The sequence below is a fragment of the Caldicellulosiruptor sp. DIB 104C genome, assembly GCF_028198085.1.
GTDB lineage: Bacteria > Bacillota > Thermoanaerobacteria > Caldicellulosiruptorales > Caldicellulosiruptoraceae > Caldicellulosiruptor > Caldicellulosiruptor saccharolyticus.
Genome location: NZ_CP116337.1, coordinates 1,056,803 through 1,114,473, shown reverse-complemented (window position 1 = coordinate 1,114,473; position 57,671 = coordinate 1,056,803). Strand labels below are relative to the sequence as shown.

Annotated in this window: 55 protein-coding genes (2 of these 55 running past the window's edge); 31 read left to right on the top strand and 24 right to left on the bottom strand. The window is 34.0% G+C overall.

Annotated elements, in window-relative coordinates; translation table 11 throughout:
- From gap to PGC14_RS05480, 9 genes are all read left to right on the top strand, one after another.
- On the top strand, positions 1–825 hold the 3' portion of the coding sequence (gene gap, locus PGC14_RS05520; RefSeq protein WP_039763988.1) for a type I glyceraldehyde-3-phosphate dehydrogenase. It extends 189 nt beyond the left edge of the window; only the last 825 of its 1,014 coding nucleotides appear in the window; the start codon falls outside the window, past its left edge; the stop codon is at positions 823–825.
- Positions 826–959: 134 nt separating this feature from the next.
- Entirely contained in the window at positions 960–2,912 is a 1,953-nt protein-coding gene (tpiA, locus tag PGC14_RS05515) for a triose-phosphate isomerase (protein WP_271629748.1), read from the top strand.
- A 24-nt stretch (positions 2,913–2,936) separates the two neighbouring features.
- Positions 2,937–4,475 carry a 2,3-bisphosphoglycerate-independent phosphoglycerate mutase gene (gene gpmI / locus PGC14_RS05510; protein ID WP_271629747.1) on the top strand — a complete coding sequence of 513 codons (1,539 nt, stop codon included), beginning with the start codon at positions 2,937–2,939 and terminating at the stop codon, positions 4,473–4,475.
- A 48-nt stretch (positions 4,476–4,523) separates the two neighbouring features.
- Entirely contained in the window at positions 4,524–5,828 is a 1,305-nt protein-coding gene (gene eno / locus PGC14_RS05505) for a phosphopyruvate hydratase (protein ID WP_039763914.1), read from the top strand.
- A 173-nt stretch (positions 5,829–6,001) separates the two neighbouring features.
- Entirely contained in the window at positions 6,002–7,396 is a 1,395-nt protein-coding gene (gene uxaC / locus PGC14_RS05500) for a glucuronate isomerase (protein WP_271629746.1), read from the top strand.
- Positions 7,397–7,555: 159 nt separating this feature from the next.
- A complete protein-coding gene (locus PGC14_RS05495; protein ID WP_271629745.1) occupies positions 7,556–7,804 on the top strand; it encodes a DUF6364 family protein in 249 nt (82 codons plus the stop codon).
- Positions 7,791–8,219, top strand: a complete 429-nt coding sequence (locus tag PGC14_RS05490) for a PIN domain-containing protein (RefSeq protein ID WP_271629744.1) — start codon at positions 7,791–7,793, stop codon at positions 8,217–8,219. The genes PGC14_RS05495 and PGC14_RS05490 overlap by 14 nt, the downstream gene beginning before the upstream one ends.
- Before the next feature lie 457 nt (positions 8,220–8,676).
- Complete coding sequence (locus tag PGC14_RS05485) at positions 8,677–10,881, top strand: peptidase domain-containing ABC transporter (protein ID WP_271629743.1); 2,205 nt, start codon at positions 8,677–8,679, stop codon at positions 10,879–10,881.
- A complete protein-coding gene (locus tag PGC14_RS05480) occupies positions 10,878–11,795 on the top strand; it encodes a biotin/lipoyl-binding protein (protein WP_271629742.1) in 918 nt (305 codons plus the stop codon). The genes PGC14_RS05485 and PGC14_RS05480 overlap by 4 nt, the downstream gene beginning before the upstream one ends.
- Here PGC14_RS05480 and PGC14_RS05475 read toward each other — a convergent pair.
- Positions 11,725–12,954: an IS256-like element ISCsa2 family transposase gene (locus PGC14_RS05475; protein WP_011915673.1), complete on the bottom strand. Its 1,230-nt coding sequence runs from the start codon at positions 12,952–12,954 to the stop codon at positions 11,725–11,727. The two genes, PGC14_RS05480 and PGC14_RS05475, sit on opposite strands and share 71 nt — an antisense overlap.
- Positions 12,955–13,085: 131 nt before the next feature.
- Here PGC14_RS05475 and PGC14_RS05470 point away from each other — a divergent pair, with 131 nt between their 5' ends.
- The 10 genes from PGC14_RS05470 to PGC14_RS05425 all read left to right on the top strand — a co-directional run bounded on the left by PGC14_RS05470 (position 13,086) and on the right by PGC14_RS05425 (position 22,316).
- Positions 13,086–13,595, top strand: a complete 510-nt coding sequence (locus PGC14_RS05470) for an HlyD family secretion protein (RefSeq protein ID WP_271629741.1) — start codon at positions 13,086–13,088, stop codon at positions 13,593–13,595.
- Positions 13,596–13,678: 83 nt separating this feature from the next.
- Positions 13,679–13,915, top strand: coding sequence for a hypothetical protein (locus tag PGC14_RS05465; protein ID WP_039763898.1), 237 nt, complete (start codon positions 13,679–13,681; stop codon positions 13,913–13,915).
- A gap of 58 nt (positions 13,916–13,973) precedes the next feature.
- Positions 13,974–14,186, top strand: a complete 213-nt coding sequence (locus PGC14_RS05460) for a hypothetical protein (RefSeq protein WP_039763895.1) — start codon at positions 13,974–13,976, stop codon at positions 14,184–14,186.
- A 158-nt stretch (positions 14,187–14,344) separates the two neighbouring features.
- The gene (locus PGC14_RS05455; RefSeq protein WP_045169483.1) at positions 14,345–15,436 is read left to right on the top strand and encodes a hypothetical protein; all 1,092 of its coding nucleotides are present in this window, start codon (positions 14,345–14,347) and stop codon (positions 15,434–15,436) included.
- A 15-nt stretch (positions 15,437–15,451) separates the two neighbouring features.
- Positions 15,452–15,640: a hypothetical protein gene (locus PGC14_RS05450; protein ID WP_045169484.1), complete on the top strand. Its 189-nt coding sequence runs from the start codon at positions 15,452–15,454 to the stop codon at positions 15,638–15,640.
- Positions 15,641–15,673: 33 nt separating this feature from the next.
- Entirely contained in the window at positions 15,674–18,784 is a 3,111-nt protein-coding gene (gene lanM, locus PGC14_RS05445; RefSeq protein WP_271629740.1) for a type 2 lanthipeptide synthetase LanM, read from the top strand.
- Complete coding sequence (locus tag PGC14_RS05440; protein WP_051109327.1) at positions 18,781–19,551, top strand: flavodoxin family protein; 771 nt, start codon at positions 18,781–18,783, stop codon at positions 19,549–19,551. The genes lanM and PGC14_RS05440 overlap by 4 nt, the downstream gene beginning before the upstream one ends.
- A gap of 225 nt (positions 19,552–19,776) precedes the next feature.
- Positions 19,777–20,949, top strand: coding sequence for an ABC transporter permease subunit (locus PGC14_RS05435; protein ID WP_271629739.1), 1,173 nt, complete (start codon positions 19,777–19,779; stop codon positions 20,947–20,949).
- 32 nt (positions 20,950–20,981) lie between these two features.
- Positions 20,982–21,929, top strand: coding sequence for an ABC transporter ATP-binding protein (locus tag PGC14_RS05430; protein ID WP_039766738.1), 948 nt, complete (start codon positions 20,982–20,984; stop codon positions 21,927–21,929).
- A 165-nt stretch (positions 21,930–22,094) separates the two neighbouring features.
- Positions 22,095–22,316, top strand: a complete 222-nt coding sequence (locus tag PGC14_RS05425; RefSeq protein ID WP_039766736.1) for a hypothetical protein — start codon at positions 22,095–22,097, stop codon at positions 22,314–22,316.
- 312 nt (positions 22,317–22,628) lie between these two features.
- On the opposite strand, the gene lexA is transcribed toward PGC14_RS05425, so the two are convergent.
- Complete coding sequence (lexA, locus tag PGC14_RS05420) at positions 22,629–23,825, bottom strand: transcriptional repressor LexA (RefSeq protein WP_271629857.1); 1,197 nt, start codon at positions 23,823–23,825, stop codon at positions 22,629–22,631.
- A gap of 697 nt (positions 23,826–24,522) precedes the next feature.
- Here lexA and PGC14_RS05415 point away from each other — a divergent pair.
- The 4 genes from PGC14_RS05415 to PGC14_RS05400 all read left to right on the top strand — a co-directional run bounded on the left by PGC14_RS05415 (position 24,523) and on the right by PGC14_RS05400 (position 26,547).
- Positions 24,523–24,741, top strand: coding sequence for a hypothetical protein (locus tag PGC14_RS05415; RefSeq protein WP_039766846.1), 219 nt, complete (start codon positions 24,523–24,525; stop codon positions 24,739–24,741).
- Positions 24,738–25,169, top strand: a complete 432-nt coding sequence (locus tag PGC14_RS05410; protein ID WP_039766842.1) for an amidase domain-containing protein — start codon at positions 24,738–24,740, stop codon at positions 25,167–25,169. The genes PGC14_RS05415 and PGC14_RS05410 overlap by 4 nt, the downstream gene beginning before the upstream one ends.
- 78 nt (positions 25,170–25,247) lie before the next feature.
- The gene (locus PGC14_RS05405; RefSeq protein WP_039766839.1) at positions 25,248–25,529 is read left to right on the top strand and encodes a hypothetical protein; all 282 of its coding nucleotides are present in this window, start codon (positions 25,248–25,250) and stop codon (positions 25,527–25,529) included.
- Between the two features lie 688 nt (positions 25,530–26,217).
- Positions 26,218–26,547, top strand: a complete 330-nt coding sequence (locus PGC14_RS05400) for a LysM peptidoglycan-binding domain-containing protein (RefSeq protein WP_039766851.1) — start codon at positions 26,218–26,220, stop codon at positions 26,545–26,547.
- A gap of 10 nt (positions 26,548–26,557) precedes the next feature.
- Here the strand turns inward: PGC14_RS05400 and PGC14_RS05395 are convergent, their stop codons facing one another.
- Positions 26,558–27,544, bottom strand: coding sequence for a tyrosine recombinase XerC (locus tag PGC14_RS05395; protein WP_039766836.1), 987 nt, complete (start codon positions 27,542–27,544; stop codon positions 26,558–26,560).
- Positions 27,545–27,674: 130 nt separating this feature from the next.
- On the bottom strand, positions 27,675–28,220 hold the full coding sequence (locus PGC14_RS05390; RefSeq protein ID WP_271629738.1) for a pyruvate kinase alpha/beta domain-containing protein: 546 nt from the start codon (positions 28,218–28,220) through the stop codon (positions 27,675–27,677).
- Positions 28,221–28,406: 186 nt separating this feature from the next.
- On the opposite strand from PGC14_RS05390, the gene PGC14_RS05385 reads away from it, so the two are divergent.
- The 5 genes from PGC14_RS05385 (at position 28,407) to PGC14_RS05365 (ending at position 32,987) form a co-directional block, all read left to right on the top strand.
- Positions 28,407–29,579, top strand: a complete 1,173-nt coding sequence (locus PGC14_RS05385; protein WP_271629737.1) for an ABC transporter substrate-binding protein — start codon at positions 28,407–28,409, stop codon at positions 29,577–29,579.
- Positions 29,580–29,697: 118 nt separating this feature from the next.
- Positions 29,698–30,582, top strand: coding sequence for a branched-chain amino acid ABC transporter permease (locus PGC14_RS05380; protein ID WP_271629736.1), 885 nt, complete (start codon positions 29,698–29,700; stop codon positions 30,580–30,582).
- Positions 30,583–30,588: 6 nt separating this feature from the next.
- Positions 30,589–31,527 carry a branched-chain amino acid ABC transporter permease gene (locus PGC14_RS05375; protein WP_271629735.1) on the top strand — a complete coding sequence of 313 codons (939 nt, stop codon included), beginning with the start codon at positions 30,589–30,591 and terminating at the stop codon, positions 31,525–31,527.
- Positions 31,520–32,290, top strand: a complete 771-nt coding sequence (locus tag PGC14_RS05370) for an ABC transporter ATP-binding protein (RefSeq protein ID WP_271629734.1) — start codon at positions 31,520–31,522, stop codon at positions 32,288–32,290. Before PGC14_RS05375 ends, PGC14_RS05370 begins: the two co-directional genes overlap by 8 nt.
- Positions 32,283–32,987 (top strand): ABC transporter ATP-binding protein, encoded by a 705-nt coding sequence (locus PGC14_RS05365; RefSeq protein WP_271629733.1) that lies wholly within the window; start codon positions 32,283–32,285, stop codon positions 32,985–32,987. Before PGC14_RS05370 ends, PGC14_RS05365 begins: the two co-directional genes overlap by 8 nt.
- A gap of 90 nt (positions 32,988–33,077) precedes the next feature.
- Here the strand turns inward: PGC14_RS05365 and PGC14_RS05360 are convergent, their stop codons facing one another.
- The 18 genes from PGC14_RS05360 to PGC14_RS05275 all read right to left on the bottom strand — a co-directional run bounded on the left by PGC14_RS05360 (position 33,078) and on the right by PGC14_RS05275 (position 52,517).
- The gene (locus PGC14_RS05360; RefSeq protein ID WP_029227631.1) at positions 33,078–33,476 is read right to left on the bottom strand and encodes a double zinc ribbon domain-containing protein; all 399 of its coding nucleotides are present in this window, start codon (positions 33,474–33,476) and stop codon (positions 33,078–33,080) included.
- A gap of 119 nt (positions 33,477–33,595) precedes the next feature.
- Entirely contained in the window at positions 33,596–34,171 is a 576-nt protein-coding gene (gene pyrE / locus PGC14_RS05355) for an orotate phosphoribosyltransferase (protein ID WP_271629732.1), read from the bottom strand.
- Positions 34,164–34,886 carry a histidine phosphatase family protein gene (locus tag PGC14_RS05350; RefSeq protein ID WP_271629731.1) on the bottom strand — a complete coding sequence of 241 codons (723 nt, stop codon included), beginning with the start codon at positions 34,884–34,886 and terminating at the stop codon, positions 34,164–34,166. The genes pyrE and PGC14_RS05350 overlap by 8 nt, the downstream gene beginning before the upstream one ends.
- 13 nt (positions 34,887–34,899) lie before the next feature.
- A complete protein-coding gene (locus tag PGC14_RS05345; protein ID WP_271629730.1) occupies positions 34,900–35,802 on the bottom strand; it encodes a dihydroorotate dehydrogenase in 903 nt (300 codons plus the stop codon).
- On the bottom strand, positions 35,799–36,566 hold the full coding sequence (locus tag PGC14_RS05340; RefSeq protein ID WP_271629729.1) for a dihydroorotate dehydrogenase electron transfer subunit: 768 nt from the start codon (positions 36,564–36,566) through the stop codon (positions 35,799–35,801). Before PGC14_RS05340 ends, PGC14_RS05345 begins: the two co-directional genes overlap by 4 nt.
- Positions 36,547–39,774, bottom strand: a complete 3,228-nt coding sequence (gene carB / locus PGC14_RS05335; RefSeq protein WP_271629728.1) for a carbamoyl-phosphate synthase large subunit — start codon at positions 39,772–39,774, stop codon at positions 36,547–36,549. Before carB ends, PGC14_RS05340 begins: the two co-directional genes overlap by 20 nt.
- A gap of 34 nt (positions 39,775–39,808) precedes the next feature.
- The gene (gene pyrF / locus PGC14_RS05330) at positions 39,809–40,726 is read right to left on the bottom strand and encodes an orotidine-5'-phosphate decarboxylase (RefSeq protein ID WP_271629727.1); all 918 of its coding nucleotides are present in this window, start codon (positions 40,724–40,726) and stop codon (positions 39,809–39,811) included.
- Positions 40,720–42,012: a dihydroorotase gene (locus PGC14_RS05325; protein ID WP_271629856.1), complete on the bottom strand. Its 1,293-nt coding sequence runs from the start codon at positions 42,010–42,012 to the stop codon at positions 40,720–40,722. The genes pyrF and PGC14_RS05325 overlap by 7 nt, the downstream gene beginning before the upstream one ends.
- Entirely contained in the window at positions 42,012–42,929 is a 918-nt protein-coding gene (locus PGC14_RS05320) for an aspartate carbamoyltransferase catalytic subunit (protein WP_271629726.1), read from the bottom strand. The genes PGC14_RS05325 and PGC14_RS05320 overlap by 1 nt, the downstream gene beginning before the upstream one ends.
- A 51-nt stretch (positions 42,930–42,980) precedes the next feature.
- Positions 42,981–44,354 carry a uracil permease gene (gene uraA / locus PGC14_RS05315; protein WP_013290476.1) on the bottom strand — a complete coding sequence of 458 codons (1,374 nt, stop codon included), beginning with the start codon at positions 44,352–44,354 and terminating at the stop codon, positions 42,981–42,983.
- A 28-nt stretch (positions 44,355–44,382) separates the two neighbouring features.
- Positions 44,383–44,931 (bottom strand): bifunctional pyr operon transcriptional regulator/uracil phosphoribosyltransferase PyrR, encoded by a 549-nt coding sequence (pyrR, locus tag PGC14_RS05310; protein WP_271629725.1) that lies wholly within the window; start codon positions 44,929–44,931, stop codon positions 44,383–44,385.
- Positions 44,932–45,150: 219 nt separating this feature from the next.
- A complete protein-coding gene (locus PGC14_RS05305) occupies positions 45,151–46,062 on the bottom strand; it encodes an RluA family pseudouridine synthase (RefSeq protein WP_271629724.1) in 912 nt (303 codons plus the stop codon).
- Positions 46,059–46,511: a signal peptidase II gene (gene lspA / locus PGC14_RS05300; protein WP_271629723.1), complete on the bottom strand. Its 453-nt coding sequence runs from the start codon at positions 46,509–46,511 to the stop codon at positions 46,059–46,061. The genes PGC14_RS05305 and lspA overlap by 4 nt, the downstream gene beginning before the upstream one ends.
- 45 nt (positions 46,512–46,556) lie before the next feature.
- On the bottom strand, positions 46,557–47,021 hold the full coding sequence (locus PGC14_RS05295; RefSeq protein ID WP_271629722.1) for a hypothetical protein: 465 nt from the start codon (positions 47,019–47,021) through the stop codon (positions 46,557–46,559).
- A 67-nt stretch (positions 47,022–47,088) separates the two neighbouring features.
- Entirely contained in the window at positions 47,089–47,823 is a 735-nt protein-coding gene (locus PGC14_RS05290) for a hypothetical protein (protein WP_271629721.1), read from the bottom strand.
- A gap of 63 nt (positions 47,824–47,886) precedes the next feature.
- Positions 47,887–51,450, bottom strand: coding sequence for a VWA domain-containing protein (locus PGC14_RS05285; RefSeq protein ID WP_271629720.1), 3,564 nt, complete (start codon positions 51,448–51,450; stop codon positions 47,887–47,889).
- Between the two features lie 143 nt (positions 51,451–51,593).
- Positions 51,594–52,211: a TraR/DksA C4-type zinc finger protein gene (locus tag PGC14_RS05280; protein WP_271629719.1), complete on the bottom strand. Its 618-nt coding sequence runs from the start codon at positions 52,209–52,211 to the stop codon at positions 51,594–51,596.
- A gap of 27 nt (positions 52,212–52,238) precedes the next feature.
- Positions 52,239–52,517, bottom strand: coding sequence for a DUF5665 domain-containing protein (locus PGC14_RS05275; protein ID WP_015907832.1), 279 nt, complete (start codon positions 52,515–52,517; stop codon positions 52,239–52,241).
- A gap of 100 nt (positions 52,518–52,617) precedes the next feature.
- Here PGC14_RS05275 and PGC14_RS05270 point away from each other — a divergent pair, with 100 nt between their 5' ends.
- From PGC14_RS05270 to PGC14_RS05260, 3 genes are all read left to right on the top strand, one after another.
- A complete protein-coding gene (locus tag PGC14_RS05270) occupies positions 52,618–53,391 on the top strand; it encodes an S-methyl-5'-thioadenosine phosphorylase (RefSeq protein WP_271629718.1) in 774 nt (257 codons plus the stop codon).
- 8 nt (positions 53,392–53,399) lie between these two features.
- On the top strand, positions 53,400–54,428 hold the full coding sequence (gene mtnA, locus PGC14_RS05265; RefSeq protein ID WP_271629717.1) for an S-methyl-5-thioribose-1-phosphate isomerase: 1,029 nt from the start codon (positions 53,400–53,402) through the stop codon (positions 54,426–54,428).
- Positions 54,429–54,619: 191 nt separating this feature from the next.
- On the top strand, positions 54,620–55,246 hold the full coding sequence (locus tag PGC14_RS05260; protein ID WP_271629716.1) for a hypothetical protein: 627 nt from the start codon (positions 54,620–54,622) through the stop codon (positions 55,244–55,246).
- Between the two features lie 328 nt (positions 55,247–55,574).
- Here PGC14_RS05260 and PGC14_RS05255 read toward each other — a convergent pair whose 3' ends face one another.
- Both PGC14_RS05255 and PGC14_RS05250 read right to left on the bottom strand, forming a co-directional pair.
- Entirely contained in the window at positions 55,575–56,780 is a 1,206-nt protein-coding gene (locus PGC14_RS05255) for a hypothetical protein (RefSeq protein ID WP_271629715.1), read from the bottom strand.
- A 91-nt stretch (positions 56,781–56,871) separates the two neighbouring features.
- Positions 56,872–57,671 carry the 3' portion of a hypothetical protein gene (locus PGC14_RS05250; RefSeq protein WP_271629714.1) on the bottom strand. Its footprint extends 247 nt past the window's final position, so the window shows 800 of its 1,047 coding nt (coding positions 248–1,047); the start codon falls outside the window, past its right edge; it ends in the stop codon at positions 56,872–56,874.

The following is a 57,671-nucleotide window of genomic DNA, read 5'->3' as shown; positions in this document are numbered from 1 at the left end:
GACACGTCAATCATTGTAAACGGCAAGGAAATAAAGGTCTTAGCTGAGAAAGATCCAGCAAACCTGCCATGGAAGGATTTAGGTGTTGAGGTTGTAATTGAGTCAACAGGTAGGTTTACAAAGAAGCAAGATGCAGAAAAGCACATCCAAGCAGGTGCAAAAAAGGTAATCATCACAGCTCCGGCAACAGATGAAGATATCACAATTGTTATGGGTGTTAACGAAGAGATGTACGACCCTGCTAAGCACCATGTAATTTCAAATGCATCCTGTACAACAAACTGTTTGGCACCTGTAACAAAAGTAATTGACAAACACTTCAAAGTAAAGAGAGGTCTTATGACAACAGTTCACTCTTACACAAATGACCAGCAGATATTGGATCTTCCACACAGGGATTTAAGAAGAGCAAGAGCAGCAGCACTTTCTATCATTCCAACAACAACTGGTGCAGCAAAGGCAGTAGCGCTCGTTCTTCCACACCTCAAAGGAAAACTCAATGGTTTTGCACTCAGAGTTCCAACTCCAACTGTTTCTGTTACAGACGTTGTTTTTGAGGTTGAAAAGCCAACAACAAAAGAAGAAGTAAACAGCGTTTTGAAAGCTGCTGCTGAAGGCGAATTAAAGGGTATTTTAGGATACAGCGAAGAGCCACTTGTTTCTGTTGACTACAAGGGTGATCCAAGGTCTTCAATAGTTGATGCTCTCTCAACAATGGTTATAGAAGATACACTTGTAAAGGTTGTTGCATGGTATGATAACGAATGGGGATACTCTAACAGAGTTGCTGACCTTCTGAACTACATTGTTAAGAAAGGGTTATAATGATTTTTAAAAAAGACTGGTCCGGCAAGAAGTAGTGAGAGTGCAGTTTTGCCCGGACCAGTCTTGATTTGAAAAAGTGGAACCATTATCTTAGGTTTTCAAGGAGATAGAATATAGAAGAGGTGAGATTACTAATGCCAAGATTGAACAAGAAAACAATTCGCGATATAGATGTAAGTGGTAAAAGAGTGTTAGTCAGAGTTGATTTTAACGTTCCACAAGATGAAAATGGGAATATCACAGATGATAGAAGAATCAGAGAAGCGCTTCCAACCATTAAATATTTGATTGATCACAATGCAAAGGTAATTCTTGTTTCACACTTAGGAAGACCAAAGGGTAAGTTTGATCCAAAATATTCTATGGCACCTGTTGCAAAAAGGTTATCTGAGCTTCTTGGCAAGGAAGTTGTGCTTGCAAAAGATGTTATAGGCGAAGATGCAAAAAAATGCGTGGAACAGATGAAAGAAAAAGATGTTGTTTTGCTTGAAAATGTCAGATTCCACAAAGAGGAAGAAGAAAACGATAGAGAATTTGCAAAGGCTTTAGCATCGCTTGCAGACATTTACGTAAATGACGCATTTGGCACAGCTCACAGAGCTCATGCTTCAACAGCAGGTGTTGCAGAGTTCTTACCAGCAGTTGCTGGATTTTTAATGGAAAAAGAGATTGAAATGCTTGGCAATGCTCTTGCAAATCCACAAAGACCTTTTGTTGCAATCTTAGGTGGTGCAAAGGTTTCTGACAAGATTGGAGTAATTATGAATTTATTAGAAAAAGTGGATAGCCTGCTTATTGGCGGTGCAATGGCATATACCTTCTTGAAGGCAAAAGGATATAAGATTGGAAAATCAAAATGTGAAGATGACAAGCTTGATGTTGCAAGAGAGATAATGAAAAAGGCAGAAGAAAAAGGAGTAAACCTTTTGCTACCCGTTGGAAGCATAGTAGCAAAAGAGTTTAAAAATGATACTGAGTTTATGTACGTACCATCAGATGCAATGCCAGATGATATGATGGGTATGGATATAGGAAATACCACAATTGAACTTTTCTCAAAAGAGATAAAGAAGGCAAAGACTATTGTTTGGAACGGTCCAATGGGCGTATTTGAATTTCCAAACTTTGCAAAAGGAACAGAAGCTATTGCAAGAGCTGTTGCTGAGGCTGTTGAAGAAAATGGTGCAATTGCAATTATCGGTGGTGGCGACTCTGCAGCTGCTGTTGAAAAGCTCGGCTTTGCTGATAAGATGACACATATTTCAACAGGCGGCGGTGCTTCATTAGAGTTCTTAGAAGGCAAAGTTTTACCGGGTATTGCATGTCTTCTTGATAAAAATCCAAGAAAAAAGATAATCGCAGCGAACTGGAAGATGAACAAGACTCCTATTGAGGCGAAAGAGTTTGTTGAAGAGCTGAAAAAATATATTGATGATGTGCAAGCAGAGGTTGTAATCTGTGCACCTTCAATCCTGGTGCCATATGTCAAAGAAGCAATAGAAGGAACAAATATAAAACTTGGAACACAAAACATGTTCTATGAAGAAAAAGGTGCATATACGGGTGAGATCTCAGGTCCCATGTTAAAGGAAGTTGGAGTTGAATATGTGGTAATAGGTCACTCTGAAAGAAGGCAGTACTTTGGTGAAACTGATGAAATTGTGAACAAGAAAGTGTTAGCAGCGCTCAAGTTTGGTCTAAAGCCTATTGTATGTGTTGGTGAAACACTTAAGCAAAGAGAATATGGTATTACAGATGAGCTTGTAAGGCTTCAAGTAAAGATTGCACTAAATGGTGTGTCTAAAGAAGATATTGAGAAGGTTGTAATTGCATATGAACCCATCTGGGCAATAGGTACAGGTAAGAATGCAACACCTGAAGAGGCAAATAGAGTAATTGGGGTTATCAGAAATGTAATTGCAGAGATTTACGATGAAGATACTGCGCAAAAGGTTAGAATTCAGTATGGCGGTAGTGTAAACTCTGCAAATTCAGCTGACATTTTCAATATGCCAGAGATTGATGGAGGCTTGGTTGGTGGCGCAAGCCTTAATGCCCAAGAGTTTGCGAAAATATTACACTACTAATTATGGCAAGTAAAGGGGAATAAGATGATGAAAAAACCTGTTGTTCTTATCGTCATGGATGGTTGGGGTTACAACCCAAAGCAAGAGGGGAATGCTGTTGCTTTGGGTAAGACCCTCAACCTTGACTATTACGAAAAGAATTACCCATATACCTTGATTGGTAGCAGTGGAATGGACGTTGGTCTTCCTGAAGGTCAGATGGGAAATTCTGAGGTAGGTCATCTTAATTTGGGTGCTGGGAGAATTGTGTATCAGGAGTTTACAAGGATAACAAAGTCAATTAAAGACGGCGACTTTTTTGAAAAAGAAGAGTTTTTGATGGCAATAGAGAATTGCAAAAAATATAACTCTTCTCTTCATCTGATGGGGCTTTTATCAGATGGCGGTGTTCACAGTCACAACACTCACCTTTATGCACTTTTAGAGCTTGCAAAGAAGCATAATCTTGAAAAAGTTTATGTTCATTGTTTTTTAGATGGACGTGATGTCCCACCTTCAAGCGCAAAGATTTACATTGAAGAGCTTGAACAGAAGATGAAAGAGATAGGTTGTGGTAAGATTGCAACAGTGATGGGCAGATACTATGCAATGGACAGGGATAAAAGGTGGGAGAGAGTAGAAAAGGCTTATAATGCAATGGTGTTTGGTGAAGGCGAGTATGCAAGCTCAGCATTAGAGGCGGTTGAAAAGTCGTATGAAAAAGGTAATACCGATGAGTTTGTAATTCCGACTGTTGTGATTGAGAATGGTAAGCCCACTGCAACCATAAATGAACACGACAGCATAATATTTTTCAACTTTAGACCCGATAGAGCAAGACAAATCACAAGAGCATTTTGTGATATAGAATTTGACGGTTTTGAAAGGAAAAAAGGATATTTTGAAGTATTCTTTGTATGCATGACCCAGTATGATGTAACAATAAAGAATTGCCATGTTGCATTCAAACCTGAAAATTTAGAAAACACTTTGGGTGAGTATTTGAGCAAGCTTGGCCTAAAACAGCTCAGGATTGCTGAGACAGAAAAGTATGCTCATGTCACCTTCTTCTTCAACGGTGGTGTTGAAGTACCAAATGTCGGAGAAGACAGGGTTTTGGTACCATCACCGAAGGTTGCAACATATGACCTAAAACCAGAGATGAGTGCTTATGAGGTAACTGAAGCTCTACTGGAGAGAATTGAAAGTAACCAATATGATGTTATAATTTGTAACTATGCAAACGGTGATATGGTGGGACACACTGGAGTGTTGGAGGCTGCAATAAAAGCAGTTGAGGCTGTTGATGAGTGTATCGGAAAAGTTGTTAACAAAGTTTTAGAAAAAGGCGGAGTGGTTATTATTACTGCTGACCATGGTAACTGCGAACAGATGATCGATTATGAGACAGGTGAGCCTCATACAGCTCATACAACAAATAAGGTGCCTTTGTATCTTGTTGGGTATGGCAATGTTAAATTAAGAGATGACGGAATTTTAGCAGACATTGCTCCGACAATCTTAGACATCTTAAGGTTAGAAAAGCCTTCAGAGATGAAAGGAAGCTCGCTTATTATTAAATAAATTTATTTATAGAGACTGCAAAAAATGTTTAGAAGGAGGAATAAACGAATGAAAGTTGATCTTTCAATTACAGCTGTAAAAGCAAGAGAAATTCTTGATTCAAGAGGAAACCCGACTGTTGAAGTAGAAGTTGTTGTAAATGATGAGTTCGTAGGTAGAGCTGCTGTTCCATCAGGTGCATCCACAGGTATGTTTGAGGCTGTTGAACTCAGAGATGGTGACAAAAAAAGATATATGGGTAAAGGGGTTCTCAAGGCAGTTGAAAATGTAAATGAGGTTATTGCACCAGAGATTATTGGAATGAATGCTTTAAACCAAGTTGAGATTGACAGGCTTATGATTGAGCTTGATGGAACAGAGAACAAGAGCAAGCTTGGTGCAAACGCAATTTTGGGTGTATCTTTGGCAGTTGCAAAGGCAGCAGCGAACGCACTTGGTCTTCCACTGTACCAATACATTGGCGGTGTTAATGCAAAATATTTACCTGTGCCAATGATGAATATCTTAAACGGTGGTAAGCATGCTGACAACTCTGTCGATTTGCAAGAGTTTATGATAATGCCTGTCGGTGCAAAATCTTTTAGCGAAGCACTCAGGATGTGTGCTGAGACGTTCCATCACTTGAGAAATGTGCTCAAAGCAAGAGGATACAACACAACAGTTGGTGATGAGGGCGGATTTGCGCCAAATTTGAAGTCTAACGAGGAGCCATTGGAAGTGATTGTTGAAGCAATCGAAAAAGCTGGTTATACTCCAGGTAAAGATATAGCAATAGCGCTTGACCCTGCAACCTCTGAGCTCTACAATGAAGAAGATGGAAAGTATCATTTCGAGAGAGAAGGTAAAGTTAGAACAAAAGAAGAAATGGTAGAATTCTGGGTAAAACTTGTTGAAAAGTATCCGATTGTATCAATTGAAGACGGTGTTGCAGAAGAGGACTGGGAAGGCTGGAAGATGCTCACTGAAGCACTTGGTAACAAAATTCAGCTTGTTGGTGATGATTTGTTTGTTACAAACACAAAGAGGCTTGCAAAGGGAATTGAGCTTGGCGTTGCAAACTCAATATTAATTAAGCTCAATCAGATAGGAACACTTACAGAAACTTTAGAAGCAATTGAGATGGCAAATAGAGCAGGCTACACTGCAGTTGTATCACACAGATCAGGTGAGACAGAAGATACAACAATTGCTGACCTTGTTGTTGCAGTAAATGCTGGTCAGATAAAGACAGGTGCACCGTCAAGGACAGACAGAGTAGCAAAATACAACCAGCTATTGAGAATCGAAGAAGAGCTCGGTAGCGTTGCCGTATATCCTGGAATGAACGCATTCTTTAACTTGAAGAAAAAATAACTCCACAAAAGTCCAAATATAAGTTTTTGAATTCAAAACAGAATAAAGAAAGAGGGAAAGTGTTGAACTTTCCCTCTTTTCATTTTATAATATATTCAAACAGATTGAGTTGTGAATTTTGTTTGAATTTTTACAAAATTGTGTTGAAACAAGTTACAAGGAGGTTTGGAAAGATGAAAAGATTTATGGATGAGGATTTTCTCTTGAATAACCAGACTGCTAAGGTGCTTTACGAAAAATATGCAAAAGATATGCCAATTGTTGACTTTCACTGTCATTTAAGTCCAAAAGAAATTTATGAGAACAAGAGGTTTAAAAACATAACAGAGGTTTGGCTTGGAGGAGATCATTACAAGTGGAGGCTTATGAGAGCAAACGGAATTGAAGAAAAGTATATAACAGGTAGCGCAGATGACTATGAAAAGTTCTTGGCATGGGCAAAGACCATTCCAATGGCAATAGGAAATCCAATTTATCACTGGACACATTTAGAACTTAAAAGATATTTTGGAATAGATGAGATATTGAATGAAAAGTCAGCACCTATCATTTGGGAAAAGACAAACAAAGTTCTAAAAGAGCTTGGTGCAAGAGATATAATTTTAAAGTCCAATGTGGAAGTAATTTGCACGACAGACGACCCTGTTGATACACTTGAGTATCATTTAAAACTGAAAGAAGATAAAGACTTCAATGTCAAAGTTTATCCTACTTTCAGACCTGACAAGGGTGTGAACATTGAAAGAGAAACATTCATCCCGTGGGTAAAGAAGCTTGCAGAGGTATGTGGAAAGAAGATAGAAAGCTATGATGAGTTTTTAGATGCCTTAAAGTCAAGAGCAGAATTTTTTCACTCTGTGGGGTGTCGTGCCTCTGACCATGCTATTGACGATATGGTTTTTGCCGATGCATCTTTTAATGAAGTAGCTAATATTTTCAAAAAAGCTTTAGCAGGTGAGAAACTTACAGAAATTGAAGTTGCAAAATATAAAACGTATACATTGAGACTCTTAGGAAAGGTTTATTCAAGTCTCGGCTGGGCAATGCAGCTTCATATAAATGCTCTGAGAAACAACAACACACGAATGTTCAATATTTTGGGGCCTGACACAGGATATGATTCAATAAATGATAATCAAGTAGCTATTTCACTTGTTAAATTACTTGATTCATTAGAGAAGGAGAACTCTTTGCCAAAAACAATTTTGTATTCTTTAAATCCAAAAGACAACTATGTTCTTGCAACAATCATGGGGTCTTTCCAAGATGGTAGCATTCCTGGCAAGATGCAACTTGGTGCAGCTTGGTGGTTCAATGACAGCAAAGATGGTAACCTTCAACAGATGAAAGACCTTGCGAACCTTGGGCTCTTGAGCCGATTTGTTGGAATGGTAACAGATTCTCGAAGCTTTCTGTCCTATGTAAGGCATGAATACTTTAGAAGGCTTCTTTGCAACTTGATCGGTGAGTGGGTAGAAAATGGCGAATACTCTTATGATTTGGAGATACTTGGTAGAATAGTTCAAGGCATTTGCTATTATAATGCAAAAGAGTATTTTGGGTTTTAAAAGATAGATGAGAAAGACATAGGGTGGAGTTGTATATTCCACCCTATTTTTATACTTCCATTTCCTATCACATGATTGATTGGTGAATAATACATTCAAACTTAATGTTGAATCTCACGTAAATATGTGATACACTATTTTACGTGGAGGTGAAATAGTATGCGTAAATATCAGAATATTACTTTGTCTCTTCCTAAGGAACTAATTCAAAAGATAAAACATATTGCTGTTGAAAGGAATACATCTATTTCTGCGCTGCTTACAAGCTTGTTAGAAGAGCTTGTAAATAGGGAAGAGTCATATCAAAAAGTATATTTACAACATCTTAAACTTTTAGAAGAAGGATTTGACCTTGGAACAGGTGGAGCAATCAGTTGGAGGAGAGAAGATTTATATGAAAGAGAGTAGCTATCAATTTGTTGACACAAATATTTTGGTCTATGCTTATGATAAATCTGCAGGGGAAAAACACGTAATAGCTAAACAAATTGTGGAGAAACTTTGGAAAGAAAGAAATGGGGCCTTGAGCACTCAAGTTCTTCAAGAATTTTTTGTTGTTGTTACAAAAAAAGTTAAGAATCCTTTAAGTTTTGACAGCGCTTTTCAAATCATATCAGACTTAGGTTTATGGAAGGTAGCCACAATTGAAGTAAAAGATATTTTGGAAGCTATCAAGCTTTCACAAAGATATAAAATATCTTTTTGGGATGCTTTGATACTTTGCAGTGCTATAAATTTGGGATGTTCAGTAGTATGGAGTGAAGATTTAAATTCTGGTCAGTATTTTGGGAAAATAAAAGTAGTAAATCCTTTTTGTTTTTAAGTACATGGTGAAAATTTGAAATAGATTACATTTCCTTGGTTGTTCTGTTCTTTATTTTTTATCTTCCCTTATGTTTTGTTGCAGCTTTTCTCTAAAGATCAAAATTATAATACGATGGGGCTTTTTTCTTTTGTTACTACATTTACTCTATATGGTTATTTCTTTTATTCAACAAACTATATATTTTAACTATTTGCAAATTTGGCCTTGATATAAACTCAAGAAAATTTAAGAACTTTTAAGCTATTTAAAGAAAAGTGTATTCTGAGCTCAAAATTTGGTTGAAAATTGGCTAAAAAAAAAAAAAAAAAACGGGATTGACAGAGTGAAAATGTATAAGATAAAATTTGCATAGAAATTCCAAGAAGAAGTTTACAGAAAAAATAGTTCAAGTACAAAACAGCCTAAATAAGAAAATAAAGAAGCAAATATATCAAAAATCAAGTGGGATGTAGAGATGAGGAAAAGATACTATTGTGTAAAGCAGCATGATATAACAGATTGTGCAGCAGCGAGCTTAGCAACAATTTGCTTGCAATATGGAAAAGAAGTATCGATAGCCAGAATAAGGCAGATGGCAGGGACAGACAGGTTTGGCACCACAGCATATGGAGTTGTAAAAGCGGCAGAAAAGCTTGGATTTGAAGCAAAAGCAGTCAGGGCAGAAGCAAAAGAAGCAATATTTGAGAAAATACCACTTCCGTGTATAGCACATGTACTGATAGATGGCAAGCTATTTCATTATGTTGTAATACATGAGATAAGAAAAGAAAGGATAGTGATAGCAGACCCGGCCAAAGGAATAGTTAAGCTAAAGCCAGAAGAGTTTTTTAAAATATGGACAGGCATTTTGATACTTCTTGTACCAAATGAGAGGTTCAAGAAAGGAAAACAAGAGGGGGTTTTGAAAAAGTTTTTTAAGTTATTGAGACCACAGAAGAATTTGATATTGAATATTTTTGCAGTGTCAGTTGTATATACCTTGCTTGGTATAGTGGCAGCGTTTTATTACAAGTTTTTGATGGATGATGTAATACCAAATCTTTTGAAGAATACACTTCACGTTATAGCAGCAGGTGCGATACTGATTACAATATTCAAGGTGATATTAGGAGCATTCAGGGTAAGGCTTTTAATACATTTAAGTCAAAGATTGGATATTAAGCTGATGCTGGGGTACTATGAACATGTGATTAAGCTTCCGATGAGTTTTTTTGGTAGCAGGAAGATAGGGGAGATAATTTCGAGGTTTATGGATGCGTCAAAGATAAGGGATGCAGTATCAGGTGCAACTTTGACGCTAATGATAGACAGCATAATGGCAGTGGTAGGCGCAATTATTTTATACCTGCAAAATTCCACGCTGTTTTTTATAGCCCTTGTGATGGTTTTGCTATATGCAGCAGTAGTGTTTGGATTTAACAGGGCATTGAGGGAAGCGAACAGGCAGGAGATGGAAGACAATGCAATTTTAACATCGTATTTAGTAGAGTCACTGAATGGGATAGAGGTAGTAAAGGCATTTAATATAGAAGAGGATGTAAATTTTAAGACAGAGAGCAAGTTTGTAAAGCTTTTGAAAGATGTTTTCAAGGTAGCGAATTTAAACAATTTGCAAAGTAATATAAGCAGCGCAATAGCAGCGGTAGGAGTTATGGTAATACTATGGGTAGGTGCACACAAGGTAATAAATGGGCAGATGAGCATAGGAGAGTTGTTTACGTTCAATGCACTGCTTGCATACTTTGTAGACCCGATAAAGAACTTGATAGGATTGCAGCCGATGTTGCAGACAGCAATAGTTGCAGCCGAAAGGCTTAGTGAGATTTTGGAACTCGAGAGTGAGTTTCAAGAAGACGAAGACAGGAAATTATCACCCAGTTTGAAGGGTGATATAGAGATAGAGGGTTTGAACTTTAGATACGGTACAAGACAGCTTGTGCTGAGGGATATAAATCTTAAGATAAGAAGAGGAGAGAAGATAGCGATAGTAGGTGAGAGTGGTTCAGGTAAGACCACGTTAGCAAAATTGTTTTTAGGATTTTATGATTATGAAAGCGGAGAGATAAGAATAAATGGCTATAACTTAAAGGATATAAACAAGAGGCATTTGAGGGAGAAGATAGCATATATATCACAAGACATTTTCTTGTTCAGTGGGACGATATTTGAGAATCTGGTGCTTGGAAACAGGGATTTAAAAATGGAAGAAGTAATTGAAGTGAGCAAATTAACAACGCTGGACGAGTTTGTAACAAAACTTCCTTTGAGATACAATACCATGATAGAAGAGAATGGAGCTAATTTGTCAGGCGGGCAGAAACAGCTAATAGCAATAACCAGGGCACTTTTAAAAAATCCTGAGATAATAATAATGGATGAAGCGACCAGCAACCTTGATTCTGTAACCGAGCAGGCGATAGGAAAGGTTATAGAGAAAATATGTGAGGGGATAACAACCATAATAATAGCGCACAGGCTATCCACTATTTTGAAATGCGACAGGGTTGTGGTAATGCATGAAGGCAGGATAGTAGAAGTGGGGACGCATGAGGAACTCATGGCAAAGAAAGGATATTATTATAACCTGTGGAGAGAGCAACTGATGGGACTTGAGCAAAAAGGACTTTTGGGTTTGGTTGGGAGTGCAGCTGGAGGATGAGAGAGGTAATATATGATTTTGGAGAGCTCAAGGAAAGCAAGCTTTTGTATGAATCAGAGATTCCAAGGTATGGACTTTTTATTACATATATTTTGCTTGCCTTAGTGATAGGACTTGTTTTGTGGAGTGTGGTAGGAAAAATTGATATAAATGTGAAGGTTCAAGGGATAATAAGACCCTGGGAAGATGAAGCAAAGGTGATAAGTTATGTTGGAGGGAAGGTAAAAGAGGTTTTTGTAAAAGAAGGTGAATATATAAAGAAAGGTGAGGTTCTATTTAAGATTGATGATGAAGAATATGTAAATAAGAGAGATTTTTTGAAACAGCAACTTAGCGAATATGAGAAAAAAGTTAATGATTTGAAAGAATTGAGAAATAGCATAGAAAATGGAGAAAGTCTCAAGAATAAAAATAATGCATACTATTTGAGGTACTTGAGCTATAGTTATGAGATAAACAAGTTAAGAAAAGCTGCAGAAGAAGCAAGAGTACAAAGAGAATACAGTATAATGGATTTTAAAAAGCAGATTGAGAGTTTGGATGAGAAGATTAAAAGTATTGATAAGTTTGAGAACATGTTAAGAGAAATAAAGGGAGTTGTAAACAAGGGTGAGCATATTAAGATAGAAAAATACGACATAGGGTATTTGGAATTTATATTGAGTGAAATAGAGGCTTACAATCAGCAGGTGAAGACAAAATCGGATGGTAGTAATATACAGAAGAAGATTTTAATATCGAAAATAGATTCAAAACTTGATGAGCTGAGGCAGTCAAAAAGTGAGATGATTTTGCAGAAACAGAAAATAGAAGGGCAGCTTGATTTGTTAAACATGAGACTTGTCAAGAATTTTGTGTTTCCATTTCATAGCGTATATTGTAGAGCTGTAATATATTGTAACTACATTTTTTAAGAATAGGTACTCCGTTTTTCCACTTGCCCCGACGCAAGTTTTCTCTTTGTAAATATATGTTTATCTCTAAAACTTCTACAGATTGAAAATAACCACCGGAGTTTATTCTTATCTTTTCAATCATACTGTTTACGCTTTCTACAGCATTAGTAGTATAAATGTACTTTCTTAAATCTTCAGGATACCTCATATGTGCAAGATAGAACTCTGCTTTTTCGCAAATACCTTTTATGAATCGAGGATATTTTGAGGAGTATTGCTCACAAAGAAGTTTGAACTTTGAAATAGCTTCGTCAAAATCAGCAGAGGAAGTTCTTAGTTTATCAAGCTCTTTGTTGAAAACGGAAGCATCATCTTTTGCCATATGTTTTCTGACATTGCGTTGAAGGTGAACAAAACATAGTTGATGGTCGGCAAGGGGATAAGCGAGTCTAACAGCATCGATAATGCCTGGAAAATCATCGCTTACAACTATTAAGACTTTTTTAAGACCTCTTGTAATTAAGTCGTCAAAGACTCTCATCCAATCGGCTTTGTTTTCTTTGCCGAAGAAAGTGTAGATACCGAAGATATCTTTTTTGCCTTCTAAATCAATGCCAAGCACGACATAGCAAGTAGCTTGTTTAACTTTTGAGTTATCTTTAATTTCGCAATGGTAACCGTCAATGATAAGAGCAAAAGCACTTTCAGGAAGTTCTCTTTGTTTGAAAAGTTGAAGCTCGTTTTTAAGATCGTTTTTGATTTTTTCGATTTCGTCTTCAGAATAAGGCAGATTCATGCTTTTAAGAGTTTGGACAAGAGAACTTTCTGAGTAACCATTGGCGACTAAAGACATGAGCAGGTCAGTGTATGAGCTGTCAACCCTTTTGTAGCGGTCAGGGAGAATGGAAGGTCGAAAGTTACCAGAGCGTGTGCGAGGAACAGAAATTTCAAGGCTGCCAACAGGTGTTGCAAGTTTTCTGCCGTAAAAACCATTGCCTTTATCGTTTTCGTTTTTAGCAAGGTAAACAGTTCTTTCTGATAACATAAAGCAATCGAGCAAGTTTTCCAAAAGCTGTTTTAAAGCTGGGCGAGTAGGATCATCTTTGGAGCAATACATATTTAATACTTGCTCGATAGCCATATTTTTAGCGGTTTCAAAAATTTCATTTTTCTCCATAATCGTGAGCCCCCCTTTGGTGATTATTTCAACACTAATTATACAGTGGACACAATTTTATTTTAACTCCCTTAAACATTTCGGGTGATGATATAAAAGGAGATATTGAGAAATATAAGCTGGACATGCTGATGCAGATTGATAATGAAATTAGTAATTTAAGTAATGAAATGAAGAACCTGAAAATCAACTTGGATGAAACTGAGAAATTGATAGAAAGCTGTAGAGTAAGAGCAGAAAAAGATGGTTATTTGGAATACAGCGCTGAACTAGTCAGTGGTGCGGTAGTAAGTAGCGGAGCTGAGATTGGCAGAATAGTTGGCAGTGGGTCAAGAGGATTTAGGGTTGTTGGATACATACCAAACACAAAAGGTGGTAGCATAGAAATAGGGCAAAGAGCAAAGGTAAAGATAGCAGGAGCAGATGGATTAAAAGTATTGGAAGGAAAGGTTGTAAGGGTATTGCAGGATATAAAGATAGCAAGCCAGAGTGGGCAAGGGTTTTATGAGGTTGAGGTAGAAGTAAAGAAAGTTCCAAAAGGTATTAATTTGAGGGCAGGGCAGGCATGTGAGATGAGCATAGTGGTTGAGCAGGAGCGGTTGATTGAATGGGTATTAGAAAAGTTGGGATTGAGGTTATGAGGTGAGGCAACAACCCTTTCATCAGCCGGCTGTGAGGGTTGGGATATATAATTAAATCAAAAAAATGAGGAGGTGTGAAAAGAATGAAAGAAAATTTGTCTTCATTAGTTGGACCAACTTTTGAAGAAATTGAGCAAATTGAGAAGTATTCTATAGCAGGAGGCTTTATATTTCTTGATGTAAATATAAATATAGATTTGAGCCAAATAATCAGCGCTATAAAAAGCAATTTACCAAAAATTACTGCAGCTTCTGCAGGAGCATCGGCAGCTGGTGCTATCAGTTATTATTATAGTTTCAAAAAAGGATGGGAACTGTAAAATGAATAGGAATAATTTAATACTTCATTATTAAATATGGAATGAAGGGGTGGCTTAAATGAGTTTTCAAATTTGTGAAGAAAGAGCAAAAGTATTGCTGGGAGAAAATTTTGAGAGTATGACTAAACAAGAGCAGGAAAATGTATGTGGTGGTATTGCATTTTTGCCAATTGTAACATGGTTTCTTGCAAGTGCGGCGGTAAGCGGTGGTTTTAGTGCTTTTATAGGATTGAGAGATGCTGTTCATTTGAAACATGGGAAAGAAGATTAACAAAAATTAATCTATCCTTCTTTCTAAATGGCATATTAAATTGAATTGAATTGTAATAAAGGAAGAGGTTGTCTTTATAAAATTATTGAATTTTTACATGAAAAAATTAGAATAAAGACAGCCTCTTCCGTGATTTTTAAAAAGGAGATATAGAGAATATGTTAACTATTATAAAAGCATTTGTTCTATTTATAGTTTTAAATATTACAACAATAGTATTTCATGAAATAGGTCATTATATAGGAGCAAAAATTTTGTGGGGAAACAAAGTTTTTGTAAACGAAATGGGAATACTTAATTTTGTAATTAAATTTAGAAATTCAAATTTGAACTCAACAAAAATAAGTATTGAAAAGAAAAAAGGTTTTTATGTGGGAGGATATTGTCAGTGTTCTTTTGCAAATATCGAAAAAGAAGAAGTTACAGATTTTTATAAAATACAAATTAAATTTATTTTACTTTTGTTAAATGGTATTATTGTCTCAATTGTTGTGGACTTTTTACTTTTGTATTTTATTTTGGGATATAGTGTTTTTAAGTCTTTATTAATAGCATTAGTTTATCCCATAGCATTAATGATAGTGGAAGTAATTGTATATATTGATAGAGGCTATAATTTTTATAATACATATCCGGATATAGTAGCTGTTTTTTATATATTAAAGAAAAATGAATTATTTCTTGAATGGGAACTTTATAGAGAAATTTTAATTACAGAGCATGAAAGGAAGTATGAAGAGGATAAAAAAGAGATAAAAAAGTATTTAATAGAAAGGATAATGTGTAAATTAAGAGAAAAACAAAAAGTTGAAAATATTAATTCACTGATTATGACAAAGATTATTGAAGAAATTTTACTTCTTTACGGGTTAGGATTATTAGAAGACTTTGTTTATAATATAAGTTTAGAAATAATTACGAATTTTATAAAGTTATCTAATAAAATGCTTACACAAAAAAAGAATCTAAAATCTTATATACAGATTTGTAATTTAATTGGAGCTTATTTGACAAGTTTAACATTACAAGGTAAGCACGATGATAATTTTGATAAATTTTTAAAAAGATATATTCTGTTAAGAAAGTATTTAAAGGAACAAAGAATTGAGACTAATATTTTATATGATAAAGTAGTTTATATGATATGTAAAGATGAAGAAATAAAAATCCAAAACAATGTAAGTCACAAATATATAGCTAATAAAATTGTTAAAATGGTCGAGGAAAAGCTAAAACTACAAGCAATGTAATGGGAAGGTGAAAATATGAAAGATAAAAATCAATTTGAAGATATTTTAGGGAAAACCTTTGAAGAATTAGAAGAAAAAGAAATGTATAAAGTAGTTGAAAACAGCAAGAAAGGTTATATTTTTGAATGTGCAAAGTGGTTTTTAATTAGTGGAACTATTAGCGGCGTGGCAAGCGTAGTAATAGGATTGTTAGCCAAAAAATAAGTTAAGGTTATTTATCAAGAAAGGGTGTAGAAAATGCAGGATTTCTATTTTACAGATGATTTTTTTGTAAAATCATTAAACATTTTAGAGAGAGTAAAATTATTTAAAGAAATTGGAGTTAAAAATTTTGAAATAGGAAATTTTGAAAATTGGCTTTTTAAAAGAGGGACCTTAACAATAGAAGATTTTTTTCATATGATTGATGTATATGGAATCAGTTTAGAAGATTTTAATTTAGCATTTGCTGTTCTTTCTGAAAAGCAAAAGAAAGTTGTTAGAGAAAAGGTGGAAAAAGCAAAATGGTTTTTGTGTTTGAAAGAAGTATTGGATAGTCTTAATAGTTTAAAAAATACGGATTATGGTTATCTAACAATTTCAAAACTCTTTTCAAGATGGTTTTGCGAAAAATTTTTAAGTGTAAACATTAATCTTGAAAATATTATCATAAATGAAGAGGTTATGAACAAAGTTGCTTATAGTTTAGATAATTTCTTGCTGAATATATATATAAAGACATTAATTTATGAGTATTACTTATGGCGTGAGAATAATAGTGAAAATATAAAAAATAAAAAAAATGTATTTCAGTTATTCATTCATTATTTACTCAATAATAAAGGAATATACAAGTTTATGAACGATTACCCTGTAATAGGTCGAACTATGGCACAAAAAACACTTAACTGGTTGGTATATTTCAGCAAAGTTATACATGATTTAGATAAACATTTTACAGAAATTAGTAAACGATTTGAAATAAAAAGCAATAGAATAACTAGTATAGAGATATTGGGAGATTTTCATCAAGAAAGCAGTGCGGTTTTGATAGTTATATTCGAAAAATCCAAACCGATATTATACAAGCCTCGAAATTCGTCTCTACAAAAAACAGTAGTTGAGTTTATTAAGTGGTGTGAAACGAAAGAAAAAAAATTGTTGGATTTAATATTTCCTTCCCTATATGATGGCGAAACTTTCACAATAGAAGAATACATACCTTATGTTGAATGTAACAATGAAGAAGAGTTAGAGAGATATTATCGAAGATTTGGACAATTATGTGGATTTGTTTATTTACTTAAAGGTAGTGATATACATTTTGAAAATTTAATAGCCCATGCTGAGTATCCTGTAATAGTTGATATGGAAACAATTGTGGCTCAGGAAAATAGTCAAAAAGAGTTATTTAGAGATGCGCGGTACTTTGCATTAAAAGAAATAAATGAATCAATCTTATCTTCGGGTTTAATTCCGTGTATGAGTTTTGTTGATTTCAAAACAGGAAAAGGAGTGGACGTTAGTGCATTTAGTGGAGGAGGCCAAAAATTACCATATAAAACATTAGTACTTAATGAAAAAGACATTGATAACATCAAATTTGATTATTCAGAAATAGAAATTTCAGAAGCACAGAATATTCCAAAACTGAGAGGTGAAAAAGTAGATTTTAGGAAATATGTACCGGAAGTTTTAAAAGGATTTATGACAGTATTAGAATTTGCAAGAATACACAAAGGTGAAATTATATATAAAATAGAAGAGAGTTTCAAAGGCAATATAAGGAGTAGAACATTATTGAAAAATACAGATAATTATTATAAGATGTTAAGTTTCTATTCGCATCCTAGTTATACTCAAGATTTTTTAGATTTAGAAAGATTGTTTGCTAATTTATGGGTTGCAAATTACAAAAACAAAATTGTAATTAGAAGTGAGATAGAAGATTTGATGAATTTTGATATTCCTGTTTTTTATCGAAAATTAAATGATAATGTATTAGAAGACAGTCATAATAGAAAGGTAGAGGGATTTTTTATTAATTCAGGATTTAACTTAATAAAGGAAAGGATAAAAAGTATAGACGATGAGACAGTAAGCAAACAAATATCAATTTTGCAAGCGTCATTGAATTATTTTGATGAAAAAATTGAGAAAATTAAGGGGAATAACCTATGTGAAAATGCGGGTGTTATTATAGAAGAGAACATAACTTTACAGAAAGAAATTCTCACAGAAGAAATAATGGAAATAGGAAACATTTTAGTAGAAAATGCCATTTGGGGAGCAAAAGAAAAATCAGTCATATGGAATGGTTTAATTTTTGACAGAATCAACAACACTAATGTTATATTACCTTTAGAAAGCAGTTTATTTTATGGGTTAAGTGGTATTATGCTGTTTCTTAGTTATGCTTTTTTACTTGTTCCAGATGAGAATTATATGAAGATTACAAAGACATTGTTTTATCAACTCTTTAAAGATGTAAAAAAAAGAATATATATAGTAAATCAGGAAGAAGAAATTAAGAGGATAGAAGATGTAGCTTCAATTTTATTATCTTTATTAGAGGTTTCAAATATTTATAAAGGCATATTTAGCAATATTAAAGAAGAATTACTACACTTAGTAGAATTGTTTTTTAAGAAGTTGTTAAAAAATGAAAAAACAATCCAAAGCAGTTTTATACTGAATTTTTTAAAATACTGTATAAATAAGTATAATATTGAACCTTTAATGAAATGTAAAGATATATACAGCACATTTGTATACGACAAATCCACATTGTCTACAATGGTCAAACAAGAGAAATACTCTAATAAGAAATACATACATTATGTTAACTTCTTATTAGACGCTGCAAATATATGCCAAAATAAATTTGCTTTTAATTATATTGTGAATAACTTTATAGAGTTTTTGGAACAGGTAGATAAACTTGTTATTTCTCAAAACTTTTTCGAATTATTATTAGTAATTTTGAAGATTTGCTCGAACGAGTTCAATAAGGAATATTTTAAGGTGTATGTGAAAAGATTAATATATGAGTACATTAAACCCTTCAAAGAAACAGATGAGCTTTTGAAAGGAAATAGTGGAGATATTGAACTTTTATTAAAATATTCTGAGATTTTTGATGTAGATTCAATTATGGAAATTATCAAAGAAAAAGTTAAATATATAGTTTTTAGAAAAAAACGAAAGGGGAAATTTAGTCTAAGATCAACTCCACAATATTTGCCATTAGGTTTGTTAGATGGAATTAGTGGAATTGGTTACACATTTATTCGACTTTGTTATAAAGATGCTTTTCCAATTATGGAGTTTGTATTTCCCATATCTTTTACTGAGGAGGAAGAAGTATGAAAGTGTTTATTTTTAATGGTAGTCCAAACGGAAATGATTCATTTTCTCTTTATGTTGCTGAGAAACTACTCACAAATATGGAAGCAATTTTAAACATGAAGTTTGAAATTAATGTGTTTGATACTAACAGATTTAGAATTAATCTATGTAAAGGATGTCTTACTTGTTTTAAACAAGGGAAATGCATATTAGATGAGAAAGACGACATGTTATTAATTAAAAATGCAATGGAAATATCTGATATTATTGTTATAGCAACTCCTGTGTATGCCGCAAATGTATCTGCTCAAACAAAAGTTTTTATTGATCGTATATCATATTGGTTACATTTATTCAAGTTATTAGGCAAGATAGGTATTCCAGTAGTAACAGCAAGTAGTAATTCGTTAATTGAGGTTACATTTTATTTGAAAAGAATAATGCTTGCACTAGGTTTAAATGTTTTTGAAACAATAGCTTATACAAAAGACTACCCCAATGTTGTCGATGATGAAACAAATTTTGAAGAAGAGCTTTTTCAAAAAGCCCAAAAATTGTGTGAATATTTAGAAAATCCCATGAAGATAAAGGTTCATCCCTTCCAGGAAGACTATTTCAAAACATTGAAAGATAATTTGATGTTGAGAGAAGATGAAGATGCTGAAGTAAACTACTGGCAAGAGAATGGCTATTTTGAATTTGACAATTATGAAAGTTTACTTTTGCACTTTTTAAAAAATAAAAACTCTTTAGTAATAAAAAAAGAGAATCTAAATAATTTTGTATAAAGTATTGACTTCTTTTTTGGTAAAAATTAAAATGAAAAATTAGGTAAATTTTTTGTGTTTTTTTAACTTCAGATTCTAAGACGTAAATATTGAAGAATAGTAGGAAACCAGCTTCAAATTTGTTTTTATAATATAGTATGTAAAAATCACCAGCGAATTGGCAAAAACACTTATTTCTTATCGGAACAGATAATAAATAAAACTGTATAAAAGGAGGCTACACAATTGTTATTGTATACTGAAATCCAAAAAATTATAAAAAGCAAAAAATTTTTTATTGCCTTAATAATCACAATTGGTCTCAATCTTTTTTATTGCTGGTTTGTGTATAATGAAAAGAATAAAAGTATTGAGTCTACAAAGCAATATGTTGCATATACAGAAAAACAGATAAAGGAATTGCAACAGAAATTAAAAAAAGAAAAAGACGACATGAAGAAAAGATTGTATGTGGAACAAATTAATGAATTGAATAGAATTGTTCAAAAGGAAAAATTAAAAATGCAGTATGCTTCTAACCCTAAAAAGGAAATAGAAGAAAGAGCACGATATTACAAGATGAGGTATGAAATTTCTCAGAAAGCAGGCGACTATAAAGAGCTTGAAATTAATAAGGTAAATTATCAGATTTTAAATGAAAATATAAAGAGGAAAAAATATTATAGTGTTGGTGGACAATTTGATGGATGGACTTATTTACTTAGTCAATCGTACGGAATAGCATTTTTTATAATTATTGTTTTAGCTTTGCTTATTGGAAGTGGTATAGTTTCAGATGAATATAAGGAAGGGACAGCGAAGATTTTAAAAACTATGCCTGTGAAAAGAAGTAATATTATTTTAAGCAAATTTATTGCAACTGTTTTGACTGTGTCCGCATTGGTCATTGGTATACAAATTGTATTTTTCATAGTTTTAAATCTTATAACAGATTCTTTTAAATACTACGATGTGTATTGTAACTGGATTTCTAAATATAAGGTGATAGGTTTCAAGATATATCCTGTTTCAGATGGTGTAAAATTGTTGAACTTACTTGAATGTAGTTTATTACAATTATTAACCGAAATTATTCTTATATTGGCTATATCGGGAGCTATCATGTTTTTCTCCACGATATTTGAAAACGGTGCATTTGCAAGTATTAGCTTTTTTGCAATAATAATAGTTATAAGTATTTTTCGTCAAAAAATACTTATTCTTAAAACACCTATATTAAAGTTGTTGTCGTTAATATTCCCTTGGGAACTATCGATGGTATATACAAATTCATTACCAGGAGAAATAGAATGGATTTATGCTTCATTCTATATTGTAATAGGGTTAAATTTATTGATGACAGTTATTTTTGTAATAGCTTCAATGAAAATATTTGAACATAGGGAAAAGGTATTATAAAGCTTGAGAGAGACTGAAGGAGGTAAAATAGCTTGGCTGAAAATCAAATGGAAATGGTAATAAAAGTAACTGACGTGGATAAGAAAATTCGAAACTTTCAAATTCTAAAAGAAATAAATTTTTCAATAGAAAAAGGAGAAATTGTTGGTCTTGTAGGACCAAATGGTGCTGGCAAAAGCACATTAATGAAAATATTATCGGGTTTATGGTTACCAAAACCAAAAGGGAAATGTTATATTTTGGGATGTGATGTAACTAAGGAACAAGAAAGAATAGAGGTTTTAAGAAGATCGTCATTTTTTATCGAAACACCAGCACTGTATCTTAAACTTAGTGGTTATGATAATATAGAACTGTATGCTAAATTAAAATATGGGAGTGCCTTTAACGTTAAAGATGAGGTTAATAGGTTAGCACCATTTTTTGAATTAGAAAATAAGATATTAAAAAGAAAGGCGAAAACATATTCATTGGGAACAAAGCAAAAGGTTAGTTTGCTTCAAATGTTTATTGGCAACCCTGAAGTGTTGATATTGGATGAACCTTTTAATGGATTGGACCCAACCACCACAATTAAAGTTAAAGAGCTCTTAAAAACACGGTGGAGAGAAAATAACATAACCGTTTTAATCTCATCACATATATTGAGTGATATAGAGGAGTTATGTTCAAGAATTATTTTTATCAAAAATGGTTCAATAATATTAGACAAAAATAAGGAAGAATTGTTAAAAAGAAATACAGTAGTGGTTTTTCATTTTACCGAAAAGGAGCATGTTGATATAGCGTGTAGGTTAATAAAAGAAAAATTACCATATGTAACGGTAGAAACTCAGTTTAATAACTCTATAAAAGTTCATAATCTAAATTCTCATTATGATGTTTTAGATTTATTACAGAATGAGGGTATAAAAGTTCGAGACATAGAAGAACAAAAAATGAGTTTAGTAGATTTTTACAAACAACTTTATTTACAATAATCAAGGACTTTTTAAATTAAAAGATATACCTGTTAGAGATAAAAATAGTTACAGAAGAAATAGGAGTTACTCTATAGTTTGCTAAGATTAGCGAACAATTACAAGGAAGTAGAACAAAATATTTTTTAAGATAATTAATTTTATTTTGAGTTGGGGGATATTCTTATGCTGATAGTTTTTTTTATATTATATTCTATTTTAGCCTTTTTATTTGCATTAGGAATTGTTAAAAGTAAAAGTAGATGGAGTAAAATTGCAATTATAATACCAATATATTTAGAATGTGTATCTTTACTTGCACTTTACAAACAAAATGTTGGCTTATATGGATTAGGCGGTTTAGTGGTAATTATTGTATTTTTATTAAGAAGATTTAAAATAGTTTGAGGTGGTAAGTTTGTTATTCTTTATCAAAACTTTAGATGGGTGTTCTGTCTGTCCATATTCTTTTGGATAGGACTTAGTCTGTCAAACATGTCAAACCTGTTGTAACTAATATTTACTAATAGAATTAAATATGAGTAATTAAAATCAGAGATTAAACAATAGGAATATTCTCAAACTTCAATAGTATATTAAAAAAGGAAAAATTTTGTTTAGATAATTTAGTAAGATGATTACTCACAAAATAAACATAAAGATAGTAAAAGGTGGGCGTTTTTTTTGAAAATCCCACCTTTTGTTTTTAAAAAAGTAATATCACCTCTTCTTTCTCATCACAGCAACAACTTTTCCAACTATACGAAGTTCTCCTTCTTTAATGTTAATTGGTTCATATTTGCTGTTTTCAGGAATGAGCAGGACTGTGCTTCCCATTTTACAAAATCTTTTTACGGTTATTTCTCCATCAAGCCATGCAATAACAATATCTCTGTTTTCTGCAGTATTGCATTTTTGAACAATTACAATATCCCCATCTTTTATATTTGCTTCCACCATGCTATCGCCCCTAACTTTGATAGCAAAATATCTTTCAGGGTCTGAGACAATAGAATTTGGCAGAAAAACCTTGCCAATTACCTCATCGGAGGTTTCAACAGGCGCTCCTGCTGCAACCTTTTCGTACATGTTAATCTTTAATACATCTTCTGGTTTTATTTCTATTGAATGTCCGTCATAAACCATATCAATATGATTTGTATCTACCAGTTTTCTAATCCTGTAGCTTTTGGAACGTCTAAAATCCACAATCTCATACTCTTCAACTTGAGAAGGAAGCATTCTTATATCAAAGTGTGGGAAATCATCAACATTTTCAAATCTGCTATCAAATATTAAAATGCTGTTTCCATCTGTTACAGCACCAAAAGAGCATTTTGGAATTACATTCAAATAGCTTTTAAGCTGTTCAACCCCATAACTTATTCCAGAAAGATATGGCTTTACCTCAAAAATTATAAATGGTACTTTTTCTTTATTTTGGTCATACCTAAACACAACAACATCCACAAATGCAGGTTTTGAAAATATACTTAGCTTGTACTCAACATCAATCAACTCTTCAGGGTATTTGTAAGTTTCAATGAGTTCATTTATTAGCCACTGGCGAACCTCTTCTTCTTTGCAGTAAATGTCTCTGATTTTGTTTATGTATCTGTAATCATCAATTCTTAGCTTGTAAAAACTGCGAAGAATGCATTTAGAATCAATTCGAAGAAGTTTTGTATTCAGCTCACTCAAAAATTTTGATGGTTTTCTTGAGCAGCACAGATACAGCCTTTCGTTTGCTCTTGTCATACCAACATAAAAGAGCTTTTTGTCAGTTGTCTCTTGCAGCTTTGCAACCTCATTGTCTTCACATGATGAGTATGGGATGGTATTGCTGTTAAGTCCAATGATAAAAACCACTTTGAACTCCAAACCTTTCTTTACTGGTCTTGTGATTTTATTATACACCAGAGACAATTTTATTTTAGCACCCATAAAACTTATCAGTACGAATAAGATTTCAGGTGAAGAAGAGAAGATATTAGATATTGTAATTGCGAAATATGAGTAGGTAGGAATGGAAAAGTCATTCTACCCAAAACGTTTTTCAACAAGAGAGGAATTTTAAATTATTTTAATTGTAAATTTCGGAGCATAGAAAGAAGGTTTATATTCTTAAAAATTCATGTAACAGACTGTTTATATCATGGATGTACAAAACAAAAAGATTCACTTTTTCAATAAATTTTACAGAAAATAAGAGAAAGATTAAAAGAAATAAAGCTATATAAGGTTGAGTTTAAAAAATAGCAAGTAATAAAGAAAAATAAAGAAAAATAAGGTAAAATATTGATTGACAAAATTGGATAAGCAAAGTAAGCTTTTAATAAAAAGGTTAAACAAAAAAAGGTTTTAAAAGAAAATATAGATATAACATTAATAAAACATAAACAAAAGGGTATTGTAAAGATAGTAAACTAACAGTAGGTATAAGAGTAAAGAAAATTACTGTTATGTAAGACAAATAAATATTATGAAGTAATAAGGAAGTTTTGTAAAAAGTCTATATTGGACAATATGCAAGCAGTATGGCAAAACCTCTTTTGCGCGCAAAGAGGTTGTATTATAAAAACTAAATAATTTCCATAAGAGGAGGTTTATAAAAATGAAGTATAAAAACAATGTTAGAAAAATTTACATGTTACTTGTTGTAGTTACTATGTTATTATCATCAATATTGTTTGTTATTCCAAGCTCAAGAGCGGATGAAGTATCGACAAATTTAGGTACACAAGCAGAAAATTATGCGGATGAAATTATGAAGGTTCATCTTGAAGAGGTAAAAAAGTATAGGAAGGCAAAGAAATATTTGAAACAATTTTGAAAGACAGCAAGATTAAAGCAAAATATGGGAGTGAAGAGTATTGGAAAAAACTTATTGAGCTTGCAGACCCTGCAGGAGAATTGAGGAAGCAGGATCCAGAAAAGTGGGAAAAAATATATGAGTATGCATATGAATATAGTTTGAAATATGGTAAAAAAACAACAAAGGATAAACAAGAAGATAAAGATGGTTCAATAGGTACAAAAAGTACAACGCCTTTTCCTGGTGGAGGGGGTGGTGCATACAACAGAGATGGAGCAGTAAATTATGCATACACGTATGTATACAACTATAATAAAGCATATCACAAGTTTTCAGCTGATTGTACAAATTTTGTATCACAGTGTTTAAAAGAAGGCGGGGGCATACCGATGGTGGACGAGTGGTGGAATGGATACTGGGATTCAGATTTCAGACCTAAAAGATAAATATCCGAAAGCCCAGTTTAGATATATCCACATAATATATTAATTAAAAATGCAAGGATAGGAATGGTGGCTATAAAAATGAAAAAATTACTTTCAATTTTGATTATAGTGTTAGTCATTTTTGCAGGAGTTGGGGCTTACTACTATATAGTAAAATATACTTTATATGATCCCGTGAAAACTTTAAAAATAAGTGACCCTACAATAAAGATTTATTTTTCATCCAACGAGAGAGAGCCTTTTTATGGAGATAATGATTACAATGGTAAAAAGCCTGATTACAAAAAACATAGGATAATTGAGTATTATGTTGATGCAGCCAATACAGGACCACGATACAAAAATAGTGTTTTATTATAATTCCAATAGTTCCTAAGGAATTTGAAAAGAAATACGTATTAAAAGGTGGCAGAGATTTTATAATTAATTTAAATCCACCTAAAAAAGGCAGAATATTTTATGTACCAGTAAGATATTACTATTTAACTGAAGGAAATCCGCAAAAGGTAAAAGAGATAGTTTCAAAATACAATAAAGCAAAAATAATATGGGAAGAAGGCGGAAAGAAATATGAGAAGATTATTGAGATGAAGGTTAAGATTTTGGACTGATGCAACAGACTATTGTTAAGAGTTGTAATTAAGGAAAAAATATAGCAGGTTTTATTAGGAGAGCCTTAGGTACTGTCCAGAAACATTAATTTTTAATAACCAGAAATCAAGTATTTGATGGCATTAAATGTTAATATCGAACTATGGAGTAAAAAAGCAAGAGGGTTGGCTGGCAATTTTGCTCCAACCCTCTATTATTATCTTCTTAACTTTTCTATGTTGTAGGTGATAAAATTCAAACTCTTTTTTTGATCAAATAGTAAATTTTTTTGGAGTAAGTAAGGAGATTGGATTCAAATGTTTTTGCGTATACTCATGATAAATCTGCAGGGAAAAACATAAAGTTTCTAAACAGATTATATCTTCATCTCTTGACATATAAACATTTGTTTGATATTCTTTATATAGAACATTTTATCGGAGAGAATGAATATTTTATGAGAACAAAAGTTGTTATAAAAAATAAGTTTCGCTTTAGCATTGCATTGCTTATTCTTATGGTATTTGTTATAACAGTCTTGATGATTTCAATTGGAGAAGGGAAGGGCATTGACAAAGAAAAGAATCTAAATTGGATATTTGTGAAGGTAAAAGAGGGAGATTCGCTGTGGACAATTTCAAAGAATTTTGTTGATGATAGCGTAGACATTCGCGATTATATCTCTTTTGTGCGAAAGATAAATAAGTTAGAAAATGCAATTTTGTATCCTGGGCAAGTGTTAAAACTTGTAGATGTAAAAACATACAGACTTCTGTGCACAAAATAAAACCCCCTTATCAGGAGTCCAACACGTCCTGGTTTTCTCCTGAGAGGGGGTTTTTTTCAAAGGCTTTTTTGATGTCATCGTCATTTACATGAGTATAAATCTCTGTTGTGGAGATACTTTGATGACCCAAGATAGTCTGAAGAGACCTTATATCAACTTTGCCGTGCCTATACATAAGTGTTGCTGCCGTGTGACGAAGCTTGTGGGCAGAAATCCTTTTCTGATTTATACCTGCCATTTTCACATACTTTTCAACAATGTATTGAACAGTTCTTCTGCTAATTCTTTTCTTTCTCTCACTCAAGAAAAGGGCATCTTTGTCCCTTACACCTTCTGTAGGGCGAACTTTTAAATAATTTTCGATAGCTTCTCTACATGCTTTATTTAAATATATTATTCTTTCTTTATTTCCTTTACCAACAATCCTTAGCATATCTTCTTTTATATCTGAAAGGTTTATATTTACAAGCTCTGAAAGTCTAAGACCACAGTTTAGAAAAAGGGTAATTATTGCAAAGTCCCTTTCTTTATTTTCACCGTCAATTGCAGAAAGTAGCTTTTTGCTTTCCTCAAGTGTAAGATACCTTGGATTTCTTTTACCAAGTTTTGGCGACTCTAAATCTTTTGCAGGGTTATCAGGAATGAGTTTGGCTTTGCTGTAAAGGTATTTAAAAAAGCTTCTAATTGAGGCAACTTTTCGGGCCCTTGCATATGGACCGTTGTTAAAGCGTGTTGCAAGGAAAGAAAAATATTCATATAGATTGCTAAGGGTTAAGGTTTTGAGCCTTTCAATTTCAAAGCTGCTCACATCGATATTTTCAAGATCCTCGATCTTTTCGATTTGGCTTAAAATATTCAAATCTTTTGCTTTTAGATATCTTAGAAAAGTTCTCAAGTCATAGTAATATTCTTTAATTGTATTTGGTGATTTGTTTTTGATTGTAATCATATAGTTTAAAAAATCGACTACAAAAGGTGGGACACCCGAAAAATCCATTTTCTCATTCCCTTCATTGCACAAAATTTTTATTTTGTGCAATTATATTTTCTTAAGAACTATTATAGTCCTCTTCTTTTCATAATGTCAACCTTTTTGTTTTTTCTGTCTCACAACTTTCTGCGGCTTTTTAAAACTCATAGGGTTTGCAAATTATTTCTTTAATCTTTGTCTCAAATATTGAAGCTGCATGCGAAGGCCTTATAATAACAGCAGTATCTGCACCTTCAGATGTTCCACCAATTGCAATTATATCTTCTCCATATGGTATCAGTCCTGCATCTAAAGCCATAACAGAAATCTCCACTGCAACCTTTACGCCTTGCCCCAGCATCCTAAGTGTATGCGCCATAATTTCAACTGGATATACTCCGCCAAATTTTCTTGATATTCCTCTTTCTGCGCCAGATAAAACATGTGTTCCTGTATAAACTTTAAACCCCATTGATTTAAGTTCTTCAATGGCCTCTTGGCTTATCTCCATCTTCCCCGGTTCCGAAAACCCATTTACATGTGTTACAACTACAACATGCTTTCCACAATTTTTCAAAAGTTTAGCTGTGTTGCCACTACATGAAGCAACTACAATATGGTTTATTCCCCTCTCAATAGCAGTTTTTAGTGCAAGCTCAACTGTTTTTTGAGTGTTTTGTGGACCAGCTGATGGAAAATACATTTTTATCACTCCCCTATTTTTATGTGTGATTTCTTTTCTTAAAAATTTTATAGCATCAGAATCTTTATGTCTACAACTATGCGAAAATAACAATCTGAATACTTGTATTCAATCTAAAGATATTTTATACTATAAACTATAAAGAAAGTTACATAGAAAAATTTTCAAAAGGAGCGTGACTTGTTTATGAAAAAAGTTTTTTCAATTGTCGCTTTGATAGTGTTTGCCCTTTCATTATTTACTATTTCTTTTGCTTCTTCAAAAAACACTATAAAGATAGGTGTCAACTTAGAACTTTCACAGGCAGTAGCTCAATATGGGCAAAAAGAACTTGAAGGTATAAAACTTGCAATTGATGAAATCAATCAGAAAGGTGGAATTGCCGGCAAAAAGATTGAACTTGTAGTTATTGATAACAAATCGGATAAAACAGAAGCTCAAAATGTTGCAACAAAACTTGCTGTAAGAGAAAACGTTCTTGCTATTTTAGGTCCTGCAACTTCAGGTGCCACAAAGTCGGCTGCAGTTGCTGCAACAAAGTATAAAGTTCCAATCATCTCACCTTCTGCGACAGATGATACTGTTACAGTTGATGAAAGAACTGGCAAAACAAAGACATATGTTTTCAGAACATGTTTTAACGACTCATTCCAGGGAAATGTAATGGCAAATTTTGCATTGAAAACTCTGAAAGCTAAAAAGGCAGCTATAATTTATGATGCAACATCGGATTATAGTAAAGGACTTTTGAAAAATTTCAAGAATACATTTGAAAAAGGCGGCGGAAAAATTATTGCTCAAGAGGCGTTTGGCAAGGGTGAACAAGATTTTAGCAGTATACTTACAAAGATAAGAGACAAAAAACCAGATGTACTGTTTGCACCTGTGTATTATGATGAAGCAGGGCTTATCATAAAACAAGCTCGAGAACTTGGAATGAAAATTCCTATTCTTGGTGCAGATGGTTTTGACGATCCTAAAGTTGTTGAAAAGGCTGGCAAAAATAATGCTACCAATGTATTTTTCTCTGCTCATTACTCTTCCCAAGATACAGATACAAAGGTTCAAGAGTTTATAAAGAAGTTTAAGGCAAAATACAAGCAAGAACCAAATGCATTTGCTGCTCTTGGTTATGACCTTGGATATTTCATTGCAGATGCTCTCAAAAGAGCTAACTTGAAGTTTGACAGTGTAGCAAAAGATAGGGAAAGATTGAGAACAGCGATTGAAAATACAAAGAACTTTGTTGGTGTCACAGGAATTGTTAACATAAACAAGTATCACAATGCCGAAAAATCTGCTGTCATTATTGAGCTCAAGAACGGTGTTCAAAAATTCAAACAAAAACTCAATCCATAAATAACTGCAAGCAAAAACTGGAAGGGGCATTTGTGGGTAGCAAGCCCCTTCCGTTATGTTATTATTCCCCTTTTTGTTGTAAATGATTTTAAAGTTTTCGAAAGAGGTGAAAAGCAAATTGTCCACTTTTATCCAACAATTAATAAATGGTATAACATTGGGAAGTGTCTACGCTCTTATAAGCCTTGGTTATACAATGGTTTATGGAATAATTAAGCTTATAAATTTTGCCCATGGTGACATTTTTATGGTTGGGGCATATATTGCGTTTCTGAGTGTTACATATTTGAAACTGGGTTTAATACCTTCTTTGATTGTTTCTATGGCGTTCTGCAGCATTTTAGGAATGCTTATTGAGAAATTTGCCTACAAACCTTTGAGAAACTCACCACGAATCTCAGCATTAATAACAGCAATTGGCGTTTCGCTACTTTTGGAAAACCTGATGCAAATTATAATGGGAGCTGATTCAAGAGTTTTTCCAAGACTTGTTGCTGAAAAAAATTATCATCTGTTCCAAGGTAGAATAGTGGTAAACAACAAACAGATATACCTTCTAATTATTACAGTACTTTTGATGATAATTCTAAACTTCATTGTCAAAAAGACAAAAATAGGAAAAGCAATGAGAGCGGTATCTCAAGATATGGATGCAGCAAGATTGATGGGTATAAACGTTGATACTACAATTTCATATACATTTGCAATAGGCTCTGCTCTTGCTGCAGCAGCTGGTGTTTTAGTTGGACTTTACTACAACACTATAAACCCTCTTATGGGTGTTTTGCCTGGTCTAAAAGCTTTTATAGCCGCTGTGTTTGGTGGAATTGGTATCATTCCTGGTGCAATGCTCGGTGGGTTTTCCCTTGGTATTATTGAAACTCTTGTAAGTGGATATGGCAGTTCTATGTACAAAGATGCAGTTGCATTTGCCCTTTTGATATTGATTTTGATTATAAAACCTTCTGGACTGCTCGGAAAAAATATAAAAGAGAAGGTGTAGGGAAAGATGAAAAAGAGACTTCTGGTATATTCTGCATTTGTTATTGTTCTGTATTTAATAATAACGCTTTTAATGAAGGTGGGCATTATAGATGATTATATCAAACTAAACCTCTTTTTGATAATGTTGAATATCATCTTAGCAGTAAGTTTAAACTTAATAAATGGCATCACTGGCCAGTTTTCCCTTGGACACGCAGGATTTATGGCAATTGGAGCATACACGACTGCAGTTTTGACCACTCTTGAAAAACCAGTGCCTTTTTATCTCACCGTTTTAATTGGTGGGTTGTTTGCAATGATATGTGGTCTTATTATTGGTCTTCCTGTGCTAAGGCTGAGAGGTGACTATCTTGCAATTGCTACACTTGGTTTTGGAGAGATTATAAGAGTAATCATACAGAATATAGATTACTTGGGTGGCGCAAGTGGAATAAGTGACATACCACAAGGAATTGACTGGACCGGATATTTTGTCATTACAGTTTTAAGTGTAACGGTTATTTTAAATATTATCAATTCATCGTTTGGCAGAGCCATGATTGCTATCAGAGAAGATGAGATAGCTGCAGAAGCTATGGGAATCAATACAACTTTATATAAAGTTTTAGCATTTATGATAGGCGCTTTTTTTGCAGGTGTTGCAGGCTCAATTTATTCCGGTTCTTTTGGATTCATACAACCAGATATGTTCAACTTCTTTAAATCAATTGACATATTAGTGATAGTTGTTTTAGGTGGACTTGGAAGCATATCAGGTTCAATTATCTCCGCTATAGTTTTAACAATAATTTCAGCTTTGTTACAAGATTATCCTGCAGTGAGAATGGTTTTATATTCACTTATTTTGATAATAATTATGTTATTTAGGCCTCAAGGGCTTATGGGGACAAAAGAAATAAGACTTTCAAAACTGATACCAATTGGTGGTGAGAAAAATGCTTAGGATAAAAAATGTAACAGTCAATTTTGGAGGAATTGTGGCGTTGAACAATGTTAATATTGATATTGAAAAGGGTGCAATAATCGGGCTAATCGGCCCCAACGGTGCTGGTAAAACCACAGTGTTTAATGTGATTTCAGGTATATATAACCCTAATACTGGCAGAATAGAATTTTCAAACTACGATATAACTTATAAAAAGACATACCAAGTTTCTGCGCTGGGGATTTCAAGGACTTTTCAGAACATAAGATTGTTTAAGGAACTCAGTGTAATTGACAATGTGAAGATTTCTTTTCATAAGAATATTAGTTATAACCTTTTTGACGCAATTTTCAGAACATCAAAGTTTTTGAAAGAAGAAGAACAAAATCATAAAAAAGCTGAAGAACTTCTAAAAATCTTTGGACTTTATGAAAAAAGATTTGAACTTGCTAAAAATCTGCCCTATGGTGAACAAAGAAAGCTTGAAATTGTTCGTGCACTTGCAACGTCACCAAAACTCCTTTTATTAGACGAACCAGCAGCTGGAATGAATCCTCAAGAAACACAGGAGCTAAAGAACCTTATTAAATTTATAAAGGATAAATTTGATTTGACTATACTCTTAATTGAACATGACATGTCGGTTGTAATGGACATATGTGAGAAAATCTATGTCCTTGACTATGGAGAAGTTATAGCTGTCGGAACTCCTGTTGAGGTCAAGAACAACCCTCGTGTGATAGAAGCCTACCTTGGAGAGGGGGATTTAGAGTTTGCTTAAAGTAAATGAAATTGATGTATTTTACGGTGCTATTCAAGCATTATTTTCTGTTTCACTTGAGGTTAAAAAAGGAGAGATTGTAACGTTAATCGGAGCAAATGGTGCAGGAAAATCAACGCTGCTAAAGACTATATCTGGTTTGATAAGACCACGTTCAGGCACTATTTTGTTTGAGGATATTGATATTACCAAAAAATCTTCAATGGAGATTGTTAAACTTGGCATTTCTCACGTGCCAGAAGGAAGACGCGTGTTTCCTGAAATGACGGTATTAGAAAATTTGGAGCTTGGAGCTTTTTTGAGGAAAGATAAACAGGCAATAAAAAAAGACTTAGAACTTGTGTTTGAAAGATTTCCAAGACTATATGAAAGAAAAAATCAACTTGCAGGGACACTTTCTGGCGGAGAACAGCAAATGCTGGCAATCGGAAGGTCTCTAATGTCAAGACCCAAATTACTTCTGCTTGATGAGCCTTCTATGGGACTTGCACCTATACTTGTAACAGAGATTTTTAAGATAATAAAAGAAATTAATTCTCAGGGGACAACTATACTTTTGATTGAACAAAATGCCCACATGGCACTTTCAATCGCAGACAGGGCGTATGTAATTGAAACAGGTAGAATTGTTTTATCCGGAGAGGCTAAAGAGATTGCAGCAAATCCTGAGGTCAAAAAAGCTTATTTGGGTGGCTGATTTTTAAAAATGTAAAAAAATGCAGGGTTATCTTGTTCAGCAAAGTTGTTTTTAAAAGACCCTGCATTTTTTTATATTTTTTATCAAAAATCAAAAGTTAGGAGAACAACTGACAAAGAGTAAACTCATAAAGATTGAAATAACTATAACAACTATGCTTGTTATAATCAAAGATTTTCCCAAATTATCTTCTCTTCTTGCTATATAAATACAACCCAAAATAATACCAACAATTGGAAACAATATTGAAACTATGTATAGCCAACCTACACTACTGTCAGTTTTCGTGTTATTGTAATTCGTATCTACATCGTAAACTGCCAACTTTCCACCACATTCATCGCATATCTCTGCTTTTTGAGGGTATATACGCCCACATTTCAGACAAATTTTTTTGTATTTATCTACTGGACCCAAAATAGATCCGCACTTCCAACATTCTGTCCTATTTTCACCATTTAATTCACCGCATTTTGGACATATTCTCAAATTTTATTTATCCTCCATATTTCCAACTAATGTTTATAATATTCTATCACTTTTATAATTTAACTGTCAATATCATTTTTGGAATTAATAATTTTAATCATTTATGCAAGCAAATTAATCTACTTACTTTTTCTACTTCCAGGTTTTACAATAGGTATACCTTCTTTACAAAGCGGACACTCTTCAGGCTCATATGTTTCAATCTCAAGTGTAAGAAGAGTTTTCAAAGGATAGCCAAGTTCTACCTTTCCACCACTTCTATCTACAATGCCAGCAACTGCCACAATTTCTCCTTTGTACTCTTTTACAATTTCAATTATTTCTTTCACAGACCCGCCTGTTGTTATGACGTCTTCAACTACCAAAACTTTTTCTCCCTCTTCAATCTTAAATCCTCTTCTAAGTTTCATTATCCCATCTTCTCTTTCTGCAAAGATGGAACGGCAATTTAACTGTCTTGCAAGTTCGTACGAAAGCGTTACTGCTCCCAACGCAGGGCCTATAACAACGTCAATTTGCTTATCTTTAAAGTATTGTGCAAGGTCCCTGCAGATCATTTCTGCCAAGTTTGGGTACTGCAACACTTTTGCACATTGAAGGTACTTTGCACTGTGTTTTCCAGAGGACAAAAGAAAATGTCCTTCCAAAAGTGCATCTGTGTCTTTGAACATTTGAATGTAAGCCTCTTTATTCATAACTTTCTCTCCTTTCAATGATAGTTAAATCTTGTTTTTCAATTCCTCTTTCTTTTAAAAACTGTTGCCACCAGTCTTGATATGCTATTGTGGAAAGCTCCTTTCCAAGGTGAGACCAGTCGCCCTCAACCACAAGGTGGTATTTTCCTTCTTTATACTCGATTATATTTAAAGCAGTATTGTCCTGCCACAAAATCTCGTTGAGTCTTTCAAATTCATATCCTTTTATATACGTAAGAAGAGCCCTAATTAATGTTCCGTGGGTTACGATGCATATTCTTTTTCCCATATTTGACTTTATTATGTCCTCAAAAGCAGATTTTGCTCTCAAGAAAAGTTCATACATACTTTCACCATTTGGCATACAGTGCTTGTGAGGCATTTTCTCCCACATTTCATACTCTGTTGGATAAAGCAATGGAAGTTCATCCCAGCACCTGTCTTCCCACTCTCCGCCGTTTATCTCTATCAAATCTTCTCTTACTATAATCTTTATATCTCTTCCCTCTGCTATTTTGCTTGCAGTATAAAGGGCTCTTTTCAGAGGACTTGAATAAATCACATCAAAATGGACATTTTTTAATCTTTCTGCAAGTTTTTGAGCTTGTAATTTACCCTTTTCTGTTACATTAGAATCTGTAATACCATGAAACCTTCTTATAAAATTTCCTTCTGCCTCTGCGTGGCGAATAAGATATACAACTGTCTTCGACATTTTTATTTTCACCTCAGATATTTATGTTACCTACAAGCTCTTTTATGGAATTAAAACCCTTTCTTTCAAGATAAGCCTCAATTCCCTCTTTTATTTCGCAAACAGCTTTTGGATTAATAAAATTTACAGTACCTATCTGAATAGCAGTTGCACCAGCAATAAAAAACTCAATGGCATCTTTGTAATTCATAATTCCTCCCATGCCAACAATAGGTATTCTAACTTTCTTGAAACACTCATAAACCATTCTAACTGCAATTGGCTTTATAGCAGGGCCTGAAAGTCCACCTGTTACCATCTTTATCAAGGGTTTTCTTGTTTCAATATCAATTGCCATAGCAGACACAGTGTTTATAAGTGAAATTGCATCTGCTCCTGCTTTTTCTGCAGCTATTGCCAGCTGAGTTATATCTGTGACATTTGGTGTAAGTTTAACAATGATCGGACAGCTTGCCACATCTTTCACAGACTTTGTTATCTCATAGACCTTTTCTGGATCTTTACCAAAAACCATTCCACCTTCTTTCACGTTCGGACAAGATAAATTTACTTCAATCATATCCACAAGCGAACCCAAGATTTTTGTAAGCTCAACAAACTCTTCTTTGGTAAAACCGTTTATATTGGCAATGATTTTGGTATTAAAGCCTTTTAAAAAAGGGAGTTCTTCATTTACAAATGCTTCGACCCCAGGATTTTCAAGCCCTACAGAATTTATTATCCCTCCATACACTTCACAAAGTCTTGGCTGGGGATTGCCATTCCTCTTTTTTAAAGTGATGCCCTTTGTACATATAGCGCCAAATTCACTTATGTCAATTAACTTTGAATATTCACGACCAAAACCAAATGTGCCTGATGCTGCAATAACAGGGTTTTTGAGTTTTACCCCCGCTATCTCAACTTCTAAATTCATTCAATCTCAACCTCCATTATATCAAAAACAGGGCCATCTGAACACACATGATACATTTTGTCACCTTTTCCTTTTATACTGCAGCAAAGACATGCGCCTATCCCGCACGCCATTTTTTCTTCTAAAGAGGCATAACATTTTACAGGGAGATTAAGATTTTTAATCGCCTTTAACATAGGCTTTGGCCCACAGCAAAAAACAATTTTATATTCTGCTTTTGAAAAATTGGCTTTAAAAAGCTCTACAACACTCCCTTTATAACCGCTACTGCCATCATCTGTTGCTATTAAGGTATTGTCACAAATGCTTTTGAATTTTTCTATCAAAAACATGGAGTTTATACTTCTGAATCCAAGAAATACATCAACTTTATTGCCTCTATTTTTTAGCACTTTACAAAGACCAACAAGAGGGAAAATTCCAACCCCCCCTCCAATTACAGCAACCTTACCGTCGAATGTGTCTGTCAAAAATGAGTTTCCAAGTGGACCTAAGATATCAATAGCATCTCCTTTTGATTTTTGAGAAAGAAGTTTTGTGCCTTTACCTACCACTTTGTAACCGATAAAGACTCTTTTTCCCTCAACAAAAGAGATGCTGAAAGGTCTTCTCAAAAGAGGATAAATGCTCTCTTTATCAATTAGAATATTCACAAAATTGCCCGGTTTAAAATTTTCTGCCAAATATTCAGATTCAAATGACAGAAGAAATATATCATTTGCAATCTTTACATTTTCTTCAATTCTAACGTCTAATAGCTTCATTATCAATCTCTCCTATGTTAAATATGTCAAGCTCTCTTTTTTGTTTTAGAAACTCAATAATTTCAACTGCAGCCTTTGCAGTATCAACTGAAGTGAAGATTGGTACCTTATTTTCCACAGCAAACCTTCTTATCAAAAAACCATCTCTTTGCGGCTGCCTTCCTTTTGTAGGAGTATTGATAACAATATTTATTTCTCCCTTTCTAATCAAATCTATTATATTTGGACTTCCTTCAGACACTTTTTTAACATAATTTGCAGCAACCTGATAAAAATTCAGGTGTTTTGCAGTCTTTGATGTTGCATATATTTTGAATCCAAGCTTTTCAAACTTCTCAGCAATTGGGATGATTTCATTTTTATCAGGGTCGGCAACAGTAAAAAGCACTCCACCTTCTAATGGAAGCTTTGTTCCGCTTGCAACAAGCCCTTTGTAGAGAGCAACATAATAGTCTTTCGAAATTCCCATAACCTCACCTGTTGACTTCATCTCAGGACCAAGTGATACTTCAACATCAGGCAGTTTTTCAAATGAGAAAACAGGAACTTTAAAGGCATAGAAATCTTTTTTCGGCAAAAGCCTAATTGTAGTTACCAAATCTTTCAACTTATACCCCAAACATACCATTGTTGCAAGCTCAACCATAGGGACACCAGTTACCTTACTCAAAAACGGTACCGTTCTGCTGCCTCTTGGATTTACTTCGATAACATAAAGTTCTTCATTTTGAACAATAAACTGCACGTTCATAAGCCCTTTGCATTCAAGCTCTCTTGCTATTTTGAGGGTGTATTCGACAATCTTCTCTTCAATATACTTTGAAATATTCCTTGCAGGATACAGTGAAATACTGTCTCCCGAATGAACACCCGCTCTTTCAATATGTTCCATTATCCCGGGTATCAAGATATCCTCGCCATCAGATATAGCATCAACCTCTATTTCTTTTCCGACGATGTATTTGTCAATGAGGATGGGGTGGCTATTTAAATTTTTTGCATAGCTGAGCATCTCCACAATATCGTCATCGTCAAAGGCAATCTTCATACCCTGTCCTCCAAGAACGTATGATGGCCGCACAAGCACAGGATATCCCAATGAGTTTGCTATTCTTAGTGCTTCTTGCAGTGTATAACATGTAAAGCCTGGAGGTCTTTTGATGTTGAGCTTGTTCAAGATTTTGTCAAATCTTTCTCTGTCTTCGGCAATATCTATTCCCTCTGCGCTTGTACCAAAGATCTTGATACCCTCTTTTGCAAGCTGCTGAGAAAGTTTTATAGCTGTCTGACCACCAAATTGGACTATCACACCCTCTGCCTTTACTGTTTCAATGACATTTAACACATCTTCTTTTGTGAGAGGTTCAAAAAAGAGCATATCTGAGGTATCAAAATCAGTGCTTACAGTTTCGGGGTTGTTGTTTATAATGACAGATTTTATGCCAAGCTTTGAGAGTGCATAAACACTGTGTACAGAAGTATAATCAAACTCAATTCCCTGACCAATTCTAATCGGACCTGAGCCCAAAACAACAATTTTTCTCTGTGTATCTGATGTTTGTGATACTGCTACATCATTTTCTCTTTCATATGTTGAGTAATAATACGGAGTTTTTGCTTCAAATTCTGCTGCACATGTATCAACCATTTTGTATACCGGTGTTATGTTTAGGCTTTTTCTCAAACTCCTCACATCATTTTCAGATATCCCTTTGAGACTTGCAATTGTCTTGTCACTGAACCCCATCTTCTTTGCTTCAAGCAGAATACTGCTGTTTAGTTCCTCTTTTTTTATTCTCTCTTCCTTCTCGATTATATTTTTAATCTTGTGAAGGAAAAATCTGTCTACTTTACTGATTTGGTATAGGTATTCTACTTCATATCCTCTTCTTATAGCCTCAGCAAGTGCAAATATTCTTCTGTCATCAGCCTCGATTATAAGTTGTGAGAGACTTTCGTTATCTAAACTCTTTAGCTCTGGAAGGTCTAAGTAGTCCAGCCCTATGTCAAGAGATCTTATCCCTTTTAAAAGGCTTTCTTCAAACGTTCTTCCAATTGCCATGACCTCTCCAGTTGCCTTCATCTGTGTACCAAGCTTTCTGTTTGCATAAGTGAACTTGTCAAACGGCCAGCGTGGAATTTTCAGAACAACATAGTCAAGAGCTGGTTCAAAGCTTGCGTATGTCATTTTTGTAATAGCATTTTCTATTTCGTCAAGTGTATAGCCAAGCGCAATCTTTGCAGCAATTCTGGCAATTGGATACCCTGTCGCTTTTGAAGCTAAAGCAGATGAGCGGCTGACCCTTGGATTTACTTCAATTACTGCATATTCAAAGCTATCAGGATTTAGAGCAAACTGAACATTGCACCCTCCTTCAATCTTCAGAGCATCTATGATTTTGAGAGCAGATGATCTTAGCATTTGATATTCTTTATCAGAAAGTGTCTGCGATGGTGCAACAACAATGCTATCGCCTGTATGAATTCCGACCGGGTCAATATTTTCCATATTACACACAGTAATCAGGCATCCGTTTGAGTCTCGCATAACCTCATACTCTATCTCTTTCCACCCTTTTATACTTTTCTCTACAAGTATTTGGTGCACAGGACTGTACGAAAGACCTCTTCTTGCAATCTCAACAAACTCCTCTTCATTGTTTGCAATACCACCGCCAGTCCCACCAAGGGTATATGCCGGTCTTATTATAACAGGAAAGCCTATTTTCTTTGCAAACGCAAGACCATCTTCTACACAGTTTACAACCTCACTCGGAACAACAGGTTCGCCAATTTTTATCATCAGCTGTTTAAAAAGTTGTCTATCTTCTGCAAACTCAATGGCTTCAATATTTGTTCCAATTACCTTGACATTGTATTTGTCAAGGATCCCATTTTTGTAAAGTTCAACAGCAGTGTTAAGACCTGTTTGCCCTCCAAGTGTTGGTAATATAGAGTCAACTTTTTCTTTTTGAATTATCTTTTCTATTATCTCACAGGTTATAGGCTCAATATAGATACTGTCTGCCATAGTTTTGTCTGTCATTATTGTTGCTGGGTTTGAGTTTATAAGAACAACCTCAATACCCTCTTCTTTTAATGCCTTGCAAGCCTGGCTTCCTGAATAGTCAAACTCAGCTGCCTGACCAATTATAATTGGTCCTGAACCAATGACCAAAACCTTTTTGATATCTTTTCTAAGTGGCACTTTAAAGTTTCACCCCTTCTGAGATTTTATTTCTTTAAGAGATTGCTGCGTTGATACTTTCTTTGATACTTTTTGAAGCTAAGTAGCTACTCTTTTCAAAATCAGAATGAACATAGTTTTTGTATGCATAGATTATATCACGCGACGAATTTACTATTATGCCCATGTTGTTGCTGTCCACAAAATATTTCAAATCTTCTACTTTTCCTCCCTGCACACCGATTCCTGGTACAAGAAAGAAAGAGTTTGGCAAGATTTCCCTTATTCTTTTACCAGCTTCAGGCTGGGTTGCCCCTACAACTGCACCAACATCACTGTAACCTTCTTTCCCTATACAGTTTTTTCCCCATTCATAAACTTTTTCAGCTACCAATTCGAAGAGGTATTTATCTTCTATCATCAGGTCTTGAAAATCGGCAGAGGAAGGGTTGGAAGTCTTAACAAGCACAAACAGACCTTTTTTGAATCTCTCACAGTCTTCCACAAAGGGTTTTATACCATCTTGGCCAAGATAAGGGTTTGTGGTGATTGCATCAAACTCAAAAAACCTTATTTTTTTACCAAAAACAGGTGTCTCGCCAAGGTAAGCGTTTGAGTATCCTTTTGCAGAGCTTGAGATGTCGTTCCTTTTACCATCAAAGATTACCACAAGCTTTTTGTTTTTTGCATATTCACAGAGTTTATGCAAAACCTCAAATCCATGGTAAGAGTACTGTTCAAAGAATGCTGCCTGAAACTTTACTCCAACCACATTTTCTTCCACAGCATCGATAATCCTTCGGTTGTATTCAAACAAAATGGTTTTTAAATTGTCAATCTCGCTTTTTTCTTTATCATAAAATCTTTTGATAAAATAATCTGGTATATTTTCAATGCTTGTATCAATTCCTGCTATAAGAACACTATTTTTCTTTTTTACAGACTCAATTAGCCTATCAGAAAAGTTCAGCAATTCAAAACACCGTCCTTTTTTAATATCTTCCCATTGTATATTACTGTCTCAACATAAGAAGTCAAAAATTTTCCTAAAAACACACTATTTTTTGACTTTGACACAATGTTTTCTTCTTTTACTTCCCACTTTTTCTTTAAATCCACAATTACAAGGTTGGCTTTTTGTCCTTCTCTTATAACATTTGGGGGAAGTCCAATTACTTTTCTGGGATTTTGGTTCAAAAGCTCAACCACTTTCCCCAATTCAACCCCATTCTTCTCAACAAGATATGTGAACAGCACAGAAAATGCAGTCTCAAACCCAATTGTTCCGCTTGCAGCAAGATTAAACTCGACATTCTTTTCATCTTTATGATGCGGGGCATGGTCTGTTGATATACAGTCAATTACACCTTCTTTTAATCCTTCAATTAGAGCTTCAACATCCTCTTGTGTTCTCAGAGGAGGGTTTACTTTTGCGTTTGTGTTAAATCCAAGCACTTCTTCTTCTGTAAGACTTATATAATGCGGGCATGTGTCAGCCGTGACATTTACACCCCATTCTTTTGCCATTTTTATAAGCCTGACAGATTCTTTGGTGGACACATGGGTTATATGAAGATGTGCTTTTGTCTCCTTTGCAAGAAGAATATCTCTTGCAACGATAACTGATTCTGCCTCGCGTGGAATTCCTCTGAGTCCTGTGATTGTTGACACATATCCTAAATTTATCTGTCCTCCTTCAGACAAGTTCGTATCCTCACAGTGTGAAATGACAGGTATCGAAAAATCTTTTGAGTACAAAAGAGCATTTCTCATAATATTTGCGTTCATAACACACTTTCCATCATCTGATATAGCAATAGCCCCTTCTTCTTTCATAAATCCTATCTCTGCAAGCTCTTCTCCTGAAAATCCTTTTGTTATAGCCCCAACAGGAAAAACCTCGATTGGTGAGACCTCTTTTGCACGGTATTTTATATACGCAACCATTGCTCTGTTGTCTATAGGAGGGTTTGTATTTGGCATACAGCAGATGGTTGTAAATCCTCCTGCTGCAGCAGACCTGCTACCGCTCTTTATGTCTTCTTTGTACTCAAAACCAGGTTCTCGCAAATGACAGTGAATATCGGTAAAGCTTGGCATTACATACTTGTCACTTGCATCTATTACAATCATCTTATTTGGATTTTCTTCTATGCCTTTACCAATTTTTTCTATCTTGTCATCAACTATCAATATATCAACTTTTTCAAGTTTGTCGTGAATACTATTTACAATCTGTGCATTTTTTATCAATATCATCACCTGTAAATTCCCTCCTTGCGTGTGCAAAGGTATAAAACTGCCATTCTAACAGCAATACCGTTTGTAACTTGCTCATTGATAGTTGAATTTGGCAGTTGCATAATTTCTGAAGAGATTTCAACTCCTCTGTTGACAGGACCAGGGTGCATAATCAAGGTGTTGTCTGAAACATATTTCATTATATCTTCGTTTAACCCATAAAATTTGTAATATTCTTGCTTTGAGGTTATAAAGCCCCGTTTTTGTCTCTCAAGCTGAATCCTCAAATCTATTACAACATTTTTTCCTGAGACTGCCTCTTCCAAAGAAGATGCAACATTGGCAAAGTTTTCAATATAAGGTGGAATAAGTGTTTGTGGTCCAAACACTGTGATTTGGTTGTCAAACTTGGAAAGTCCCCAAATGTTGCTCCTTGCAACCCTGCTGTGAAGAATATCGCCAATGATTGCTATCTTCAATTTCTCAATTGTTCCAAGCCTTTCTCTAATTGTGAACATATCAAGTAGTGCCTGTGTTGGATGCTCATTCATTCCATCACCAGCGTTTATGACCGAAAATGAGCAGTTTTTGGCAATAAAATGCGGCACACCAGAAACTGAATGTCTGACAATTAGCACATCTGTTTTTAGAGCTTCCAAAGTTTTTACAGTGTCAAGCAAAGACTCTCCTTTCTGCACACTGCTGGTTTGCACAGATATAGAGGTTGTATTGGCACTCATAAACTTTGCTGCAAGCTCAAACGATGTTCGTGTTCTGGTACTATTTTCATAAAACAGAGTTACAACCGAATACCCCTGCAGATGAGGAGTCTTTTTAGTTTCACTCTTTAAAATTGTCTTCATATCTTTTGCAAGGTTGAGTATTTTTAAAATATCCTCTTTTGAAATCTCTCTTAAACCAAGCAAATGTTTCAATTTATTCACCTCCGATTGTTTACAAAAAAGGTAGGGAAAATACCCCTACCCTTAATTGTTTGGTTCTAAAGCTTCTTTTGTCTTTGCTACTTTGAGTTCTTTTGACTCTGGTAAAAGAAGATTTAAGATTATTCCGACAAATGTAGCAAGAGCCATTCCTTCAAATTCAATGTTAAAAAATTTAAGTCTTGTTCCACCAACACCAATTATTAAAACCACAGAAGCAATTACAAGGTTGCGTGTTTGAGACAAGTCCACCTTGTTTTCAATCATCATTCTCAAACCAGATGAAGCAATAACACCAAACAGCAAGATACTGATTCCTCCAATTACAGGTGAAGGAATTACCTGAATAAGAGCACCAAGCTTTTGGACAAATGAAAGTAAAATTGCCAGAATTGCTGCCCACAAGATTACCCATGTGCTGTACACCTTTGTTATAGCCATAACGCCGATATTTTCACCATATGTTGTATTAGGAGGACCTCCAAAAAAACCTGCAGCAATTGTTGCAAGTCCATCTCCTGCTAATGACCTGTGAAGCCCAGGATTTTTTGTAAAGTCTCTTCCCACAACATTATTTGTTACAAGAAGATGTCCAATATGTTCTGTTATTGTAACTATGGCAATTGGAGCAATAGCTAAAATAGCAGAGAGTGAAAATTTAGGGAATGTGAACTGAGGAAGTCCCAGCCACTTTGCATTCTTGATAACTTCATAATTCAAAAAAGGAATATACTTGCCATTTGGATAGAATGAATTGAGAAGATTTGTGTTCATACCAATCAAGTCAAGCACATATGCAAAAAGGTATCCACTTACAAGTCCAATCAAAACAGGTATGACTTTAAAAAATCCTTTAAAGTAAACAGAGCCAAACACGGCAACAAGCAATGTAAATATAGAAACCCAGCAAACAGGACTTTTTATGACGTTGACGGCAACTTCTAAAATCTGCCCATCTTTTATAACCTCTTTGAAAAGTCCTGCTGATTTTACAGCTGCTGCTCTTGCAAGAGAAAGTCCAATAATCATTACAACAGGACCTACAACAACGGGTGGCAGTAGCCTGTCAATCCAGTTTGTTCCAAACAGGTAGACAAGAAATGCTACAATCAGATATACAACACCTGATGCAATGCATCCGGCAAGAGCGTATTCTTTTCCTCCAAGTGAAGCAGAGACTGTGATAATAGGATTGATAAATGCAAAGGAAGAGCCAAGATATGCAGGTATTTTGTTTTTTGTTACAAGAATATATATTATGGTTCCCACACCACTTGTAAAGAGAGCAACAGTTGGACTAAGTCCTACCAGAATAGGAACTAAGATTGTTGCACCAACCATGGCAAAAAGATGTTGAAGACTCAAAGGCAAGGTTTTCAAAAATGGAAGCTTTTCTTCAACCTGAACAACTCTGTTCATTTTCAAAAATTTCTCCTTTCTTTTAAGGTTATATTTCCCTATCAAGCTGTTCAATTATTACTCTGTTGTCGTTGTCAAACTCATCAACAAGAACGTGAACAATCTCTTTTCTCGAAGTTGGAACATTTTTTCCTACATAGTCAGCCCTAATTGGAAGTTCTCTGTGTCCTCTGTCAATTAACACTGCAAGCTGAATCATCTTTGGTCTTCCCATATCCATCAAAGCTTCAATTGCTGCTCTTACTGTTCTGCCTGTAAAAAGTACGTCATCTACTAAAACTATCTTCTTATTGTTTATATCAAAATCAATTCTTGTAGAGTTTACTGTCGGATGTTCAGAAAGCAGACTCAAATCGTCCCTGTAAAATGTTATGTCAAGAATGCCCAGAGGAAGCTTTACACCTTCTATCATTTCTATGTTTTCCTGTATCCTTTTTGCCAGAGTTACACCTCTTCGCTGAATCCCAACAAGGCAAATATTTTCAACGCCCTTGTTCTTTTCAAGTATCTCGTGTGAAATCCTGACTAAAGCCCGTCGCATTTGATTGGCATCCATAATTTCTTTAAATTTTTCCAAAATACAGCACCTCCTTTGGCACAAAAAAAGCTTCCTGCCTGTGAATTGGCAAGAAGCTTTTTTTACATGCTTAATATTCTCGACTTCTCTTATTTTAACCTTGCCGCCTCACAGGGCCAGCTTAAAGGTCTTAAATTCTCTTAAAGCCACTATTCGATTTTTGTTTATTTTTTAGTCATTATAACACCAAAATGTAGAGTTTGTCTATGGTTTTTAATGTTATACATGGTATTTACTGTTTCTGCTTCTCAGTATATTTAAAATCTCAAGAAAGTATTCAGGTAGCTCGGTTGAAAAGTGCAGCACATCTGAAGTTATTGGATGAACAAACTTAATCTCACCTGCATGAAGAACTTGACCTTGAATACCAAATTCATTTTTAGATCTTCCATAAGTACTATCTCCAAGCAAAGGATAACCAATGTACGACATATGGACTCTTATCTGGTGAGTTCTTCCTGTTTTTAATCGGAGTTTTACAAAAGTGTATTTATCATACCTTTCCAAAACCTCAAAATAAGTAACTGCTTGTTTACCATTTGGAATTACAGCCATTTTTAGTCTGTTTACAGGGTGCCTCCCAATCGGTGCATCAACTACACCGCTATCTTCTTTTAACACACCTTCACATATAGCATAATATATCCTTTTTATTTGATGAGATTTTAATTCTTCAGAAAGTTTAATATGTGCTTCATCTGTTTTAGCAACAATTAAAAGTCCCGATGTGTCTTTGTCAAGTCTGTGGACAATTCCAGGTCTTATAACCCCGTTTATACTGCTAAGTTTCCCACTGAACTTGTGCAAAAGAGCGTTTACAAGAGTATTTTCAAAATTACCTGCCCCAGGATGAACAACCATACCTCGTGGTTTATTTATTACAGCTAAGTGTTCATCTTCATATACAACTTCAATATCTATATCTTGAGCAACAAGGGATAGCTGTTTAGGTTCAGGAATCACGACTCTGATTATATCTCCACTCCTGACTTTATATGCAGGTTTTAAAACTTGTGTTTGATTTACCCATACATTTCCTTCTTCTATTATCTTTTGAACAAAACTACGAGTTTTAGAAAGAACCTCTGAAAGATACCTATCCAGTCGTCCGTCAAAACCTTCTACTGTCAAGGTTTTTTCTTCAGAAATAACTCTTCGCCCCCTTCTCTCAGAATCAAAAATATCAAAAGAAACACTCCACAGGTTATAAAGAAATCAGCAAGATTAAAGACAGGAATTACTTTTATGTCTATAAAATCCACCACATAACCTTTAATAATCCTATCAAAAAGATTTCCTGTTGCTCCTCCTACTATCAGCGAAAAAGAAAACTTGTAAAGATTGTTTGTTGACTTGAATATCACATAACATAAAAACAAAATGAGGATTATTGAAACAATTATAAAAAATCTTCTTTTCCCCTCTAAGATGGAAAAAGCCCCACCCCTGTTTTGTACATAGGTAAGTGATAAAATTCCACCCAGTAAATTGACAGGTCTATATACAAAAAATTTTTCTGCTCTTGCCTTTGTTAGCTGGTCTAACACAAAAGTTGACATAATTATAATCCAGTAAACCATTGAATCACCTTGAATCATGTACAACTATGTTATGATATTATAATATTAGCCAAACAAATCATCGTCATCATCATATAAAAACAAATCTTCGTCGTCATTCTCTTCAGAATCAGGGTCGTAGTATTCTATATTAAATGGCTCATCTTCAAATCTAACATCAAATTCAAAAATTTCAAAGAATTTATTTAGCCTTCTAACAAAATCTTTACACTCTTCAGCAAACTTTTTCTTCCCCCTTTTTGATAGAGTAAAATCATGAGCAAAAGCCAACTTTACACGATAGACATTATTCTCAAGTCTCTCGATTTCTGACCAGTCATAGTAAATATTTGACCAATAAGTATTATTTAATGCACTGTTAGGAAAGTAATCTTCCATTTCTGGCAACAGCACTTCACAGAAAATTTGAATAAATACTATAAACTGTTCTTCAAACTCTTTAATATCCCTCTTTGGTAAACTTAAAAGTTTTAATTTGTATTCCAAAAACATAAAAGAAGGTGTACTCATGTTAATTACCTCCTAAATGAAATTTGTTATTGCTTATAAATCAAATTATATACGAAACAAATATGAATTAGCAAACCGGCAGAATAGGAGGAGAAGGATCAAATATACTAAAAATACCTGGCAAGCCAGCAATCTTCTTTGCTTCTTCATACCAGTGCCATGGATCATATACATTTGTATCATAATCAGGTTCGCATCTAAATTCTATTATACCCTCAACAAGAATCTTTATCTGATTTTTCAGTGCCTGCACATCGTTTTTCAATATATACTCCGCAAGAGCAGAAGAAACAATCCCTGTTGTGTTTTTCGCAAAAACCTTTTCAACATCCACAGCCATTTGATAGTTACCAAGGTAATATTCTGCATCTGCCCACAAGACATAAAAATATGAGCAAACTTCAGGATTTCTTGCTAAAGAGTCGTTCATCTTCTTTGCTTCTTCATAAACTTTTCTAAAAATCTTAACAGCCTCAAAGCATTCCTGTTTTAGTTTCTCAATATCTCCTATCCACCTGTACATTTTAGCTAATCTTGTTTTGTTCATAGCTATTGCATCATTTCCATAGCCTAGCTTTGATATAGCTTCTTCAATACGTTTTTTCTTAGCTTCAATAGCTTTCAAAATATACTTTTTCCCCTCATCAAAGTTACCAAGATACATGTAATACCTTCCTGCTGCTATAAGCCTGAAATCATACATTAAACCATATTGCTCATCTTCTTCTATCCTGCTTAACTCTTCTTTTAACATTTTATTGAGCTTTTTAGGATTGAGCTTAATCTCCCACCACTCAGCCATTATTTTTCACCCCCAAATATTTTTATTCTCTTTCGTTTCTCACCTTTAAGATAATGTTTTATACTATTTCAATATCATCTTCACTATTTCAAATGATTCTATACTTGGGTCGTCCCCTATAATACCAAAATATTTGTCAAATCCGCCATCCCATCTAATTTTTTTATTCTGCGAAGCGTAAAACAGTGCTGCTTTGTATTTTCCTTTGGATTCTAAAAATTTTTGAAACTCATCAAACTCTTTTTTACCAACATCTTCACCAAGCAACTCTTTCATGCCTTCTTCTACTTTGCCCAGATACCTTTTAGGATTTGTCGAAAGCCACTTAAAAGACAGCTGTGCTAATCTTTCTTTTGTTCTTATTTTGGGATTATAAACATTGCTAAATAGCCTGCTTTCTCCTACTGTTGGATATTTTGAGTTTTCTAAAGCTCCTTTTGCTTCTACTATTAGATACTCTCTTGGCTGTGTGTTGGTGAGAAAGATTAAATCAGGACCTTTAACGCCATGTTTGGCTTTATAAATGCACTTGTAGCCCAGCTTTGTATAATACTCATATGCTGCTTCAACAGCAACTCTTTCTGCAAATACATGGGCACTTCTGAGCCCATTCTTTTTTAAATACTCATTTGCTCTTGCTATAACGCTCTCGGTGTTTTCTAATTGTATATCTTGAGTTATAGAAAATTTGACTTTGCTATTTTTTATAATTGATGCAATTTCATCAAAATTATTGTGCTGAGCAAATTCAGAGACAGCCTTCAAAGGTTTATCATAATCTCCATTTACCACTTTTTTTGCAACATCAAAATTGTCTTGTCCTTTGCATAAAAGAGCAAACACAGGTAAAAACAGAGAATTTCTAAAGACATTTTGCCATTCATCAAATTTATGAACAATAAACCTTGATACAATGCTTATGCACTCATCACCGAAACTAATAAATTTTGTAAGTGTTCTTGCAATATCAGCACAGTCTCCTACACCAGGGATAAAGCCAATTAAATTTGTTAATACTCCTGCAAAATCTAATTTTGCCAAACTTGCTACAGCATCTCTTATATCTGAAAATGGTATAAATCCGGAAGCTATTTGACCAATTAAATATCCAAATGATTTTAGAGTTCTTTCTGCTAAAAGTCCATGTCGAACTAAAATCTCACCTGCATCGCCGCAAGTTGCACCAGCTAAGATGTCTTTGATATGTTCATACCAAGTTTTATCATAAAGATAAGGATCAAGTCCTTTTTCGAATTCTTGTTTGTCAGGATATGAATCGCCATCATAATTTTTATGAAGGGGTGAATACCCCATGCTGATTTCATTTCCATCAGTCAAACCATCTTTATCGGTATCTGCAAGATTTATCTTTGTTCCCAGTTCATCTTCTTCTGCATCAGAAAGTCCATCATTGTCGCTATCCCATTTTTTCGGATTGCTTGTTGCTTTGTAATAATACCCGTTTGCTGCACAAACCAATGGTCCAATTTCTAAGCCATCTAAAATTCCATCTCCATCTGTATCAGGATTTGATGGATCAGAATATACAATTGTTCCAAGACCTGTTCGTGCACCTGAAATTTCAACAGAATCTGGAACACCATCTTCGTCTGTATCAATTGGTTCTGTAACTATTTCAGTTATTCGCTTGAACACCTGTGGTAGTTGAGAAGCAGAAGATACAGGAAAATACATGCCTCCTGTTTGGGTTGCTATATCTCTCAAAAGATTTTCGTCAACGCTGGTTCCTAAACCTATAGTATATATTGTTATACCATTGTTTTTTGCTTCAGTTGTGAGATTATTGTCGTAATATCCTTCTCCATCTGTTAAAAGTATAATTACTTTTATTCTATCCTCAGAACTACAAGAAATTAATTGCTGGTTTGCAATTCTAATGCCTTCTGCAATGTTTGTTCCGCCCCAGCTATCAATCCTGTCAATTGCATTTTTTACGGCTTGAAAATCAGTCGTTAAAGGCTGCAGTAAATAACCAAAATCATCGAAATCAACAACAGCTGCTCTATCCCCTTGTATCAAGGCATCAACAAATGATTTTGCAGCAATTTTTCTATAACCGTTTGGATCATTCCAGCTCATGCTGCCAGATGAATCTAACACAAATACAAGGTCTATATAATTGACTTGTTGATTTATTTCTCTTTCGCCTTTATTTATTGGAACCTCCCAAATTGCTTTCCATGTTGGGATATAAAATAATACAAATGTTGTAAAATGGTTTGTTTTTGCCCATACCACTTTGTTTACAGGATCAACACCTTGTTCGTCAAGTGGAACAAAAGTCATCAAATCTTCATCAAGATAAAACATTTTTACATTTTGAAAATCTTGATTGGGGATTTTGCTTGTATCAATTGGTATAAATACTGTCGCTTCTTTAAAAGGTGCATATACTTCAATATCAACTGGTGTTGAAACTATTCCGTAAATTTCAGAAAATACTTCTTCGTCTTTTAGATTGTTTATTTCAACAAAGGGTGAAATGTCCCCTTCTGCAACAATTTCTACTTTTGTTCCACTTTGGTCGTCTTTAAAAGTTTGCTTATATTCCTCAAGTCCGTCAGGTAAACCATCAGCATCACAATCAGGATTATTAGGATCAGTTCCTAATAAGTATTCACTTTTGTCACTCAGTCCATCTTCATCCGTATCAAATTTCAAAGGAGAACTTTTAAATGTAAATATTTCGAAATAGTCATCTAAACCATCGTTATCTGTGTCTGGCAAAAGCGGGTCAGTATTGTATTTTTGTTCATCTATATTAGTTAACTTGTCCTCATCAGGGTCTTCTTGCCAGTCTGGTATACCATCTTTATCAGTATCAATTAATTTTCCATCAGTAAAGTTAAAAAGCTTTAATATTTCAAAAAAGTCAGAAAGATTGTCTCCGTCGGTGTCTAACTTATTTGTTTTAAGACCAAACTTTTCTTCTAAAAAATCTGGACATTTATCATTATCCCTATCTTGAAGCTTTAAAATAGCAATATTAAGTTCATTTAACTTTTCCCATGCTTTTCGATAAAATTGAATAGCTTGTTCATTGTTCTTTTTGCCTTCAAATTCAACACCTTTATTAAACTCTTCAATTGCTTTTAAAAGTTCTTTCTTTTGTTTTTGGGTAAATATAGTTTGATTATTTTCGCAAACTATTTTTAGATTCTCTGTAACTATCCTTGTTACTGCAATAAGATTCAGTTTAATTCCTTCTAAAGTTGAATCATAATGTTTCTTAAAGCTACTGTGCTTTTGATAAAATTCAAGTTGCCTTACAGCCTTTTCAATGCAGTCAAAAAAGGCTGAATTAGTGATTGTGGTATCACTATCAAATTGATTTACAGCTTTTGTTAAATAAATTAATATCTTTTTGACCTTTTCCTCAGGTGATGGTTTTAAGTCATAAAATAATTCAGGGAGAGTAGAAATTTTTTTAATTTGAATTTGTAAAAGTTCACGGGGATTTTGGATTTGAGAAAAGTTTTGAGAGGTTTGAAATACAGATGCATCTCTCGATGATAAATTATCTGATTTGACAAAGTAAGGGGAAAAAAGGTTGATAGTAAATAACAATACAATCAATAATGAAATAAATTTCTTCAAATATCTCATATAAAACCCTCCTAACTCCTAAAAATTTGAATAATCTTATAAACATTTTATAATAATTACAAGAATTTTGTCAATAAATCCATGATTTTTAGGTAATTTATTAAAGAAGCTATCCAATTATCTTTTTGGATAGCCCTTCTATTTTAAAAATTATCTGTAGAAATTTTATCTATTTCTTCGACAATGTCATCAATATCATTTATATTTTTGTAATAATTTCTTCCATTAGATACAATCTCATCCTGTGGACCGTTGCTTGTGGAGTGCATTTCAAGGATACTCCACATATCTGTGCCATCATGTTCTTCTTCACCTTGACTTGGAAACTTGTCGTTGGAAGGTTTGCCCATCACTTTTTCTTCTATTGGCCTTTGGTCTGTTTGATAATTTTCTCGCTTTTCCATATCTTTTTGACACTCTATACAAAATTCTGTATAAGGTATTGCCAAAAGCCGATCAAAAGGAATCTCTTTTTTGCAGGACATACAGTAGCCAAAGTTTCCCTTTTCAATTTTGGAGAGTGCTTTTTCAATCAGCTCAAGCTTCCTTTTCATGTCAGCCTTTAAGCTCAAGTTCTTTTCTGCTTCAAATAGGTCTGATGCAATGTCAGCTGGATGATTGTCATAGTTTGACACCTCATTTGAATATAGTGTGCTAAAGCTTGCAACCTGATTTTCTTTAGTATTTTTTAAATACCCTTCTATCCCAGATTTTTTGTCTAAAAGCAATTTCTTTAGCATTTCAATTTCAGCTGGCTGCAATATTAATCTCTCCTTTACTAAAGTTATCTAATGCATATAAAACTTTACAAATTTCAATATTTCAGCAATATACCGGCCTATTACCGGAAGGTTGTACTTTACGATAGCGTTAAGTATATATAAAAGAAGAGCACCCAAAATAGAAAAGCCAAAAGCTGTTCCAAATCCCCGTGCAGCACCAGATAAAAAGTTTGTAAAAATTATTTTCTTCGGGTTTTTCAAATATTCTATATAGTAGCTAAAATTCATCCTTTCAAGTTTTAAGATAAAATCATTTAATTTCTCCTCAAATTCGTCTCTTGACATCATCTCACCTTCTCAATAAATTATTTTGTTGATTTTTGCACATTTTATTTATATAATTTTTTTGAAATGCAAAAGTTTTTATTCTTGGAGGTAAGACGAAATGGAATACAGGGCTGATATAGGGGTCTTTGGCGGTTCTGGTTTTTATTCTTTGGAAGACAATGTTGAAGAGATAGAGCTTGAAACACCATACGGAAAACCAAGCGACAAAATCTCTTTGGTTGAGATTGCAGGCAAAAAAGTAGCTTTTCTGCCCCGTCATGGCAAAAAACATCAATATCCTCCTCACTTGATTCCGTACAGAGCAAACATTTGGGCAATGAAGATGCTTGGGGTCAAAAAGATAATTGGACCAACAGCGTCAGGAAGCTTAAAGCCTGAGATAAAACCTGGCGACTTTGTTGTATGTGACCAGTTTGTTGATAGGACATGGGGAAGGAAAGACACATTCTTTGAAGGTCCTGAAGTAAGGCACATATCTGCTGCAAAGCCGTACTGTGAATATTTGAGAAAAATTGCAATTGAGTCTGCAAAAGAACTTGGAATTACTGTGCATGAAAAGGGGACAGTTGTTGTAATACAAGGTCCGAGATTTTCCACAACTGCTGAGAGTAGATGGTTTTCAAGCATGGGCTGGGATGTTATCAACATGACACAGTATCCAGAAGTAGTACTTGCAAAAGAGCTTGGTATCTGCTATGTGAATATATCCCTTATCACAGACTATGACGCTGGACTTGAAGGAAGAGATGATATAAAACCAGTAACTGAAGAAGAAGTTTATAGAGTTTTTAGAGAAAATAATGACAAAGTAAAAAAGCTTATATACAGAATGATTGAAAAAATTGATGTAGATTATGTTTGTGAGGAGTAAGAAGGAAGATGAAACACTTTGAGTTTGAAAATGATAAGCTCATTGTGCTTGACCAGAGAAAGCTGCCTTTTGAAAAAGAATATTTTGTTTGCAGTACGTACCAGGATGTATATATAGCAATAAAGGATATGATTATAAGAGGAGCACCGCTTATTGGAATTGTTGCTGCATATGGAGTTGTATTGGGTTTTAAGGAGATAATTGAAAAGAATATGGAGTCCACTAAAATTTATGAGGTCATAAGCTATCTCGCAAGCTCAAGACCAACAGCTGTAAATCTTTTCTGGGCACTTGAGAGGATGAAAAAGATTTTTGAAGAGGCAAGAAATCTTTCTCAAAGCCAAATTTATAGTTTGCTGCTACAAGAGGCAAGGAAAATAGAAGATGAAGACAAAAGTATCAATAAAAAGATTGGTGAACATGGAAATACACTTATAAAAGAGGGTGCAAATATCCTTACTCACTGCAATGCAGGAGCTTTAGCAACAGGTGGGTATGGAACTGCACTTGGTGTTATACGTGAAGCTCACTTTACCGGCAAGAATATTCATGTTTATGTAGATGAGACACGGCCGTATTTGCAGGGGGCAAGGCTCACAGCATTTGAACTTTCTGAAGACGGTATTCCTAACACAGTTATTTGTGATAATATGGCAGGTTATCTTATGAAACTTGGAAAAATTGATTGCGTTATTGTGGGTGCAGACAGAATTGCTTTAAATGGAGATACGGCAAACAAGATTGGAACTTACTCTCTTTCTGTTTTGGCAAAACACCATGGCATTCCATTTTACATTGCAGCACCAGTATCAACCATTGATTTTAACATAAAATCAGGCTCAGAAATTCCTATTGAAGAGAGAAGCGAAGATGAAATAAGATTTTTCAATGGTAAAAAGATTGTCCCGGATGAATCGAAGGTTTTTAATCCTGCATTTGATGTAACACCGGCTGAGAACATTACTGCTATAGTTACAGAAAAAGGTGTTGTTTTTCCACCGTTTGAGGAGGGTATTTTAAAACTTAAAGAAAAGTAGTCTGTCAAAAAACGGGGTATTGTAAGAATTGAGTACCCCGTTTATTTTTTGTAGTTATAAAGAATTAGCACTTGAAATAATGTTCTTGCTTTTTTGCTTACAATTGCATTTCATCTACATATGTAGTATAATATTTATAAACTAAGTTTTCGAGGAAGTAATATAAAGTAAAATTAAGGGGGATTAACCAAATGCAAAAAATATTTCGTAATTCAATGGTAATATTTTCTTTAATTCTCATTGGATCATTGGTATTATTAAGTATTAGTTTAAAAATCTCTCACATTAAGGCTGACACAATCTTAAATAAGCATAAGCCAGAAGACAATAGCTCCGAGAGAATTCATATTATGAAAAACAAGAAGAAATTTATAGCAGATATCATCTCAGTTTTACCCGTTGTTGAAGAAAAGAATATAAACAACTCAACTGTGGACAGCAACATAAGTAAAGTAAAAGCAGAAAGGCAAGTACATTATAAAATTATTAAAGCTGTGCTAAATGAAGCCAATCACAAAAGCATCCTTGGCCTTGCTTCAAACAAAGATATATATTCATTTGTATCTGAGAAAGTCCTAAAAATACTCTTTTCCAAACCTACACAAGATACTTATACCTGTTACTATAAGGTAGAACCTGCTGACCCCAAGAAAACCGTTATTTGGAACAAAAAAGGATATTTTTATTTTGTGTACTGTTTCACAGACTCTTACACCATAAATCCAGCTGACCCTTATGGTGATATTAAAAAAATGGTTCTCTTGGTTGAGAAAATTAAAAACAAATGGATCATAAGCGATTTTTCAAGCAATAACTGATAAACAGTCCCTATAAAATATAATATGGACACAAATTCTATTTTTACTATAATAGATGGTTTTTTGCTGTAGTCTGGTGGCTCAATCCCTTTTTACACAATTATAAAGACTCAACTTTTTCTCATTATAATTACACTCAAAAAACAAACAAGAAACTTAGAATTTTTGCACTGAATCACCACTTTTTTGTACTTGTGATTATAAATCTTTGTCTATGATAGCCAACTTTCCATATAATCTTACCATACATTGAATTTAAAATTGATTTTATCTGACTTATTTAAAACTTATTTTAAAGAGGAAATTTGGTGATTGTTGTTTGTCAGCTCTAATATATTCGAACAGTATCATAACCCACCAAATTTCCCTTAACTTTAAATAACTGAACTACTCTTTTGCTTTTTAGCTTGTAAATTGAACACCCTTCTCCACTTGAAAAGTATCCGCCTTTATCAGTAAAGTATATTCCATTTAAACCAACAACAGGCCAGTAGGTATTTATATTTTTTGGAATTTCGCTAATATATTCTAAACTTCCATTTTTAATATTTAATAGCACTAATTTTGCTCTAAAAGGGTCTCTAATATTTGAATAGTCACCAAATTCTTTATATCCAGGACTTCCCTGTGAGAAAATAAATTTATCTTCTGAAAAAGAATTTACAGGCGGAGAGCACAGCCCTGTATTTTTCGTAAACTCTGTTACATTCCCTGTTAATACGTCAGCAACTGAAACCCAAATATATGATGGATCAGCAGGAGTTGAAGTACTGATTGCAATATATCTGCTATCCGTGCTCCATGCAATAGAGTAAATAATTCTATATACATTATTGATTGGTAAATCTCCAAATCTTTCGGAAAGTAACTTCTTCTTAATATTTTTATTTAAATCAATCAAAACCAGCGAGGTAGCAGCATCATTTTCTTTATTATCCATCTCACCACAGGCAATATACTTTCCGTTTGGTGAAAGAACTGGCCAGCAAAATGAACCTCTTGCAACTTGTTTTAGTGAAAAAGTATATATTTTGTTTTTTGGAACATACTCTGATTTCAAAAGATACAGTCTTTTTTCAGTGGCAATAACAAACTCACCTGTTTGTTTATTAGCACTGATATATTTTATCATTTCTGGCATTCGGTTTCGATAAACTTCTTTTTTAGTTTTGTAATCAACTAAAATTAACTCTTTCAAATCCTCACCACAATAAGCTACCTGATTTTTTCCCCATGCAAATAAGCGTACAGGAAAATAATCTAAACCTTTTATTTCATTGCGGCTCATTTTGACTTTGAAGTTCAAATCCTCTTTACCACTATTATACCATATTTTTCCATAGAATAAAGCAAAAAAGTCTCCATTTTCGGTTTTATCAAACCTTTCAATATATCCTATCTGTTCTGAAGCATTTCTTAATAGAGCATTTATAACAAAGAAAATCATGCTTATAATTATTAAGCATATAGAGACATATACAAAGATATGAAACTTTACCCTTTTATTACCACACATATTTAATTTTTCTTTCATGAATTTTCCTCCAACAATAACCTATATATAACCGGGTGCATTTGTATTTATATTCTTAATTACATATTTTTGTAGAATTTCATTGTCGAAATCATACTGAATTCATTCCTAATTCTTTTATAAATTCATCAGCTGACTGCCAATAAGTTACTTTAAGTACATAGACATTTTCTTGAGATGGTATCAAAACATAAACATCATTGCCTTCTATTAGAAAGCCTTTTTTAGGAATAACATTGTAAACATCTAAAGGTATTTTAATGGCTCTATCTATCTCCCCAGTTTTTTTATCATAACCTACAATCGCATAGCTTTTGCCATCTTCTAATTTCCAATATACTATGTTGCCAATTGTTCCCATGTAACCATTTGTTCCTAATTGATACTGTGAAGGAAAAGCAACAGTCACAACCTCTCCATCTGGTGTTATAACCTGACCACCTAAACGTTTCATACCTTGAATATTTAGTTTCCATATAGCTTTATCACGTGCTAAAGAGCCTTTTTTCTCTTCAACAACTGTAGCACTCTTTGGTTTACCTGCATCCAAGTTATTTGTCTTGTCTGTTCCATTCCCAAATTTCAATGTTCTTGTTTCTTTCAAATCTGCATATACAACATATGGTCCATTTTCGTCAGAACCAAAACCTGAAATTGTTATACAACTACCTCTTTGCTGAGTATCTGGCAAGCTACTAATTCTAATTTTGCCACTTGTTATCGTTACAAGACAGTTTCCATAATAACTTCCACCCAATAAATATAAATTTCCTTTCTCATCAACTGATATATTCGACACCCATATTATACTTTCAGGAAGTTTAACTTCTTCAATATATTCACCGGAAATCCTGTTGTAAATTAAAACTCTGTGATGCGCATTATCAACAA

Coding starts and splice junctions, on each gene's coding strand:
- PGC14_RS05400 (WP_039766851.1), top strand. CDS start 26,218: ATGAGAACAAAAGTTGTTATAAAAAATAAGTTTCGCTTTAGCATTGCA.
- PGC14_RS05350 (WP_271629731.1), bottom strand. CDS start 34,886: ATGTCGAAGACAGTTGTATATCTTATTCGCCACGCAGAGGCAGAAGGA.
- PGC14_RS05370 (WP_271629734.1), top strand. CDS start 31,520: ATGCTTAGGATAAAAAATGTAACAGTCAATTTTGGAGGAATTGTGGCG.
- eno (WP_039763914.1), top strand. CDS start 4,524: ATGAAAGTTGATCTTTCAATTACAGCTGTAAAAGCAAGAGAAATTCTT.
- PGC14_RS05495 (WP_271629745.1), top strand. CDS start 7,556: ATGCGTAAATATCAGAATATTACTTTGTCTCTTCCTAAGGAACTAATT.
- PGC14_RS05415 (WP_039766846.1), top strand. CDS start 24,523: ATGAAGTATAAAAACAATGTTAGAAAAATTTACATGTTACTTGTTGTA.
- PGC14_RS05325 (WP_271629856.1), bottom strand. CDS start 42,012: ATGATATTGATAAAAAATGCACAGATTGTAAATAGTATTCACGACAAA.
- PGC14_RS05345 (WP_271629730.1), bottom strand. CDS start 35,802: ATGAATTTAGAAGTTGAGATAGCGGGGGTAAAACTCAAAAACCCTGTT.
- PGC14_RS05470 (WP_271629741.1), top strand. CDS start 13,086: ATGCAGATTGATAATGAAATTAGTAATTTAAGTAATGAAATGAAGAAC.
- pyrE (WP_271629732.1), bottom strand. CDS start 34,171: ATGAATAAAGAGGCTTACATTCAAATGTTCAAAGACACAGATGCACTT.
- PGC14_RS05455 (WP_045169483.1), top strand. CDS start 14,345: ATGTTAACTATTATAAAAGCATTTGTTCTATTTATAGTTTTAAATATT.
- PGC14_RS05440 (WP_051109327.1), top strand. CDS start 18,781: ATGAAAGTGTTTATTTTTAATGGTAGTCCAAACGGAAATGATTCATTT.
- PGC14_RS05340 (WP_271629729.1), bottom strand. CDS start 36,566: ATGAAGCTATTAGACGTTAGAATTGAAGAAAATGTAAAGATTGCAAAT.
- PGC14_RS05460 (WP_039763895.1), top strand. CDS start 13,974: ATGAGTTTTCAAATTTGTGAAGAAAGAGCAAAAGTATTGCTGGGAGAA.
- PGC14_RS05490 (WP_271629744.1), top strand. CDS start 7,791: ATGAAAGAGAGTAGCTATCAATTTGTTGACACAAATATTTTGGTCTAT.
- PGC14_RS05475 (WP_011915673.1), bottom strand. CDS start 12,954: ATGGAGAAAAATGAAATTTTTGAAACCGCTAAAAATATGGCTATCGAG.
- PGC14_RS05485 (WP_271629743.1), top strand. CDS start 8,677: ATGAGGAAAAGATACTATTGTGTAAAGCAGCATGATATAACAGATTGT.
- PGC14_RS05375 (WP_271629735.1), top strand. CDS start 30,589: ATGAAAAAGAGACTTCTGGTATATTCTGCATTTGTTATTGTTCTGTAT.
- PGC14_RS05425 (WP_039766736.1), top strand. CDS start 22,095: ATGCTGATAGTTTTTTTTATATTATATTCTATTTTAGCCTTTTTATTT.
- PGC14_RS05275 (WP_015907832.1), bottom strand. CDS start 52,517: ATGTCAAGAGACGAATTTGAGGAGAAATTAAATGATTTTATCTTAAAA.
- PGC14_RS05390 (WP_271629738.1), bottom strand. CDS start 28,220: ATGTATTTTCCATCAGCTGGTCCACAAAACACTCAAAAAACAGTTGAG.
- PGC14_RS05465 (WP_039763898.1), top strand. CDS start 13,679: ATGAAAGAAAATTTGTCTTCATTAGTTGGACCAACTTTTGAAGAAATT.
- PGC14_RS05290 (WP_271629721.1), bottom strand. CDS start 47,823: ATGGCTGAGTGGTGGGAGATTAAGCTCAATCCTAAAAAGCTCAATAAA.
- PGC14_RS05450 (WP_045169484.1), top strand. CDS start 15,452: ATGAAAGATAAAAATCAATTTGAAGATATTTTAGGGAAAACCTTTGAA.
- tpiA (WP_271629748.1), top strand. CDS start 960: ATGCCAAGATTGAACAAGAAAACAATTCGCGATATAGATGTAAGTGGT.
- lanM (WP_271629740.1), top strand. CDS start 15,674: ATGCAGGATTTCTATTTTACAGATGATTTTTTTGTAAAATCATTAAAC.
- uraA (WP_013290476.1), bottom strand. CDS start 44,354: ATGAACAGAGTTGTTCAGGTTGAAGAAAAGCTTCCATTTTTGAAAACC.
- lspA (WP_271629723.1), bottom strand. CDS start 46,511: ATGGTTTACTGGATTATAATTATGTCAACTTTTGTGTTAGACCAGCTA.
- PGC14_RS05295 (WP_271629722.1), bottom strand. CDS start 47,021: ATGAGTACACCTTCTTTTATGTTTTTGGAATACAAATTAAAACTTTTA.
- gpmI (WP_271629747.1), top strand. CDS start 2,937: ATGATGAAAAAACCTGTTGTTCTTATCGTCATGGATGGTTGGGGTTAC.
- PGC14_RS05395 (WP_039766836.1), bottom strand. CDS start 27,544: ATGGATTTTTCGGGTGTCCCACCTTTTGTAGTCGATTTTTTAAACTAT.
- uxaC (WP_271629746.1), top strand. CDS start 6,002: ATGAAAAGATTTATGGATGAGGATTTTCTCTTGAATAACCAGACTGCT.
- PGC14_RS05255 (WP_271629715.1), bottom strand. CDS start 56,780: ATGAAAGAAAAATTAAATATGTGTGGTAATAAAAGGGTAAAGTTTCAT.
- PGC14_RS05405 (WP_039766839.1), top strand. CDS start 25,248: ATGAAAAAATTACTTTCAATTTTGATTATAGTGTTAGTCATTTTTGCA.
- mtnA (WP_271629717.1), top strand. CDS start 53,400: ATGAAACACTTTGAGTTTGAAAATGATAAGCTCATTGTGCTTGACCAG.
- PGC14_RS05260 (WP_271629716.1), top strand. CDS start 54,620: ATGCAAAAAATATTTCGTAATTCAATGGTAATATTTTCTTTAATTCTC.
- PGC14_RS05270 (WP_271629718.1), top strand. CDS start 52,618: ATGGAATACAGGGCTGATATAGGGGTCTTTGGCGGTTCTGGTTTTTAT.
- PGC14_RS05385 (WP_271629737.1), top strand. CDS start 28,407: ATGAAAAAAGTTTTTTCAATTGTCGCTTTGATAGTGTTTGCCCTTTCA.
- PGC14_RS05285 (WP_271629720.1), bottom strand. CDS start 51,450: ATGAGATATTTGAAGAAATTTATTTCATTATTGATTGTATTGTTATTT.
- PGC14_RS05480 (WP_271629742.1), top strand. CDS start 10,878: ATGAGAGAGGTAATATATGATTTTGGAGAGCTCAAGGAAAGCAAGCTT.